Origin of the sequence: Enterobacter sp. PGRG2 (assembly GCF_030291195.1) — a bacterium.
In the GTDB taxonomy this organism is placed as follows: domain Bacteria; phylum Pseudomonadota; class Gammaproteobacteria; order Enterobacterales; family Enterobacteriaceae; genus Enterobacter_D.
In genome coordinates, this window is the sequence record NZ_CP127837.1 from 3,447,861 (window position 1) to 3,498,431 (window position 50,571).

The following is a 50,571-nucleotide window of genomic DNA, read 5'->3' on the forward strand; positions in this document are numbered from 1 at the left end:
GCCGGACCACCCGTTGTGGCCCGGCGCATCACTTATAAGAAAGGTTTAACGTCACCGACGCCTTCGCGCAGGATCACCGGCGAATCGTCGGTTAAATCGATAACGGTTGTTGGCTGCTGGCCGAGATAACCGCCGTGGATCACTAGATCGACATGTTTTTCCAGGCGATCTTTGATCTCTTCCGGATCGGATTCGGTAAAATCGCTGCCCGGCAGCATCAGCGAGGTGGAAAGCATTGGCTCATTGAGCGTTTCCAGCAGCGCCAGGGCGATGGGGTTGGATGGCACGCGCAGGCCGATGGTTTTACGTTTTTCCTGCAACAGGCGGCGCGGCACTTCTTTCGTGCCCTTCAGAATGAAAGTGTAGTTGCCGGGCGTGTTGTTTTTGATCAGACGGAACGCCACGTTATCCACATAAGCGTAGGTGGACAGCTCCGACAGATCGCGGCACATCAGGGTAAAGTTGTGGCCGTCCGGCAGCTGGCGGATGCGGCAAATGCGCTCCATGGCGCCCTTGTCTTCCAGTTTGCACCCCAGCGCATAGCCGGAATCGGTTGGATAAACAATCACCCCGCCTTTGCGCACAATTTCCACGGCCTGATTAATCAGCCGCGCCTGCGGGTTGTCCGGGTGAATATAGAAAAACTGACTCATACTGCCCTCTCATTGGTGTTCTGTGGCTGCTCCCACGATGTCCACACCCCTTCCACGCCTGCGGGTAACCAGAGCTTACGACCCAGTTCGATCCACGGGCAGGGCTGATGGAAATCCGAGCCCTGCGAAGCCAGTAAACCAAACTGTTGCGCATAAGCTGCAAGCTGGGTGCGCTCGTTAGGCGCCTGCTGACATTGCGATACTTCCATGGCGTCGCCGCCCTGTTCGGCGAAGTGCGCCAGCAGTCTTTTCAGCCATTTAGCGCTCAAATCATACCGCCCCGGATGGGCGATAACCGCTTTGCCGCCAGAATGATGAATGACATCAATAGCTTGTTTTATTGTACACCACTGTGGCGGAACGTAGCCGGTTTTCCCCCGCGCGAGGTATTTTTTAAATACATCCGCCACGTTATTGGCTTTGCCGCTGGCGACCAGAAAACGCGCGAAGTGCCCACGGGTCACGGCACCGCCCTGCGCCAGGGCCTGCGCGCCTTCCAGCGCGCCGGGAATATGCGCTTTTTCAAGCCGTTCGGCGATAAGCTGCGCCCGCTGCTGGCGTCGCGCCTTTTGTTCGTCCAGCAGTTCACACATCGCCGGATGAGTGCTATCAATATTGAGGCCGACGATATGGATCTCATGGTTTTCCCAGAGGGTTGAGATTTCTACGCCGGGGATGAGCGTTAATGCCAGGCCCGCGCGTTCAATTTCGGCCTGCGCGGCGGCTATGCCGTCGGTGGTGTCATGATCGGTGATCGCCAGCGTACCGACGCGCATCTCAACCGCGCGGTGCACCAGTTTTTCGGGTGAAAGCAAACCGTCTGAAGCGAGAGTGTGGGAATGAAGATCGTAAATCACTGCGTAATTCGTGTCGCTCAAAGCGGCTCCCATGGGGATATAAAGAAGGTGACCGCGCCATCATAACGGTTGCCGATGATTTTTGCGAAATCAGGGGTTGACTTTATTTCGCCGAACCAGTTAACTAGTACGCAAGTTCACACGACGAGGTATCTGAAAATGACTGCATTCTCAACACGTAACCGCTGGTGGCGCACTCCTGATTACGGGCAGTGAGGTCACGTCTGCGTCACGCAAACAGATACCCCGGCCCGCCTCGTGAGCGGGCTTTTTTATGAACAAAATAACGAGAACGATTATGCAAACGCAAAAACCAGCACTCGAACTTCTTACTGATGATGCAGTCTACCGCGAAAATCCGACGGCGCTGTTTCACCAGATCTGCGGCGCGCGTCCGGCAACGCTGCTGCTCGAATCCGCCGACATTGACAGCAAAAATGATTTAAAAAGCCTGCTGCTGGTGGATGCCGCGTTGCGCATTACCGCGCTGGGTGACACTGTCACCATCACTGCCTTTACCTCCAACGGCGCGTCCCTGCTGCCGCTGCTGGACGCGGCGCTGCCCTCCGGCGTGGAAAACACAAAAGCGGACAACAGCCGCGTACTGCGCTTCCCGCCGGTGAGCGCGCTGCTGGATGAAGACGCCCGCCTGTGTTCGCTGTCGGTATTTGACGCCTTCCGCCTGCTGCAAACGCTGGTCACACTGCCTGCCGATGAGCGTGAAGCGATGTTCTTTGGCGGTCTGTTCGCCTATGACTTGGTGGCAGGTTTTGAAGAATTACCGGCTCTGGCGCAGGACAATAACTGCCCGGATTACTGTTTTTACCTGGCGGAAACGCTGCTGGTGATCGATCACCAGAAACAGCATACCCGTATTCAGGCGAGCCTCTTTACGCCCCAGGCCGCTGAGCGCGATCGCCTGACGCAACGGATGGCTACGCTACGCCAGCAGCTGCACGATTTGCCGGTGGCGCTGCCGGTGGAATCCATCGCCTCCATGCGCTGTGACTGTAATCAAAGCGACGAGGAGTACGGCGCGGTGGTGCGCGAAATGCAGAAAGCGATCCGCGCCGGAGAGATTTTCCAGGTGGTGCCGTCCCGCCGCTTCTCCCTGCCCTGCCCGTCGCCGCTGGCGGCCTATGATGTGCTGAAGAAAAGCAATCCCAGCCCGTACATGTTCTTTATGCAGGATGCCGATTTCACCCTGTTCGGCGCCTCGCCCGAGAGCTCGCTGAAATATGACGCAAACACCCGCCAGATTGAAATCTACCCCATTGCCGGGACGCGTCCGCGCGGGCGTCGCGCTGATGGCTCGCTGGATCGCGATCTGGACAGCCGTATTGAGCTGGAAATGCGTACCGACCATAAAGAGCTGTCGGAACACCTGATGCTGGTGGATTTAGCGCGTAACGATCTGGCCCGCATCTGTACGCCCGGCAGCCGTTATGTGGCGGATCTGACCAAAGTCGATCGCTATTCCTTTGTGATGCACCTGGTTTCCCGCGTGGTGGGGGAACTGCGCCACGATCTGGATGCGCTGCACGCTTATCGCGCCTGTATGAATATGGGCACCCTGAGCGGCGCGCCAAAAGTTCGCGCCATGCAGCTGATCGCCGGTGCCGAAGGTACCCGTCGCGGCAGCTACGGCGGCGCGGTGGGTTATTTTACCGCCCACGGCGATCTCGACACCTGCATCGTCATTCGTTCCGCCTACGTGGAAAACGGCATCGCCACCGTTCAGGCGGGCGCAGGCGTGGTGCTGGATTCTGTGCCGCAGTCCGAAGCCGATGAAACCCGTAATAAAGCCCGCGCCGTCCTGCGCGCCATTGCCACTGCACACCACGCACAGGAGACGTTCTGATGGCTGATATTCTGCTGCTCGATAATATCGACTCGTTTACTTACAACCTCGCCGATCAGCTGCGTGCCAGCGGGCACAATGTGGTGATTTACCGTAATCATGTCCCGGCGCAGACACTGATTGACCGTCTGACCACCATGGACAACCCGGTGCTGATGCTCTCGCCAGGGCCGGGCGCGCCGTCGGAAGCAGGCTGCATGCCGGAGCTGTTAACCCGTCTGCGCGGCAAACTGCCGATCATCGGCATCTGTCTGGGTCATCAGGCGATTGTCGAAGCCTACGGCGGTTACGTTGGCCAGGCCGGTGAGATCCTGCACGGCAAAGCGTCGAGCATTGAACATGACAGCCAGGCGATGTTTGCCGGGCTGAGCAATCCGCTGCCGGTAGCCCGTTACCATTCGCTGGTGGGCAGTAATATTCCGGCGGGTCTGACCATCAACGCCCATTTCAACGGCATGGTGATGGCAGTGCGCCACGATGCGGATCGCGTCTGCGGCTTCCAGTTCCACCCGGAATCGATCCTCACCACCCAGGGCGCGCGTCTGCTGGAGCAGACTCTGGCATGGGCGATGCAAAAACTGGAGCAGACCAATACCCTGCAACCGATCCTCGAAAAACTTTACCAGGCGCAGACCCTGAGCCAGCAGGAGAGCCACCAGCTGTTTTCTGCGGTGGTGCGCGGCGAGCTGAAGCCAGAGCAACTGGCGGCGGCGCTGGTCAGCATGAAGATCCGCGGCGAACACCCGAATGAGATCGCCGGGGCCGCCACCGCCCTGCTGGAAAACGCCGCGCCCTTCCCGCGCCCGGATTATGCCTTTGCAGATATTGTCGGCACCGGCGGCGACGGCAGCAACAGCATCAATATTTCCACCGCCAGCGCTTTTGTGGCGGCGGCCTGCGGGCTGAAAGTCGCCAAGCACGGCAACCGCAGCGTTTCCAGTAAATCCGGTTCTTCCGATCTGCTGGCGGCCTTCGGCATTAATCTGGATATGCAGGCGGAAAAATCCCGCACCGCGCTGGACGAGCTGGGCGTCTGTTTCCTGTTCGCGCCGAAATATCACACCGGTTTTCGTCACGCCATGCCGGTGCGTCAGCAGCTGAAAACCCGCACGCTGTTTAACGTGCTGGGGCCGCTGATCAATCCGGCGCATCCGCCGCTGGCGCTGATCGGCGTCTACAGCCCGGAGCTGGTGCTGCCGATTGCCGAAACGCTGCGCGTACTGGGCTATCAGCGTGCGGCCGTGGTACACAGCGGCGGCATGGATGAAGTGTCGCTGCATGCGCCGACGGTGGTGGCCGAACTGCATGAAGGGGAAATCAAAAGCTATCAGCTGACCGCCGCCGATTTTGGCCTGACGCCTTACCATCAGGAGCAACTGGCAGGCGGCACGCCGGAAGAAAACCGTGACATTCTGACGCGCTTATTACAAGGTAAAGGCGAGGCTGCGCATGAAGCTGCCGTGGCCGCTAACGTCGCCATGCTGATGCGTCTGCACGGCGAAGAAGATTTACAGGCCAATGCGCAAAAAGTTCTGGATGTGCTGCACAGCGGCGCGGCGTATGACAAAGTCACCGCACTTGCGGCAAGAGGGTAAATGATGGAAACCGTTTTAGCGAAAATCGTCGCAGATAAGGCGATTTGGGTTGAGGCCCGCAAAGCGCAACAGCCGCTGGCCAGTTTTCAGAATCAGGTCGTGCCGAGTTCGCGTCGCTTCTATTCTGCCTTACAGGGCGCGCGCACGGCCTTTATTCTGGAGTGCAAAAAAGCATCGCCGTCTAAAGGCGTGATCCGTGAAGATTTTGATCCGGCGAAAATCGCTGAGATCTACAAACACCATGCGTCGGCTATTTCGGTGCTGACGGATGAAAAATATTTCCACGGCAGCTTCGATTTTCTGCCGGTGGTCAGCGCCATCGCGCCACAGCCGATCCTTTGTAAGGATTTCATTATCGATCCTTACCAGATTTACCTGGCGCGTTTCTACCAGGCGGATGCCTGCCTGCTGATGCTGTCCGTGCTGGATGACGAGCAGTACCGCCAGCTTGCCGCCGTCGCCCATAGCCTGGAGATGGGCGTGCTGACGGAAGTCAGTAATGAAGAAGAGCTGGAGCGCGCCATTGCCCTTGAGGCGAAAGTGGTTGGCATTAATAACCGTGACCTGCGCGATCTCTCCATCGATCTGAACCGCACCCGCCAGCTGGCGCCGCGTCTGGGCGCAGGCGTTACGGTGATCAGCGAATCTGGCATTAATACCTATGCCCAAGTGCGTGAGCTGAGCCATTTCGCCAACGGATTCCTGATTGGCTCGGCGCTGATGGAGTATCCCGATCTGAATGCCGCCGTGCTGCGCGTGCTGCTCGGCGAAAACAAAGTCTGTGGTTTGACCCGGTCGGAAGACGCGCAGGCCGCTTATCAGGCGGGCGCGGTGTACGGTGGGCTGATTTTTGTCGACACCTCGCCGCGCGCAGTCAGCGATGAACAGGCGCAGGTGGTGATCAATGCCGCGCCTGGCCTGCGCTACGTCGGCGTGTTCCGCAACGCGCCGGTGGACGATGTGGTTGCACGCGCGCAACGGCTGGGGCTTGCCGCCGTGCAATTACATGGCACGGAAGACCAGCAGTATGTGAATGCATTACGCGCCGCGCTGCCGGCTGATGTGCAGATCTGGAAAGCGCTCAGCGTCGCCCGCAGCCTGCCCGCGCGGGATTATCAGCACGTGGATAAATATCTGTTCGATAACGGTCAGGGCGGCAGCGGGGAGCGATTTGACTGGTCGCTGCTGGCGGGACAACGCCTCGACAACGTGCTGCTCGCAGGCGGACTTGGTGCCGATAACTGCGTGGAAGCCGCCAGGGCCGGTTGTGCCGGTCTCGATTTTAATTCAGGCGTAGAGCGTGAACCGGGTATTAAAGATGCCGACAAACTGGCCTCGGTTTTCCGCACGCTCAGAGCATATTAAGGAAGCAAGCATGACAACATTACTGAATCCCTATTTCGGCGAGTTTGGCGGTATGTACGTGCCGCAGATCCTGATGCCCGCCCTGCGTCAGCTTGAAGAAGCTTTTGTAAACGCGCAAAAAGATCCTGAATTCCAGGCGCAGTTCACTGACCTGCTGAAAAACTACGCCGGGCGTCCGACGGCGCTGACGAAATGCCAGAACCTTACGGCGGGCACCAAAACCACGCTGTACCTCAAGCGCGAGGATTTGCTGCACGGCGGCGCGCACAAAACTAACCAGGTGCTGGGTCAGGCGCTGCTGGCGAAGAAAATGGGTAAAACGGAAATCATCGCCGAAACCGGTGCGGGTCAGCATGGTGTGGCGTCAGCGCTGGCCTCGGCGCTGCTCGGTCTGAAATGCCGCATTTATATGGGCGCAAAAGACGTGGAGCGCCAGTCGCCGAACGTCTTCCGTATGCGTCTGATGGGCGCGGAAGTGATCCCAGTCTACAGCGGCTCGGCTACGCTGAAAGATGCCTGTAACGAGGCGCTGCGCGACTGGTCCGGCAGCTACGATACCGCGCACTATATGCTGGGTACCGCCGCCGGTCCGCACCCCTTCCCGACTATTGTGCGTGAATTCCAGCGCATGATCGGCGAAGAGACCAAAGCACAGATCATTGAAAAAGAGGGGCGTCTGCCGGATGCGGTGATCGCCTGCGTCGGCGGTGGTTCTAACGCTATCGGCATGTTTGCGGACTTTATCGAAGAGACCAGCGTCGGGCTGATTGGCGTTGAGCCTGCCGGGCACGGCATTGAATCCGGCGAGCACGGCGCGCCGCTCAAGCATGGCCGCGTGGGGATTTACTTCGGTATGAAGTCGCCGATGATGCAGACGGAAGATGGTCAGATTGAAGAGTCCTACTCCATTTCTGCCGGTCTGGATTTCCCGTCCGTCGGCCCGCAGCACGCGCATCTTAATAGCATCGGGCGTGCAGATTATGTGTCCATCACCGATGACGAAGCGCTGGACGCGTTCAAGCTGCTGTGCCGCAGTGAAGGCATTATTCCGGCGCTGGAATCCTCCCACGCGCTGGCCCATGCGCTGAAAATGATGCGCGAAAACCCGGAAAAAGAGCAGTTGCTGGTGGTTAACCTGTCCGGCCGCGGCGATAAAGACATCTATACGGTTCACGATATTCTGAAAGCGCGAGGGGAAATGTAATGGAACGCTATGAAAACCTGTTTAAACGCCTGAAGGATCGCAAGGAAGGCGCGTTTGTCCCCTTCGTGACGCTGGGGGATCCCACCCCTGAGCAGTCGCTGAAAATCATCGACACGCTGATTGAAGCGGGTGCCGATGCGCTGGAGCTGGGCATTCCCTTCTCCGATCCGCTGGCGGATGGCCCGACCATTCAGAACGCCACCCTGCGCGCCTTTGCCGCGGGCGTTACCCCGGCGCAGTGCTTTGAAATCCTGACCACCGTGCGCCAGAAATATCCGGATATGCCCATTGGCCTGCTGATGTACGCCAACCTGGTATTCAGCCGTGGCATTGATGAGTTTTACGCCCAGTGTGAAAAGGCCGGTGTCGATTCCGTACTGGTGGCGGATGTGCCGGTGGAGGAGTCAGCCCCGTTCCGTCAGGCGGCGCTGCGTCACAATGTCGCGCCGATTTTCATCTGCCCGCCGAACGCCGATGACGATCTGTTGCGCCAGATCGCCTCTTATGGCCGCGGCTATACCTATTTACTGTCCCGTGCCGGGGTAACCGGATCCGAGAACGGCACCGCGCTGCCGCTGAATCACCTGGTGGATAAACTGCGGGAATATAATGCCGCACCGGCATTGCAGGGATTTGGTATTTCGGCACCGGCTCAGGTGACTGCCGCGCTGGGCGCGGGCGCTGCCGGGGCGATCTCCGGCTCTGCCATTGTCAAAATTATCGAGAAGCATCTTGATAACTCCACCGCGATGCTGGCGGAGCTGAAAGCTTTTGTACAGGGCCTGAAAGCCGCGACCCTGCCGCAATAACCTCATCTGCCGCCTGAATGATAATCGGGCGGCATATTCCTGTCAGAATCGATAACCCGCGCCAAACATAAATACCCAGGGATCGAGACGGGTATGCACGCTCTGCTGCTCGCCACCGGCTTTAAAACGTACATCGGTATCAATATCCATATACCAGACTGACATGTTCAGCAGCCAGTCACGGTTGATGAGATAATCCAGCCCCACCTGCCCCGCCAGCCCCCAGGAATCTTTCAGGCTCAAATCCGACAGCCCGGCTTCTTTGCCGGTATCATTGAATTTTTCATCAAAGAACGTGGTGTAGTTGACGCCCGCGCCGATATAGGGACGCGCTTTGCTGGTGGCATCGCCGAAATACCACTGCGCCATCAATGACGGCGGTAAGTGATGAACGGTTGCCAGGTCGCCGGTCGGCCCGGTGCCCACTTTGTGACGGAACGGCGTGGCAGCCAGCAATTCAACGCCAACATTGTCCGTCGCCATATAAGTGAAGGTCAGACCCAGCTGGGTGTTGTTATCGACGTTAAACCCGCCGAGGCTGCCCAGCACGTTATCAGAGCCTTCCGTCGGGCGCACGGTGGCGGAACCGGCACGGACAAAGAATTCGCCTGCTTCATGGGCATACACGTTTTGGGAAAGACCTGCCAGTACCAGCGCTGCCACAGCTAACTTTTTCATCTCCACTCCTTTGATGTGGTTTTATTTGCGCGGTGAATATACCTACATCGAAGTAGAAAGTGATCTGCCACAGATCACATTTAAACCAATAATTTAACCTTTGTTGATCTGGATTAATTTTACCGCCCATTCCGATAAAACCGTGTTTACTGGTCTGCATCAATTTTTACTTTTTGTGCGTAACGGGCAGCCATTACTCTCGCTTTACAAAGATATGCTTTTCCATACCACCCTTGATGCTGCCACTTGCGGGTCAACCAGGGTACAATCGGCAGCTGAATAAACACCTGCTTAACTCAAGGAGAGGGCATGTCTATCACGGCGAAGTCCGTTTACCGTGACACGGGAAATTTTTTTCGTAATCAGTTCGTTACTATTCTGCTGATCGCGTTGTTATGTGCATTTATCACGGTGATGCTTGGTCATGTTTTTTCGCCCAGTGAGGAACAACTGTCGATTTTAAGCGAAGGCGATAATCTGTCCGGCAGCGTTGGTCTGATGGAGCTGGTGCAGAATATGACGCCGGAGCAACAGCAGGTTTTGCTGCGCGCGTCGGCGGCGTCCACCTTCTCCGGGCTGATTGGTAACGCCATCCTGGCTGGTGGCGTGCTGCTGATGATCCAATTGATCTCCGCCGGGCAGCGCGTCAGCGCCCTGCGGGCGATTGGCGCCAGCGCGCCTGTGCTGCCGAAGCTGTTTGCGCTGATTTTCATCACCACCCTGCTGGTGCAGGTGGGCATTATGATGATCGTCGTGCCCGGCGTGCTGCTGGCCATCGTGCTGTCATTTGCGCCCGTCATGCTGGTACAGGAAAAAATGGGTATCTTTGCCGCGCTGCGCGCCAGTATGCGCATGGCCTGGGCGAATATGCGACTGGTGGCACCCGCCATTATCGGCTGGCTGCTGGCAAAAACAGTGCTGCTGATGTTTGCCTCCAGCTTTGCCGCCCTGACGCCGAACGTGGGCGCGGTGGTGGCTAATACGGTGAGCAATTTAATCTCTGCCGTACTGCTGATTTATCTTTTCCGCCTTTATATGCTGATCCGTCCTTAACATTCACCCGTCGGCCTTCACGTCGACGGGTATTACTATCGGAATTAAAGAATGAAGCAGTTTCTTGATTTTCTGCCGCTGATTGTCTTTTTCGCCTTCTATAAGCTGTATGACATTTATGCCGGGACGGCTGCGCTGATCGTCGCCACCGCAGTGGTGCTGATATACAGCTGGGTGCGTTATCGCAAAGTGGAAAAAATGGCGCTGATCACCTTTGTGCTGGTGGCGGTGTTTGGCGGTTTAACGCTGTTCTTCCATAACGATGAATTTATCAAATGGAAGGTAACGGTGATTTACGCCCTGTTCGCCGGTGCGCTGTTATTCAGCCAGTGGGTGATGAAAAAGCCGCTGATCCAGCGCATGCTGGGCAAAGAGCTCACCCTGCCGCAGCACGTCTGGTCGAAACTGAATATCGCCTGGGCGGTGTTCTTTATTCTCTGCGGGCTGGCGAACATCTATATCGCCTTCTGGCTGCCGCAAAATATCTGGGTTAATTTTAAAGTGTTTGGCCTGTCGGCCTTAACGCTGATTTTCACGCTGCTGAGCGGGATTTATATTTACCGTCATATGCCGACGGAAGATAAATCCTGACGCCGTTTCAGACTGAGATAATAATGACGACAACAAATGAGGCTCCGCAGGGAGAACTGGTATTACGCACGCTGGCGATGCCCGCAGATACTAATGCCAATGGCGATATTTTTGGCGGCTGGCTGATGTCGCAGATGGACATGGGCGGCGCAATTATGGCGAAAGAGATCGCCCATGGCCGCGTGGTGACGGTGCGCGTCGACGGCATGACCTTTCTGCGCCCGGTGGCCGTGGGTGATGTGGTGTGCTGCTATGCCCGCTGCATTAAGCGCGGCAATACCTCTGTGACCATCAATGTGGAAGTATGGGTGAAGAAAGTCTCATCCGAACCCATTGGCCAGCGCTATAAGGCCACCGAAGCGCTCTTTATCTATGTGGCCGTGGACAGCGAAGGTAAACCCCGCGCCCTGCCGCCACAGCCCTGAATCGAAGACAATAAAAAAGCCTCTGTACAGAGGCTTTTTTTTTGGCCCGGCGGCCCGTCAGTCCATCGAGGCCCCGCCGTTCAGTCGGAAGACGATGTTAACGGTGATGCCGTTACCCGGTTTGCCCGGCTCATAACGCCATTTACGCATCGCGGTTTTCACTTCCCGCTCGAACATATTGCGCGGCGTGGCGTCCAGGATCTGGACATTCTCTACGCGCCCGTCGGAGGTCACGTCAAATTTAACCCGCACACGGCCTTCAATACGCAGCGCCTGCGCGCGCGCAGGATACTGCGGCTCACCACGACTTATCGCGCGCGGACCGGCCGGAGTGTTATTCACCGGTCGGCTTTGCGCCGGCGCCGGGTTGGTCACGGTACGCGGGGCTAAGCTCTGCGCTGGCGCGCTCGGACGCGGTTCCACCGGGCGTACATCACGCTTCGGCTGCTCAACGCGTTTTTCCGGTTTTGGCTTCGGCTTAGGTTTTGGCTTCGGCTTAGGTTTGGGTTTTTCGATCACCACCGGCGCTTCTTTTGGCGGCTCCGGAACGGGTTCCGGCTCAGGCTCTGGTTCTGGTTCAACCACCGGTTCCGGCGGCGGTGCCACCTGTGGCGGCTCCAGCTCAGCGGGGGTGACCATGGTGACGGAGATAGGCTGCGAGGGCGCAGGCAGTTCAATAACCTGTTTTACGGAACTATAAAGCACCACGGCCACCACGGCGGCGTGTACACCAACAGACAGTAGCGTCGGCCAGGCAATGCGGCGAGGCGTATCAAAGGTCATTGAAGTCATAATCGTATCAGTTAAAAAACCAGGCCCTGATTTTAAATGCAAATAGCAATCATATTCAATAAGCCATCTCATCTATCGCGCATTTAGTCCGTCCATTTCCTGTAAATAGCGCATGTAAATCAAGGTTATTAACACCCCGGCTAACTTTGCGTTGCAGTCCTGAATACTTTCACTTAACGTAACCCGCGACTTTACCCATTAAGGAGTTTGCCCGTGCTTTATGTGATTTACGCTGAAGATAATGCTGATTCGCTCGAAAAACGCATGTCAGTGCGTCCGGCACACCTTGCCCGTTTGCAGTTGCTGCGTGATGAGGGTCGTCTGCTGACCGCGGGGCCGATGCCTGCGGTGGACAGTAACGATCCGGGCCCGGCGGGCTTTACCGGCTCTACCGTCATTGCGGAATTCCCATCGCTGGAAGAGGCGACAGCCTGGGCTGATGCCGATCCGTATGTGGCGGCAGGCGTCTATCAGAAGGTGTCAGTGAAACCGTTCCGCAAAGTATTTTAAGGCGCGAAACAGTGGGCACCGGCTGGCGGTGCCCTGGGGATCAGAATTCCTGAAACGCAAACAGCAGCGAATTACGGTGATGGTTGAGTAAACATTTTCTGATCGAGTGGATGCGCATATTTCGACGTGACTGCCCTTCCAGCCAGCGCGCCTTACGGCGGCTCGCCTGGCGAACCATACGCCAGCGCCCTACTTCCGGTCTACTACGCTTCATGATGACAACTCTTTAATAACGAAGCCCGCATTATAGACCCTTGCACGGGCCATACCAGCGCTTTTGTCGGTGGTTTTTATTTGCCAGTTGAATGCTTACGCGTAAACTCAGGGGATTACGCATTCAAAAGGATTTTTTATGACAACCTTCTACACGCTGGTGAGTTGGCTGGTCATTTTGGGATACTGGCTCCTGATTGCAGGTGTAACGTTACGCATCCTGATGAAACGCCGCGTCGTCACCTCCGCCATGGCCTGGCTTCTGGTCATCTATATCCTGCCGCTGGTGGGCATTATTGCGTATCTTTCCTTTGGCGAGCTGCATCTGGGCAAACGACGCGCCGAACGCGCCCGGGCGATGTGGCCCTCCACCGCCAAATGGTTAAACGATCTCAAAGCCTGCAAGCATATCTTCGCCGAAGAAAACAGCGACGTTGCCGCGTCGCTGTTTAAGCTGTGCGAACGGCGTCAGGGCATCGCCGGGGTGAAAGGCAACCAGCTACAGCTGCTTACCTCTTCTGATGATGTGATGCAGGCGCTGATCCGCGATATTCAGCTGGCGCGCCATAATATCGAGATGGTGTTCTATATCTGGCAGCCCGGCGGCATGGCGGATCAGGTTGCTGAATCGCTGATGGCCGCCGCCCGTCGCGGTGTGCATTGCCGCCTGATGCTGGATTCAGCGGGCAGCGTGAATTATTTCCGCAGCCCGTGGGTTAATATGATGCGCAACGCGGGCATCGAGGTCGTTGAGTCGCTAAAAGTGAATCTGATGCGTGTCTTTTTGCGCCGCATGGATTTACGTCAGCACCGTAAAATGGTGATGATCGACAACTATATCGCCTACACCGGCAGCATGAACATGGTTGACCCGCGCTTCTTTAAACAGGATGCGGGCGTCGGCCAGTGGGTGGATTTAATGGCGCGCATGGAAGGCCCGGTGTCCACCGCAATGGGCATTGTCTATTCCTGCGACTGGGAAATCGAAACCGGTAAACGCATCCTCCCGCCGCCGCCGGACGCCAATATTATGCCTTTTGAGCAGGCCAGCGGGCATACCATTCACACTATCGCTTCCGGGCCCGGCTTTCCGGAGGATTTGATCCATCAGGCGCTGCTGACCGCAGTCTATTCAGCGCGTGAATATTTAATTATGACCACGCCCTATTTCGTGCCGAGCGACGATCTGCTGCATGCCATCTGTACGGCGGCGCATCGTGGCGTTGACGTGAGCATTATCCTGCCGCGTAAAAACGACTCGGTACTGGTGGGCTGGGCGAGTCGCGCGTTCTTTTCGGAACTGCTCGCCGCCGGGGTGAAAATCTATCAGTTTGAAGGCGGCCTGCTGCATACCAAGAGCGTGCTGGTGGATGGCGAACTGAGCCTGGTGGGTACGGTCAATCTGGATATGCGCAGTTTGTGGCTCAACTTTGAGATCACGCTGGTGATCGACGACGCCGGATTCGGCGCCGATCTGGCGGCGGTACAGGACGATTATATTTCGCGTTCACGGATGCTGGATGCCAGACTGTGGGTTAAACGCCCGCTGTGGCAACGGATCACTGAGCGACTGTTTTACTTCTTCAGCCCGTTGCTGTAAAACGTGCCCAACAGTGGTTAACCAGGTAGTCATCATGGAAATGGATCTGAACAATCGTCTGACTGAAGACGAAACACTTGAGCAGGCTTACGACATTTTTCTCGAACTGGCGGTCGATAACCTCGATCCGGCAGATGTGATCCTTTTTAATTTACAATTTGAAGAGCGCGGCGGTGCCGAACTGTTCGATCCGGCAGAAGACTGGCAGGAACATGTCGATTATGATCTGAACCCGGATTTCTTCTCGGAAGTGGTGATTGGTCTGGCGGATACCGACGGCGGCGAGCTGAACGATATTTTCGCCCGCGTGCTGCTGTGCCGGGAAAAAGATCACAAGCTTTGCCATATTCTGTGGCGCGAATAATCTGCGTATCAATGTACAAAGGGCTGACGAGTGTCAGCCCTTTTTTATTGCTTCTGTGCCGGGTGGCGCTGCGCTTACCCGGCCAGCACGGAACCTGTAGGCCCGGCAAGCCTGCGCCGCCGGGCAAGGTTTTAAGTTACAGGGGATCAACCTTCAGGCAGGATACCGCGTGCTGGAAACTGCCCTCCAGCACCGGACGGGTTTTCGCGCATTCCGGGCCGGCAATCGGACAGCGGGTGCGGAAAACGCAGCCCGACGGCGGATTGATCGGCGACGGCAGCTCCCCTTCCAGCAACTGGATCTGCTTGTTTCGCTCCAGATCCGGATCCGGTACCGGCACCGCTGACATCAGCGCTTTGGTATAGGGGTGCAGCGGATTGTGGTACACCTGATCGTAAGTGCCCAGCTCCACCGCGTGTCCGAGATACATCACCAGCACACGATCGGAGATGTGCTTCACCACCGCCAGGTCATGGGCGATGAAGATCAGCGACAGCCCCATTTCACGCTGTAATTTTTGCAGCAGGTTCACTACCTGCGCCTGGATTGACACGTCCAGCGCCGACACCGGCTCATCGCAAATAATCAGCTTCGGCTCAAGGATCAGCGCGCGGGCGATGCCGATACGCTGACACTGACCGCCGGAAAATTCGTGCGGGTAGCGGTTGATAAGGTTCGGCAACAGGCCGACCTTCAGCATCATCGCTTTCACGCGCTCGCGCACTTCCTGGCGGGAAATTTTCGGCTGATAGGTGCGCAGCGGCTCGGCGATGATTTCGCCGATGGTCATACGCGGGTTCAGCGAGGCCAGCGGATCCTGGAAAATCATCTGGATATCGCTGCGCACATCGCGCCACTCTTCCGGCTTCATCCCCAGCAGATCTTTCCCCAGCCACGCGACTTTACCGTCGGTGGCTTTCACCAGGCCAATAATGGCGCGGGCAAAAGTCGATTTACCGCAGCCGGATTCACCCACCACGCCGAGGGTTTCGCCTTCATACAGACGCAGCGTGACGCCATCAACAGCTTTCAGGGTTTTGGACGGCTGCCAGAACCACTGTTTACCGTCTTTGATGTCGAAGTGCACTTTCAGATCGGCAATTTCCAGCAGGACTTTTCTTTCTTCGGTCAGCGCATTCATACCAGTTCCTCCACCGGCTTAAAGCAGGCACGCAGGCGGCCCGGGGCGAATTCTTCCAGCGGCGGCGCGGTGTGACAAATTTCCATCGCATGCGGGCATCGCGGCTGGAACGGGCAGCCCTTCGGCAGACGCAGCAGGTTCGGCGGGTTGCCCGGAATGGTCAGCAGCGCTTCGCCTTCCGCGTTCAGGCGCGGCACGGCGTTGAGCAGGCCAATGGAATACGGGTGCGCCGGCTGATAGAACACATTACGCGCCGAGCCGTACTCCATGGTACGTCCGGCATACATCACCAGCACTTTATCGCAGATACCGGCGACCACGCCGAGGTCGTGGGTGATCATGATAATTGCGGTGTTAAATTCGCGTTTAAGCTCGTTGAGCAGAGTCATGATTTGCGCCTGAACGGTCACGTCCAGCGCGGTGGTCGGTTCGTCGGCAATCAGCAGCTTAGGACGGCACAGCAGCGCCATGGCGATCATCACACGCTGGCGCATACCGCCGGAAAACTCATGGGGATACATGCGCATACGCTTACGCGCTTCCGGCATTTTTACCGCATCCAGCATACGCACTGACTCTTCAAAAGCCGCGGCTTTGCCGAGGTTTTTGTGCAGCATCAGCACTTCCATTAACTGCTCGCCGACCCGCATATACGGGTTCAGCGAGGTCATCGGATCCTGGAAAATCATCGAAATTTGTTCGGCACGCAGCTTATTAAGCGCCTGCTCAGGCAGGTTGAGGATCTCGCGGCCGTTAAATTTTGCCGATCCGCCGATCACACCGTTGGAGGCCAGCAGGCCCATCAGCGCAAAGGCGGTCTGGGATTTACCCGAGCCAGACTCGCCCACGATCCCCAGGGTTTCACCAGCCTTCAGGCTGAAGTTCAGGTCATTTACCGCCGTCACGTCGCCGTCCGGAGTTTTAAACGTCACCCGCAGATCTTTCACATCCAGCAGGATGTCGGAAGTTTGCTGCGCCTGAGACGTCGATACGATTTCAGTCATGCTCATTACAGCGCTCCTTAACGATCTTTCGGGTCGAGGGCATCACGCAGGCCATCGCCGATAAAGTTGAAACAAAACAGGGTCACGACAAGGAATACCGCCGGGAACAGCAGCAGCCAGGGTGAAACTTCCATCGAGTTCGCGCCATCACTCAGCAACGCGCCCCAGCTGCTCAGCGGCTCTTGCGTGCCGAGGCCAAGGAAGCTCAGGAAAGATTCAAACAGTATCATGCTGGGTACCAGCAGCGAGGCGTAAACCACTACCACGCCCAGCACGTTTGGCACAATATGACGTACGACGATATTAAAGGTGGAGACTCCGCCAACCTGCGCGGCTTCGATGAACTCTTTACGTTTCAGGCTCAGCGTCTGACCGCGCACGATACGCGCCATATCCAGCCAGGACACCATGCCGATAGCAACAAAGATCAGCAGGATGTTTTGCCCGAAGAAGGTCACCAGCAGAATAACGAAGAACATGAACGGGAAGGAGTTGAGGATCTCCAGCAGGCGCATCATCACGGAATCCACTTTGCCGCCGAGATAGCCGGAAAGCGAGCCGTATAATGTGCCAAGCACCACCGCCACCAGCGCGGCGGCAATCCCTACCATCAGCGAAATACGTCCGCCGATAGCCACACGGACTAACAGATCGCGGCCGGAGGAGTCAGTACCAAAGTAGTGACCCGATTCCATGTCCGGCGCGCTGGACATCATGCCCCAGTCGGTATCGAAATAGCTGAACTGCGACAGCGCAGGGGCCAGCGCCACAAACAGCGCAATCAACACCAGCACGATCAGGCTGGTCACCGCAGCGCGGTTATGCATAAAGCGACGGCGTGCATCCTGCCACAGGCTGCGCCCTTCGACTTCGAGTTTTTCACTGAAGTTTTCCAGCGCCTCGCTGTTTTTCTTACTTAACATCATGGCGTACTCCAGCGTTAGTAACGGATTTTCGGATCGATAACGGCGTAGAGCACGTCAACAATCGCGTTAAACAGAATGGTTAAGGTTCCGACAAGGATCGTCAGGCTCAGCACCAGCGAATAGTCGCGGTTGAGCGCGCCGTTAACAAACAGCTGGCCGATGCCCGGCAGACCGTAAATGGTTTCGATGACCATAGAGCCGGTGATGATGCCGACGAACGCTGGCCCCATGTAAGAGAGCACAGGCAGTAATGCCGGTTTCAGGGCGTGGCGCAGGATAATGCGGCGCATCGGCAAGCCTTTCGCCCGCGCGGTACGGATGAAGTTGGAGTGCAGCACTTCAATCATCGATCCGCGGGTGATACGCGCAATACTGGCGATGTAGGCCAGCGATAACGCCACCATCGGCAGGATCATGAATTTCGGCGCGCCGCCGTTCCAGCCACCGGCTGGTAACCATTTCAGCGTGATCGCGAATATTAATACCAGCAACGGGGCTACCACGAAGCTCGGAATAACCACCCCGGTCATGGCAAAGCCCATTACCGTATAATCCCATTTGGTATTTTGTTTGAGTGCCGCGATTACCCCAGCCGCGACGCCAAAAATGACGGCGAGGAGGAAGGCTGCTGCGCCTAATTTCGCGGAGACAGGGAAGCTCGACGCCACCAGATCGTTAACGGAGTAGTCTTTATATTTGAAAGACGGTCCGAAATCCCCCTGCGCCAGCTGTTTCAGATAGCTGAAATACTGCGTCATGATGGGATCGTTTAAATGGTATTTCGCTTCGATATTCGCCATCACTTCCGGCGGCAGCGCGCGCTCGCTGGTAAAGGGACTACCCGGCGCAAGACGCATCATAAAGAAGGAGATAGTGATAAGAATTAAGAGTGTCGGAATTGCTTCCAGACAACGACGTAAAATAAATTTCAACATTGCCCGTACCTTCTGGCCTGTGCCTTTGCGTGCGATGAATTAAGACACGATGGGGCAAAACGTAACCGTCAAAAAATACGGTGACGCCCTGCCCCACGAATTGCCATTAATGTTTGATAACGTAGAGATCTTTAGCGTAAACGTTATCCATAGGGTCTTTACCGGAATATCCGCCAACCCATGGTTTCACCAGTCGGGCGTTTACGTAGTAATACACCGGAACGATGGCAGAGTCTTTGCCAAGCTGCTGCTCTGCTTTGTCATACAGCGCGCTGCGCTGTGCTTCATCGGCCGCTTTCACGGATTCAGCCATGATGCTGTCGAATGCCGGGCTCTTATAGTGCGCGGTGTTCATTGAGCTGCCGGACAGCATGGTATTCAGGAAGGAAGTCGGTTCGTTATAGTCCGCACACCAGCCCGCACGCGCCACGTCATAGTTACCCTGATGACGGGTATCGAGGAAGGTTTTCCACTCCTGGTTTACCAGCTTGACGTTAACGCCAAGGTTTTTCTGCCAGATGGACGAGGCGGCGATAGCCAGCTTCTTGTGCAGATCGGAGGTGTTATACAGCAGGTTGAAGGACAGCGGCTTATCTTTGGTATAGCCCGCTTCCGCCAGCAGTTTTTTCGCTTCTTCGTTACGTTTTTCCTGGGTCCAGGTGAACCACTCCGGCTTGGTCAGTTTCGCACCATCCGCATACGGCGGCGTATAACCGAAGGCTGGCAGATCGCCCTGCGCTTTCACTTTATTGGTGATGATATCGCGATCCAGGCCCAGTTTCAGCGCGGTACGTACGCGAGCATCGTTGAAAGGCGCTTTCTGGTTGTTGATTTCGTAGTAGTAGGTGCACAGATACGGATCAACGTGAACTTCCTGCGGGATCTCTTTTTTCAGCTTCTGGAAGAGTTCAATCGGCAGGTTGTTGTAAGTCATGTCAATCTCGCCGCTGCGGTAGCGGTTCACGTCGGTGACTTCAGACGAGATTGGCAGGAAAGTGATCTGGTCGAGAACGGTTTTCGCGTTATTCCAGTAGTTGGTGTTACGCACCATCACGATACGTTCGTTAACCACCCAGTCCTGCAATTTAAATGCGCCGTTGGAGACGATATTTGCAGGCTGCGTCCATTTTTCACCGAATTTCTCGATCGCGGTTTTGTTCACCGGCGACATAGCCGGGTTAACCAGCAGTTTGTAGAAATAAGGCACTGGCTCGCTCAGCGTAACTTCCAGCGTTTTGTCATCAATGGCTTTGACGCCCAGCTCGCTCGGCTTCATTTTGCCGTCGATGATCGCATCAACGTTAAGTATATGACCGTACTGCGGGTAGCTTGCGTATGGCGAGGCGGTGTTTGGATCCACCAGACGCTGCCAGCTGTAAACGAAATCCTGTGCCGTGACAGGCTCGCCGTTGGACCATTTCGCGTCTTTACGCAGATGGAAGGTCCACACTTTAAAATCTTTGTTTTCCCACTTTTCAGCCACGCCCGGGATTGGGTGGCCGTCAACCGGAGAGGTGATCAGCAGGCCTTCAAACAGGTCGCGGCTGACGTTTGACTCAGGAACGCCTTCGATTTTATTCGGATCAAGGGATTGTGGTTCTGCGCCGTTATTACGCACTAAAACTTGTTTCTCTGCCAGCTGAACGCCCGCTGGCACATCCGCCGCGATGGCAACATTGCCGGCGATGAGTGCAGTCAGGATCCCTGCCGCGATTAGGCTTTTCTTTGTGATGATGGACATTGTGTTGTGACTCCGATCATTATAATTACTGGTGCGAACACCAGCCTGTTTCATACCCGTTATGGGTTCCTGTGCAGTGCAGGAGTTTTTGCTACCGCCAGGCGTTTTTTGCTTTTTGCTATCACCGACTTTCATTATTACCGGCAGCTCGTATGGCAGCCTTCTGTCGATTTTCGCGCATTTCCCCTGTTCTGAAATGCGTCTGTTCTGTCCGGACGAGGGTTATATGAAAATGATTCTCATCTTTATTATTCGTCCACAAAATATAAGGCCGGAAAGTACCAAAAGCGCTGATCCCTCGCCAATACATTTTGCAAATTTGTTAAGCAATTCTCTTTTATGGCAGATGGCGGGCGGTCAAAGACGGGAGTTGATGTTGCGTGTACATCAATAAACTTTTTAAGTTCAGTCGCTTACCGCATTGCTACTTCGTCCTTGCTGCTTTGTCGTGACATTGATTGTTTTTTACACAAAAAAGTAACAATTGGCGACTAATTAGCACATTCATCTGCCTGGATGATAAAATTACTAATATCATTTCAATTATCTGACAGCAAGCCCAAGAGTATCATGTGAGGAAAATAACACGGCGACTGCGTTTATAATGACCACCCCCGAACGGAGGTGGCGGGTAACTAAATGAAATTCATGGATTAATGGTAAACAGCACTATTTATTATATTTGATGTAATTTTCAACTTTAGTTATAAGTTTTACTGATAATGAAAAACATCAGGCGAGCAGCCCCGGAAACAGCGCTTTAATACCGGTAACAATAAATTCAATCCCCAGCGCCATCAGCAGCAGTCCCATAATACGCGTTATGACGTTTATACCGGTTTGCCCCAGCAGGCGCACCAGCCAGGGCGCTATACGAAAGACGCCCCAACAGCACAGCGCAAAAAGCGCAATGGCGACAGAAAAGCACAGCAGATGCATCCAGTTGTGATAACGCGTGCCCCAGACGATAGTGGAGCTGATTGCCCCTGGACCTGCCATCAACGGCAATGCCAGCGGCACGACGCCAATGCTTTCACGGATCGCCGTCTCCGACTTCTCCTGCTTATTCTGTTTATCTTCCCCGAGCTTACCGCTGATCATCGACATCGCAATGGTCACCACCAGAATACCGCCGGCAATGCGAAACGAATCGATGGAAATACCAAAGAGTTGCAGAATGCCGTTACCGAGAAACAGTGAGGTCAGCAGGATAATGGCAACAGACAAGTTGGCCGTCAGATTGGTTTTGTTCCTTGCCGCCGCCGTCTGGTAACTGGTCATACTGATGAAGACGGGAATAATCCCCACGGGGTTAACCAGTGCAAATAAGCCAATAAAAAATTTTGAGTAGGTTGGAAAATCAAACAACGTCTGAATCACGGTCGGCTCCGCATAGTGGCAAGGCTGATGGCAAAAGTCCCTGTAAAATCCGTGCTGAAGATACGCTTTTTGTCAGCATAGTTCACCAGGAAAATCATTAAAAACATTACTATCCCGGTATGTTAGAAAATTGTACTAATTATTATAATCTCCAGGGAGTCTTCCCCTGATTCCATAACAATTATTGTACATCATGAAAAAGAGCCTGCTGAAAGGTGTCAGCTTGGTTAAAACTTGATTTAGATCACGATTTCACTACTCAGAAGTGAGTAACCTTGATTACGCCGCCAGGGAGAACAGCGTCAAGCGGGTTCGATGCTTAGGTAAGGCTCTTTTAGTAAATCAGGGGCGCAGTTTTGAATTTAAGCTGTTGTAAGTAAACACTTTATCAGGCTGTTGTTGGTCTTGACTATACTGACGTGTTAGCAGCTGATTTACTAAAAGAGTTTAACATTATCAGGAGAGCATTATGGCCGTTACTAATGTCGCTGAACTTAACGCACTCGTCGAACGCGTGAAAAAAGCCCAGCGTGAATATGCCAACTTTACTCAAGAACAAGTCGACAAGATCTTCCGCGCCGCCGCTCTGGCCGCTGCTGATGCTCGTATCCCGCTGGCTAAACTGGCGGTTGCCGAATCCGGCATGGGCATTGTTGAAGATAAAGTGATCAAAAACCACTTCGCTTCTGAATATATCTACAACGCCTATAAAGATGAAAAGACCTGCGGCGTGCTGTCTGAAGACGACACGTTCGGGACCATCACCATCGCTGAACCTATCGGCCTTATCTGCGGTATTGTACCGACCACTAACCCGACTTCTACTGCAATCTTCAAATCGCTGATCAGCCTGAAGACCCGTAACGGTATTATCTTCTCGCCACACCCGCGCGCCAAAGACGCTACCAACAAAGCCGCCGACATCGTTCTGCAGGCTGCCATTGCTGCCGGCGCACCAAAAGATCTGATTGGCTGGATTGACCAACCCTCCGTTGAACTGTCCAACGCGCTGATGCATCACCCGGACATTAATATGATCCTGGCGACAGGCGGCCCGGGCATGGTTAAAGCCGCTTACAGCTCCGGTAAACCTGCAATTGGTGTGGGCGCAGGTAACACGCCTGTGGTGGTTGATGAAACCGCTGACATCAAACGTGCTGTTGCTTCTATTCTGATGTCCAAAACCTTCGATAACGGCGTAATCTGCGCGTCCGAACAGTCCGTTATCGTTGTGGATTCCGCCTATGACGCCGTCCGTGCACGCTTTGCGAGCCACGGTGGTTACATGCTGCAGGGTCAGGAACTGAAAGCCGTACAGGACATTATCCTGAAAAACGGTGCGCTGAATGCCGCTATCGTTGGTCAGCCTGCAACCAAAATCGCAGAGCTGGCGGGCTTCACCGTTCCGGCTGATACCAAAATTCTTATCGGCGAAGTCTCCATCGTCGACGACAGCGAGCCGTTCGCTCACGAAAAACTGTCTCCGACGCTGGCCATGTACCGCGCGAAAGATTTTGAAGACGCCGTGGTTAAAGCCGAAAAACTGGTTGAGATGGGCGGTATCGGCCACACCTCCTGCCTGTATACCGATCAGGATAACCAGCCGGAACGCGTCAAGTTCTTTGGCGATAAAATGAAGACCGCTCGTATTCTGATCAACACCCCTGCTTCTCAGGGTGGTATCGGCGACCTGTACAACTTTAAACTCGCGCCTTCCCTGACTCTGGGTTGTGGTTCCTGGGGTGGTAACTCCATCTCTGAAAACGTTGGTCCAAAACATCTGATCAACAAGAAAACCGTTGCTAAGCGAGCTGAAAACATGTTGTGGCATAAACTTCCGAAATCTATCTACTTCCGCCGTGGCTCCCTGCCAATCGCGCTGGACGAAGTGATTACTGATGGTCACAAACGTGCCATGATCGTGACTGACCGCTTCCTGTTTAACAACGGTTACGCTGACCAGATCACCTCCGTGCTGAAGGCTGCTGGTGTTGAAACTGAAGTGTTCTTTGAGGTTGAAGCTGACCCGACGCTGTCTGTGGTACGTAAAGGCGCTGAACTGGCGAACTCCTTTAAACCAGACGTGATCATCGCGTTGGGCGGTGGTTCCCCGATGGACGCTGCGAAAATCATGTGGGTCATGTACGAACATCCGGAAACCCACTTCGAAGAACTGGCGCTGCGCTTTATGGACATCCGTAAACGTATCTACAAGTTCCCGAAAATGGGCGTGAAAGCAAAAATGATTGCGGTCACCACCACCTCCGGTACCGGTTCTGAAGTCACGCCGTTTGCGGTTGTTACTGATGATGCCACCGGCCAGAAATATCCGCTGGCAGACTACGCCCTGACCCCGGATATGGCGATTGTTGACGCCAACCTGGTGATGGATATGCCGAAGTCGCTGTGTGCTTTCGGTGGACTGGATGCCGTAACCCACGCGCTGGAAGCCTACGTTTCCGTGCTGGCGAGCGAATTCTCTGACGGTCAAGCTCTGCAGGCGCTCAAACTGCTGAAAGAAAACCTGCCGGCGTCTTACAACGAAGGTTCCAAAAACCCGGTTGCCCGCGAGCGTGTACACAATGCTGCCACCATCGCCGGTATCGCGTTTGCGAACGCCTTCCTGGGCGTGTGTCACTCCATGGCGCACAAACTGGGCTCGCAGTTCCACATTCCTCACGGTCTGGCGAACGCCTTGCTGATCTCTAACGTTATTCGCTACAACGCGAACGACAACCCGACCAAGCAGACGGCATTCAGCCAGTATGACCGTCCGCAGGCACGTCGTCGTTACGCTGAGATCGCAGATCACCTGGGCCTGAGCGCACCGGGCGACCGCACCGCTGCGAAGATTGAAAAACTGCTGGCATGGCTGGACAGCATCAAAGCTGAACTGGGCATTCCGAAGTCAATCCGCGAAGCCGGTGTACAGGAAGCAGACTTCCTGGCGCACGTAGACAAACTGTCTGAAGATGCATTCGATGACCAGTGTACTGGCGCTAACCCGCGTTATCCGCTGATCTCCGAGCTGAAACAGATCCTGCTGGATACCTACTATGGACGTGAGTACAAAGAAGGTGACACCGCAGTTACAGCAACAGAGGCTGTCGCGGTGAAAGCAGACAAAAAAGCGAAGAAAACCGCATAATTCGTCGCTGAAATGAAAAACCCGCCTGATGGCGGGTTTTTTTATGCCCTGAGAGGCGCTCAGAGACGTTTTAAGGGCTAAATGGGCCTTACCCCCGCACCCGCTTCTGGATCACCGTCAGCGAGCCCTCAGCAAGCGCATCCTTATAGTGCTTACGGCACACGGAAACATAGCGTTCGTTGCCGCCTATCACCACCTGCTCACCTTCGTTATACGGACGCCCCGCCTCATCCAGGCGTAATACCATACTGGCTTTACGGCCACAGAAACAGATTGTTTTTAATTCCACCAGTTTGTCAGACCAGGCCAGTAAATACTGGCTACCGACAAACAACTCTCCGCGGAAATCGGTACGCAGTCCGTAACAGAGTACGGGAATATCAAGCTGATCGACCACTTCCGATAACTCATGTACCTGCTGGCGGGTTAAGAACTGGCTTTCATCCACCAGCACGCAATGTACGGGCTTACGCACGTGCTCAGCGCTTATTTCATCAAACAGTGAAGACTGTTGATTAAACAATTTAGCAGGCGAAGAGAGGCCGATACGCGAGCTGACTTTACCGGAGCCGAACCGGTTATCGATTTCCGCCGTGTAGACCACCGCGCGCATTCCTCTTTCCTGGTAATTGTAGGAAGACTGTAACAATGCGGTGGATTTACCCGCATTCATTGCTGAATAGTAGAAATAAAGCTGTGCCATTGGCCGCCACACCCCGATCTAAGTAAAAATATTTCAGGGCGGGATAGTACCATATTTTATCTGGTCATCACTGCGTCGACGCACAAACAGCGTGTCGCCGCGCCTGCGCTTTATCCGGGATATACAACCTGAGCATTCTGGCCGCTGTTACTGCCAAAGAAACGTCAGCGCTATTCACAATAAGTCACATTTTATGCTTTTTTTAAACCCCTTCGCTTTTAGTTATGGTTCAGAAATTATTAATGATTTGCGCTTACGTGGTGGCGAAGCGACTAATAGAAAAGGTTGATATTTATCCACAGCGGCTTTAACACCTTGCGGATTAATCGTAAATTCACCCTGCCCGCACGCGGCGAGGCGGCATGATACTTCGTGTGGATAAGCTATTTTTGCGAGGCGTCTCGTAAAAAATTTAAGATAGCGCAATTAATAAAGAGGATAAATAACGGCTGATTTTGAATTCCTTACATTGTCAGCTATTGCACAACGCAAATTAACGCTCTATTATTAGCTCAACAAACCACCCCATTATAAGTTTGAGATTACTACAATGAGCGAAGCACTTAAAATTCTGAACAACATCCGTACTCTTCGTGCACAGGCAAGAGAATGCACTCTTGAGACACTGGAAGAAATGCTGGAAAAATTAGAAGTTGTTGTTAATGAGCGTCGTGAAGAAGAAAACGCTCAGGCTGCAGAAATCGAAGAACGTACGCGTAAGCTGCAACAATACCGTGAAATGCTGATTGCTGACGGTATTGATCCGAACGAACTGCTGAACAGCATGGCTGCCGCTAAAGTAGGTACTAAAGCTAAGCGTGCTGCACGTCCGGCTAAATATAGCTACATCGATGAGAACGGCGAAGAAAAAACCTGGACCGGCCAGGGTCGTACTCCGGCTGTTATTAAGAAAGCTATGGATGAGCAAGGCAAAAAACTGGAAGATTTCCTTATCAAAGGTTAATCTCCTGCTCCTTGCTGAAATCCCGCCGCTGGCGGGATTTTTTTTGCCTACAAATTACCCCTGCCCGTTACCTGTTATCACATTACCCCGTTCTGTTTACTGGTGAAAAACCAGGCATCCCATACCCCTGTTTTCTTAATGGCCGCTGCTAAATAACGGCGCTGGCGGGTTGCGCAAACAATGAATATAGGGGCGGAAACAATCAGCAATAAAAAAGCCGGAGACACTCCGCAGGTGGCGGCGTTATCTCCGGCTCAGTTAAAGCCCGGGTATTAGCGCTTTACTTCTTAAAACCCATGGACTCTTCCAGCCAGGTTTTAAATTCTTCGCCATGTGCTTTGTGACGAATACCGTATTCCACGAAAGCCTGCATATATCCCAGCTTATTACCGCAGTCATGACTTTTGCCTTTCATGTGGTAGGCTTCAACGGTTTCCTTCTCGATCAGCATATCAATGCCGTCGGTTAGCTGAATTTCATCACCGGCTCCCGGAGGCGTTTTCGCCAGCAGTGGCCAGATTTCTGCGCTCAGAACATAACGTCCTACTACAGCCAGATTGGAAGGCGCTACGTCCGCTTTAGGCTTCTCTACCACGCCTACCATCGGCACGCTCTCGCCCGGTTTCAGCTCCGCGCCTTTGCAGTCAACCACACCGTAAGCGGTCACGTCTTCTACCGGCTCAACCATGATCTGGCTGCAGCCTGTTTCATCGAAACGCTGGATCATCTCCGCCAGGTTATCCTGCGAGAGATCGGATTCAAATTCATCCAGAATCACGTCGGGCAGGATCACTGCAACCGGCTCATTGCCGACAACCGGATGCGCGCAAAGTACGGCGTGTCCAAGACCTTTCGCCAGACCCTGACGGACCTGCATAATAGTCACGTGCGGCGGGCAAATAGACTGAACTTCATCCAGCAACTGGCGCTTAACGCGTTTTTCCAGCATGGCTTCAAGTTCAAAACTGGTATCGAAGTGGTTTTCGATAGAGTTTTTAGAGGAGTGGGTTACCAGTACAATTTCGGTAATACCCGCAGCGATACATTCATTTACGACATACTGAATTAATGGCTTGTCAACCAGCGGCAACATCTCTTTCGGGATCGCCTTGGTGGCTGGCAACATCCTGGTTCCTAATCCCGCAACCGGGATAACTGCTTTCGTTACTTTTGAATTAAGGGCAGCCATTGAAAATCTCCTGGAATGTTCACATTGGGAACATGTACATAATGAATCACGCGTTAGAGTATATCAGCCCGGAGCTGTGAGCCGGGTCCGAAATGAACGCATTGAGGCTTAATTAAGACAATTACTTATAATACTGCGCAGATAGTAACACCCGGAGAGAACGGCAGGTAAAGCTAAATCACCCTGCCGTTGCGTTTGCTCATTCGGCAGTCAACATTAAACGTAACCGACCGCCTGCGCCCCAAACCTGACACTGCCATGCTTCGCTGCGATGGCTGACCTGGTTTAAATAGGTATTTCCCAGCGTACCCAGCGGAACGCCGTTGCTAATCTGAATTTGATGCTCACCGGTATTAAGCGTGGCATTAAGACCGGCCGACACCAGAATGAGATTTTTAAGCTCATGGTGGTAATAGCCAACCAGTAGCGGAAACTGCCCTGGTAAATTTGCCTGGCGCAGTAATTGATTAACCTGCTTTAACAAACTTCCCAGTTCAGGCAAACGCTGACGCTGATGAGAGAGCTGTTCCTGTAATAAGCCGTTAAACAATGCCCGCAGCAATAATGCGGCTAACACACCGTTATCGCCGGCGCGGGTGACATCCAGGCAATAAAATGCGAGGTCTTTTTCGGAGAGTGCTGCAATATCGAGCACCAGACCCGGCTGATCGGCAGATACCAGCTGGCGATAATTAATACGGCAATTTGAGATATGTTGCTGAACCGGAGGCTGTAACTCCTGCAACAATTTGGCGGCGGCCTGCGGATCGCTTACCAGCGCATCCCAGTCCTGAAAAAGGCGTTCTTCTTCCTCTACCCGGGAATTAAACATATTGGGATAGAGGCAGGCATAAACCGTTTCACGTAAACGGTTCAGATCTTTTACCGGTTTCAGTAATACATCCTGTACGCCCAGACGTAAGGCACGGGCAATGTCGGACATATTTTCTGTCGCTGATATAACCAGTATGGGCATCTGGTCGCGCTCATTGCGCAAATGTTCCACGAGTTTCAGACCGTTCATTCGTGGCATGGCAAGATCGCAAATCATTAAATCTGGTCTCACCGTCTTCATGGTCTCAAGCGCATCGAGGCCATCCATCGCCAGTGAAGTAGTTGCGCCTAAAGAAGTGAGCCATGAATCCAACAGTGAACGGAAAACGGGTTCGTCCTCAACAATCAAAATATGTTTTCCAGTCAAAGGCTGCGTCATGTTCTCTCCCCTGCTTTGCAGTAGTTCAATAGTGGCATGCTATTGCAACTCGCGCCTGTCAGAATTTCCTGAAGTCATCGAATATATTTTTCGCTAAACCGCGCCGGAAAGATGTAGCTTACCGTGCGGTTCCCGTTTAGCTCCGGATGCGTTACACAAAAGCTCTCCTTGTCCGCGTGAGACAACTGGCGGAGACAAGTGAACCTCATAGGGTTAGCAAAACGTCGGATACGTTGTCGGGAATGCCGTTGTGTGTAAACCGATGCAGGAAGACCTGAAGAGGATTGCACAGCTTTGCGACGCCGTCAGGGCCAACAAACTACACCTTAATGCCTCGCGACTAAACCTTTTACGCCCTAAATCGTTGATTAAACCACTGGCGAACCCGTCGCCAGTCCAGCCTCACCTTTGCTCGTGACGTTTTTTACATCCCCGGCTTCCAGCCATAGCATCGAGGCTATCGCTCGGTTAACATAGATGCATCCATGCGCCGTTGCGCCATTATTATTCCAGGATTACGATTTTGTCTCAACCTTGTCCCTGCGGTAGCGCTCAGGAGTATAGCGCATGTTGCGCACGTTATGTGTCTGGTGAACAGCTTGCGCCGGATCCGTCACATCTTATGCGCTCCCGCTATAGCGCATTTGTATTAAAAGATGCGGATTATCTGATCAAAACCTGGCATCCGTCGTGTCATGCTGCCGCTTTTCGTCAGGACATCGAAAACGGCTTTGCGCAAACGGAATGGCATGGCCTGACGGTTTACGCGCACGAAGCTGGTGCAACCCCGGATGAAGGCTATGTGAGCTTTGTGGCGCGTTTTAGCGAGCAGGGTAAACCCGGCGCTATCATTGAACGCTCACGTTTCCTGAAGGAAAATGGTCAGTGGTATTATATCGACGGCACGCGCCCACTGTTTGGCCGTAACGATCCCTGCCCTTGCGGGTCAGGAAAAAAATTCAAAAAGTGTTGCGGGCAATAAACCCAGCTTCACCCTCATGCAAACTCAACAGGATTTTCGCGGCAATGCATTCATTACAACGTAAAGTACTGCGCACTATTTGTCCCGACCAGAAAGGTCTTATCGCGCGCATCACCAACATTTGTTACAAGCACGAACTGAACATCGTGCAGAATAACGAGTTCGTTGACCATCGCACCGGACGCTTTTTTATGCGTACCGAACTGGAAGGCATTTTTAATGATGCCACGCTGCTGGCCGATCTCGACAGCGCGCTGCCGGAAGGATCGATCCGTGAACTGACGCCGGCAGGCCGCCGCCGCGTGGTGATCCTGGTGACTAAAGAAGCGCATTGCCTGGGCGATCTGTTAATGAAAGCGAATTATGGCGGACTGGACGTGGAAATTGCCGCGGTGATCGGTAACCACGATACCTTACGCTCGCTGGTGGAACGCTTTGATATTCCTTTCGAACTGGTCAGCCATGAAGGTCATACCCGTGAAGCGCACGATGAATTAATGGCGGCCGCCATTGAAGCCCATCAGCCGGATTACGTGGTGCTGGCGAAATATATGCGCGTACTGACGCCGACTTTTGTCTCCCGCTTCCCGAATAAGATCATTAATATTCATCACTCGTTCCTGCCCGCCTTTATCGGCGCGCGCCCGTATCATCAGGCCTACGAGCGCGGCGTGAAGATTATCGGCGCAACGGCCCACTACGTGAATGATAATCTCGACGAAGGCCCGATCATCATGCAGGACGTGATCCACGTCGATCACAACTATACCGCAGAGGATATGATGCGCGCCGGTCGTGACGTAGAGAAGAATGTGCTGAGCCGTGCCCTGTATCAGGTGCTGGCGCAGCGCGTGTTTGTTTACGGCAACCGGACCATCATTCTGTAAGCGGTAATGAAATGAATTGCTTAGCATTGCTGCATGACGCATAAAAAGCAGGCAAACGATTCATTTTCACGAAAGGAATGCTTTACAGCGGCGCGTCATTTGATATGATGCGCCCCGCTTCCCCAGCGGAGGCAGGCCAGTACCAGTATTACCCCGTGGTGGGGTTCCCGAGCGGCCAAAGGGAGCAGACTGTAAATCTGCCGTCATCGACTTCGAAGGTTCGAATCCTTCCCCCACCACCATCTCTTCTCAAAATTTGAATTACCCCTGGTGGGGTTCCCGAGCGRYCAAAGGGAGCWGACTGYAAATCTGCCGTCATCGACTTCGAAGGTTCGAATCCTTCCCCCACCACCATCTCTGTTTCATCCCCTCATAATTAAATCAAACATCGACAATATGCTTTTTGCCCGGTGGCGCTGCGCTTACCGGGCCTACGAATATCCTCCAAAGATTTCCCTGTAGGCCGGATAAGGCGTAGCCGCCATCCGGCGCAACGCAAATAAAAAACCCCGCCTGAGCGGGGTTATAACGGCGCTGAATGCGTGCTTAGCGACGCGCGCGCACAACCTGATATTTACGGGTTAAATACTCTACCGGTGCGCTCCAGATGTGTACCAGGCGCGAGAACGGGAACAGGACGAACAGCGTCATGCCCAGTACCAGATGCACACGGAAAATAAAGGCCACGCCGTCCAGATGCGCTGACGCGCCGCCGTGGAAGGTCACCACGGATTGCGCCCAGCCCACCAGTTTCATCATTTCACTGCCGTCCATATGCTGCGCCGAGAACGGAATGGTCAGCAGGCCCAGCGCGCACTGCACCATCAGCAGGGAAAGGATCAGAATATCCGCCCCGGTGGTGGTCGCCCGTACGCGCGGGCTGAACAGACGGCGTTTCAGCAGTAGCAGGCCGCCCACCAGCGTCAGCACGCCACAGGCGCCGCCGGCGATCATTGCCATCTTCTGCTTAACGTCAATCGGCAGGAAAGATTCGTACATCCAGTGCGGCGTCAGCATCCCCAGTAAATGCCCGGCAAAAATGCCGAGAATACCGATATGGAACAGGTTAGACGCAAGATTCATGCCCTTGCGATCCAGCATCTGGCTGGAGCCTGCCCGCCAGGTGTACTGACCATAGTCATAACGCAGCCAGCTACCGACCAGGAAGACGGTCCCCGCGATATACGGGTAGATATCAAAGAAGAACATATTCAGGAAATGCATTATTGCTGCCCCCCGTTAGAAATATTCAGATACTGCGGAGCGACAGCCCCCGCAAAACGACGCTGATGGGCGCTGATCTCTGACTCGCCACAGCTCTGTTCAGCAAAGAATTTCACCTGCTCTTCTTCCCAGACGGCGTCGAGCGCCTGCGGGGTGTCATCGCGGGCTTCACCGGCGATTTTCTCGGCCACTTTGTCGCTGTCAATGGTGGTGTTCGCCAGATTCAGCAGCACGCCGAACAGCGTCGCGTACGGGCTTTCGCGCTGTTGCAGACGCGCACTTAACAGCGCGAGGATCGGGGCGATGTCCTGCAAGCCACCCAGCGCCTCGTCTTTTGGCAGCTGCGCCAGATATTCCAGATACAGCGGCAGATGATCCGGCAGTTCGCGGCTGTCGAGCTGCAGACCGTGGCGCTCATACTGCGCCATCAGATCCACCATCGCCTGGCCCCGGTCGCGGGATTCACCGTGCACATGCTCGAACAGCAACAGCGAGGTCGCGCGGCCACGATCGAAAAGTTCGCTGTAGCGGGACTGGACATCCAGCATGTCCTGCTGCGTCAAATCGCGCAGAAAGACCGTCAGCGCCTGAGCGTCGCTTTTCTCCAGATTTTCGGAGGAGGCGAAACCTTCAAATAATTCCTGCTGATGCTGCCACAGGGCAGCATCCGGATATTCAAGCAGGCGGGAAATCATCACCAGTTCGATCATGGGTGCGGCTCCGTTTTGCTGGTCACATCGACCGCGTCGATGCGACGGCTGTTAAACAGGTTAAAGGAGCTGTCAGATCCGTGGCAGCCATCGCCAAAGGTAAATCCACAGCCGCTTTTTTCCGGGAAGGCATCACGCGCCAGCTCACGGTGGCTGGACGGCACCACGAAACGATCTTCGTAGTTAGCAATCGCCAGATAACGGTACATCTCCTGCGCCTGGGCTTCGGTCAGCCCCACCTCTTCCAGTGCGCGGGTATCGAGCACGCCGTCCACGGTTTCAGCACGTTTGAAATGACGCATTGCCAGCATGCGTTTCAGCGCCAGCAGTACCGGCTGGGTATCGCCAGCGGTCAGCAGGTTCGCCAGGTATTGCACCGGGATACGCAGGCTGTCGACGTCCGGCAGAATACCGTTGCTGCTCAGCTCGCCCGCATCGGCAGCGGACTGGATCGGTGACAGAGGCGGCACGTACCATACCATCGGCAGCGTGCGATATTCCGGATGCAGCGGCAGCGCCAGCTTCCAGTCCATCGCCATTTTGTACACAGGCGAGTTTTGCGCCGCGTCGATTACGCTCTGCGGCACGCCGTCTTTCAGCGCCTGGGCGATCACCGCCGGATCGTTCGGATCGAGGAATACGTCCAGCTGACGCTGATAGAGATCTTTTTCATTCTCAGTGCTCGCCGCATTTTCAATAGCGTCCGCGTCATACAGCAGCACGCCCAGATAGCGAATGCGGCCAACGCAGGTTTCGGAACACACCGTCGGCATACCGGCTTCAATACGCGGGTAGCAGAAAATGCACTTCTCGGATTTACCGCTCTTCCAGTTGAAGTAGATCTTTTTGTACGGGCAGCCGGTGATGCACATGCGCCAGCCGCGGCATTTATCCTGGTCGATCAGCACAATGCCATCTTCTTCACGCTTATAGATCGCTCCGCTCGGACAGGTTGCCACGCACGCCGGGTTCAGGCAGTGCTCACACAGACGCGGCAGGTACATCATGAAGGTGTTTTCGAACTGGCCGTACATTGCCTTCTGCATGTTCTCGAAGTTCTGATCTTTGGCACGTTTTTCAAACTCGCCGCCGAGGATCTCTTCCCAGTTCGGACCGTGCTCGATTTTGTTCATACGCTGGCCGGAAATCAGCGAGCGCGGGCGGGCGATCGGCTGATGTTTGCTTTCCGGCGCGGTATGCAGGTGCTGATAATCGTAATCAAAGGGCTCATAGTAATCGTCGATGCCCGGCAGATGCGGGTTCGCGAAGATTTTACCCAGCAGCGTCGCACGGTTACCCATGCGCGGCTGGATTTTGCCGTTGATTTTACGGATCCAGCCACCCTTCCATTTTTCCTGGTTTTCCCAGTCATTGGGATAGCCGATGCCGGGTTTGGATTCCACGTTGTTAAACCACGCGTACTCCATGCCTTCACGGCTGGTCCAGACGTTTTTACAGGTGACTGAACAGGTATGGCAGCCGATGCATTTATCAAGATTCAGCACCATGCCGACTTGTGAACGAATTTTCATTTTACGCTCTCCTGTACCTGGTCGTTGCCTTCGCCATCCAGCCAGTTAATATTTTTCATCTTACGTACCACTACGAATTCATCGCGGTTAGAGCCGACCGTGCCGTAATAGTTAAAGCCGTAGGCCAGCTGTGCATAGCCGCCGATCATATGGGTCGGTTTCGGGCTGATACGGGTGACGGAGTTATGAATGCCGCCGCGCTGACCGGTGATTTCCGATCCCGGCAGGTTCACAATACGTTCCTGCGCGTGATACATCATGGTCATGCCGGACGGGACACGCTGGCTCACCACCGCACGCGCCGTCAGCGCGCCATTGCTGTTGAAGACTTCGATCCAGTCGTTATCCTCAATGCCCAGATCTTTGGCGTCGCTCTCACTCATCCAGACAATCGGGCCGCCGCGTGACAGGGTCAGCATCAGCAGGTTGTCGCTGTAAGTGGAGTGAATGCCCCATTTCTGGTGCGGCGTCAGGAAGTTCAGCGCTTTCTCCGGATTACCGTTGGATTTCTTGCCCATCACCGCTTTTACCGAGCGGGTGTCGATCGGCGGACGGTACACCAGCAGGCTTTCGCCGAAGTCACGCATCCACTGATGATCCTGATACAGCTGCTGACGGCCGGACAGCGTACGCCAGGGGATCAGCTCATGAACGTTGGTGTAACCCGCGTTATAGGAGACGTGCTCGTCTTCCAGGCCAGACCATGTCGGGCTGGAGATGATTTTGCGCGGCTGAGCCTGAATATCGCGGAAGCGAATTTTCTCTTCCGCTTTATTGGTCGCCAGATGCGTATGGTCACGACCGGTAAATTCACTGAGCGCTGCCCAGGCTTTCACCGCCACCTGACCGTTGGTTTCCGGCGCCAGGGTAAGGATCATTTCTGCCGCATCAATCGCGGTGTTCAGCATCGGCTGGCCTTTGGCCGGGCCGTCCGCTTTGGTGTAATTGAGCTTACGCAGCAGATCCATTTCGCTCTGGGTGTTCCAGGCGATGCCTTTGCCGCCGTTGCCGATTTTCTCCATCAACGGGCCGATAGAGGTGAAGCGCTCCCAGGTGGCCGGGTAATCGCGTTCAACCGGAATAATGTGCGGCGCGGTTTTACCCGGGATGAGATCACATTCGCCTTTTTTCCAGTCCTTCACATCCAGCGGTTGCGCCAGTTCGGCGGCAGAGTCGTGCTGGATTGGCAGCGTCACAATATCTGTCTCTTTACCGAGATGGCCGACGCACACTTCAGAGAAGGACTTCGCGATGCCTTTATAGATTTCCCAGTCGCTTTTTGACTCCCACGCCGGATCGACGGCCGCAGACAGCGGATGAATAAAGGGATGCATATCCGAAGTATTCATGTCGTCTTTTTCGTACCATGTAGCGGTCGGCAGCACGATGTCGGAATAGAGGCAGGTGCTGGACAGACGGAAGTCGAGCGTCACCACCAGATCCAGTTTGCCGTCGAGACCGTTATCCACCCACTCCACTTCTTCCGGCTTCACGCTGCCCTGCTGGCCGAGATCCAGCCCCTGAATACCGTGCTCGGTACCCAGCAGGTACTTCAGCATGTATTCATGGCCTTTACCGGAAGAGCCCAGCAGGTTGGAGCGCCAGACAAACAGGTTGCGCGGATGGTTTTTGCCGTTTTCCGGCTGCTCTGCCGCGAAACGAATGGTGCCTTCTTTCAACGCCTTCACGGTGTAATCCACCGGGTTCATCCCGGCTTTTTCCGCTTCGGCAGCGATGCGCAGCGGGTTAGTGCCTAACTGCGGCGCAGATGGCAGCCAGCCCATACGCTCGGCGCGAACGTTAAAGTCGATCAGGTTGCCGCTGTAGCGGGATTTATCCGCCAGCGGTGAAAGCAGCTCCTGCGCGGTCAGCGACTCATAGCGCCACTGGCTGGAGTGGTTATAGAAGTACGAGGTGCTGTTCATATGACGCGCCGGACGCTGCCAGTCAAGGGCAAACGCCAGCGGCTGCCAGCCGGTCTGCGGACGTAGTTTTTCCTGGCCGACATAGTGTGCCCAGCCGCCGCCGCTCTGACCGATACAGCCGCAGAAGATCAGCATGTTGATCAGGCCGCGATAGTTCATATCGAGGTGATACCAGTGGTTCAGACCGGCGCCGACGATGATCATGGAACGGCCATGGGTTTTATCGGCGTTATCGGCAAACTCGCGGGCGGTACGGATGATCTGCGCGCGCGGCACGCCGGTGATTTGCTCGGCCCATGCCGGGGTATAAGCTTTGACCTCATCGTAACTGGTGGCGCAGTTGGCATCATTCAGACCGCGATCGAGGCCATAGTTCGCCAGCGTCAGATCGTAAACGGTGGTCACCAGCGCGGTGCTGCCGTCGGCCAGTTGCAGACGTTTGACCGGCAGTTTATGGGTCAGCACGTTATCCAGCGCCACGCTGTTGAAGTGCTCGGTGCCGTCGCCGCCAAAGTACGGGAAGCCAACGTCAGCGATGTCATCGTGATTGCCGAGCAGGCTCAGACGCAGATGCGCCTCGTCACCGGTTGTGCCGTCGCGCTGTTCGAGGTTCCACTTGCCTTTCTCGCCCCAGCGGTAACCGATGGAGCCGTTCGGCGCGATCAGTTCGTCGTTATCATTAACAGCAACGGTTTTCCATTCCGGGTTATTTTCCTGACCGAGCGCATCCACCAGATCGGCGGCGCGCAGCATACGGCCTGCGGCGTAGTAACCTTCACGCTCTTCCAGCATCACCAGCATCGGCATGTCGGTGTAACGGCGCACGTAATCTGTGAAGTACTGGCTTGGGTTATCGAGGTGGAACTCACGCAGCATCACGTGGCCCATCGCCAGCGCCATCGCGGCGTCGGTGCCCTGTTTCGGGGCCAGCCACAGGTCGCACAGCTTGGCGATTTCCGCGTAGTCCGGGGTAATGGCGACGGTTTTGGTGCCTTTGTAGCGAACTTCCGTAAAGAAGTGGGCGTCCGGAGTACGGGTTTGCGGGACGTTAGAGCCCCAGGCAATGATATAGCTGGAGTTATACCAGTCGGCGGATTCCGGCACGTCCGTCTGCTCGCCCCAGGTCTGCGGCGATGCAGGCGGCAGGTCGCAGTACCAGTCGTAGAAGCTCAGACAGGTGCCGCCAATCAGCGACAGGTAACGCGCGCCAGAGGCATAAGACACCATCGACATCGCCGGGATCGGCGAGAAGCCCGCGACACGGTCCGGGCCGTAGGTTTTCACGGTATAGACGTTAGAGGCGGCGATCAGCTCGTTCACTTCCTGCCAGGAGGAGCGCACAAAGCCGCCGCGACCACGCGCCTGTTTAAAACTTTTGGCTTTCTCCGCGTCTTCGATAATGGATGCCCAGGCATTCACCGGATCGCTGTGACGGGCTTTCGCTTCACGCCACATCTTCATCAGACGTTTACGCATCAGCGGGTATTTCAGGCGGTTTGCGCTGTAGAGATACCAGGAGTAGCTCGCACCACGCGGGCAGCCGCGCGGTTCATGATTCGGCATATCCGGACGGGTACGCGGGTAATCGGTCTGCTGGGTTTCCCAGGTGACCAGGCCGTTTTTAACAAAAATCTTCCAGCTGCAAGAACCGGTACAGTTTACACCGTGCGTGGAGCGCACCACTTTGTCGTGCGACCAGCGGTTACGGTATCCGTCCTCCCAGTCCCGGTTTGATTCATGAATCTGGCCATGCCCATCGGCAAAGGTTTCGCCCTTCTGTTTGAAGTAGCGAAACCGGTCCAGGAATTTACTCATCGGGTTTCTCCTGTAAGGAGCCTGTGCGGCTCTCTGGTAAATCGACATTGCTGCAAGTTGCGGCGAAGGTAACGCGCTGAATGATGACGGGAATTGATGGCGATCAAGGCACACCGGCTTAGTCATGGCGGTCGTTAAACGCCATACCACCAAAGGGGGATAATCTGGATTTTCATAACACTTTGAAATATAACGTATTTTTTAATTAACCCGTAATTTTACTGCCGATATTCAGCCATGCGGGGTATTAGGGGGTAGATGATTTCGCCCTGTGACGCCGCGCAACGTTTTGCCACGGTGCAACGGGTGAAAAACTAAAGTATGTTGTAACTATATGAGGGGTAAAAAAAGCGCGGCGAGGCCGCGCAAGGATAATCAACAGTACTTACTTTTTATTAGAATTACGGCCATACACCGCCCAGGTGATAATTACACAGGCGACATAGAACACGAGGAACACTTTCATGGCATCGGCAGGGGAACCGGTCAGCGCCAGCGAGGTGCCAAAGGCTTTCGGGATAAAGAAGCCGCCGATCGCGCCTATCGCTGAGATAAAGCCCAACGCGGCCGCGGTGTCGGTTGCCGCTTCGCGCAGCGCCTGCGCATCATCGCCGCCCTGCGCTTTCACACGCTCAACGGTCATCTTGCGGAAAATCACCGAAATCATCTGGAAGCTGGAACCACTCCCCAGCCCGGCCGTCAGGAACAGCACCATAAACACGCCGAAGAAGGCTTCGAAATGACCGGCGCTGGTCGCCGTCGGCAGCGTCAGGAACAGCAGCGCGCTGAAAATAGCCATAACGATGAAGTTCACCAGCGTGACGCGGGTCCCGCCCAGACGATCCGACAGCGCCCCGCCGCAGGAACGGGCAATGGCGCCAATCAGCGGGCCAAAGAAGGCATAATGCAGCACATTAACATCCGGGAACTGGGTTTTCGCCAGCATCGCAAATCCGGCAGAGAAACCGATAAAGGAGCCGAACGTTGCCAGATACAGGAAGCCGAGGATCCACAGATGGGCGCGTTTTAATACCGGTAGCTGCGCACGGAGCGAAGCCTTTGAGGTCGCCAGCTCGTTCATGCCGAACCAGGCCGCGAGGGTGAAGACCACCAGGAACGGCACCCAAATCCATGCGGCGTTTTCCAGATACAGACGCGAACCGTCGGCCTGTTCAACGCCTGTGCCGCCAAAGGCCGCGAAAATGGACATGGAGATCGCCAGCGGTGCCACCAGCTGCATCACGCTCACGCCGAGGTTGCCCATGCCGCCGTTAATGCCCAGCGCGCCGCCCTGCTTCTCTTTCGGATAGAAGAAGCTGATGTTCGCCATGCTGGAAGCAAAGTTTGCCCCGGCAAAACCGCACAGCAGCGCAATGATGATGAAAGTACTGAACGGCGTGGTCGGATCCTGCACCACAAAACCTAACCATACGCAGGGAATGATCATGATCCCGGTGCTGAACGCCGTCCAGCGGCGGCCACCAAAGATCGGCACCATAAAGGCGTAAGGCACACGCAGCAACGCCCCGGATACGGACGGCAGCGCGGTTAACATAAACAGCTGATCGGTCGTAAAGTTAAAACCCACTTTATTCAGGTTTACCGCGACCGCACTAAACAACATCCACACGCAAAACGCCAGCAACAGGCAAGGCACGGAGATCCACAAATTGCGGCTCGCCACACGATGGCCTTTTTGTTGCCAGAAAGCAGGATCTTCCGGACGCCATTCAGTAATGACGGATCCGGTAGCCCTTTCAGGAACGGAAGAGTGACTCATAGACACCTCTGATAATCAATTCAACGCCTGCCACCTTAGGGTTTACAGCGGCGCTTAAGTTGATATAAATCAAAGGAAAAGTTGACGGTCAGCGGCACAAAAATTAACCCTACTCCTTAATGGGCACTTAAAAGCGTCAAAAATAGTGTGGTTTTTCACGGCGCTGTAGGTATTCGCCGCATGCATGGATCTTTGTCATCCGGCATGGGCAATAAAGAGGTAACTCTTTTTAGGTATGGGTATACTCCGGGGTATGTCCGACAATACCGCCTCACTCGCACCTGTCCCAGGTCTGGAGCTGCCCTGACGATGTTAAAACGCCTGTTTTCTCCCCTCACGCTGGTTAATCAACTGGCGCTGATCATGCTGCTGTCCACCCTTATCGGCGTGACGGGCATGGCGATTTCCGGCTCGCTGGCGCAGGGTGTCCAGGGCAGCGCCCATGCCATCAATAAAGCCGGTTCACTGCGAATGCAGAGCTACCGCCTGCTGGCGGCCATCCCGTTGACTGCTGACGATCAGCCGCTGCTGGATGAAATGTCGAAGACCGCCTTCAGCCCGGAGCTGGCGCAGGCCGCTGTGCGTGACGACCAACAATCACAGCTGATCGCCCTGCAAAATTTCTGGCGCAGCGATGTCGAGCCGGGCTTAAAACGCGCCCGCGAACCGCAGGAGGTTTCCGCGGAAATCGCCACCTTTGTTAATCGCATTGATATGCTGGTGACCGCTTTTGATCACAGTACCGAACAGCGTATTGAGCGCGTGGTGGTGATGCAGTGGGCTATGGCGGCGGTGATGGGTTGCCTGCTGGTATTCACTATTGTCTGGCTGCGCGCCCGCCTGCTGCGTCCGTGGCAACAGCTGGTGCGCATGGCGCGGGCGGTCAGCCACCGGGATTTCACCCGCCGGGCGAATATCAGCGGACGCAATGAAATGGCGACACTGGGCATGGCGCTGAATAATATGTCCGCGGAGCTGGCGGAAAGCTACGCCGTGCTGGAGCAGCGGGTGCAGGAAAAAACCGCCGGGCTTGAGCAAAAAAATCAGATCCTCTCCTTCCTGTGGCAGGCCAACCGCCGCCTGCACTCTCAGGTGCCCATGTGCGAGCGTATTTCGCCGGTGCTGAACGGCCTGCAAAGTCTGACGCTGCTGCATGATATCGAACTGCGTATTTACGATATTGAAGATGAGGCTAATCATCAGGAATTTACCTGCCAGTCGGACGCCAGCTGCGACAATATCGGCTGCAATCTCTGCCCACGCAGCCAGGAAGCGTCCCCCGCAGGGGGTATAACCCTCAAGTGGCGGCTGGCGGATGCCCATATGCAATATGGCCTGCTGCTGGCTCAGCTGCCGCCGGGCCGTCATCTCAGCCACGATCAGCAACAACTGGTGGATACGCTGGTGGAACAACTCACCGCTACGCTGGCGCTGGAGCGTCATCAGGAACGCCAGCAGCAGATGATGGTGATGGAGGAGCGCGCCACCATTGCGCGGGAACTGCATGACTCCATCGCCCAGTCGCTCTCCTGTATGAAGATACAGGTCAGCTGTCTGCAAATGCAGGGGGATACGCTGCCGGAAAACAGCCGCCAGCTGCTGGGTCAGATCCGCAATGAACTCAATACCTCCTGGGCGCAGCTGCGGGAGTTGCTTACCACCTTCCGCTTACAGCTCACTGAGCCCGGCCTGCGCCCGGCGCTGCAGGCCAGCTGTCAGGAATATAGCGCCCATTTTGGCTTCCCGGTCACGCTGGATTACCAGTTGCCGCCCCGCTTTGTGCCCTCGCATCAGGCGATCCATCTGCTGCAAATTGCCCGTGAAGCCCTGAGCAACGCCCTTAAACACGCCGGGGCCACTGAAGTAACCGTGTCGGTGACCCAACAGGCGCAGCGGGTAACGCTGTGCGTGACAGACAACGGGTGCGGCATCCCGGAACATGCCGAGCGCACCAACCATTATGGCCTGATTATCATGCGTGACCGCGCCCAGAGTTTGCGCGGCGACTGTGTGATCCGCCGCCGGGAGGCCGGTGGAACCGAAGTGATAATCACCTTCATACCTGAAAAGCTTCTCTCATCACGACCAGGAGATAACGATGACTAATCCGGAACCCGCCACTATCCTGCTGATTGACGATCATCCGATGCTGCGCACCGGCGTTAAGCAGCTCATCAGCATGGCAAACGACATCACGGTGGCTGGCGAAGCCAGTAACGGCGAACAGGGCATTGAACTGGCCGAGGCGTTAGATCCGGACCTGATTTTACTGGATCTAAATATGCCGGGCATGAACGGCCTGGAAACCCTCGACAAGCTGCGGGAGAAAACCCTCTCCGGGCGCATCGTGGTATTCAGCGTGTCGAATCATGAAGAAGACGTAGTGACGGCGCTGAAACGCGGCGCGGACGGTTATCTGTTAAAAGATATGGAGCCGGAGGATCTGCTGAAGGCGCTGCAACAGGCTGCCGCAGGAGAAATGGTGCTCAGCGAAGCGCTGACGCCGGTGCTGGCCGCCAGCCTGCGCGCCAACCGCGCCACTTCTGACCGTGACGTCAGTCAGTTAACGCCCCGCGAGCGAGATATTCTCAAACTCATCGCCCAGGGTTTGCCGAACAAAATGATCGCCCGCCGTCTGGACATCACCGAAAGCACCGTCAAAGTTCACGTGAAGCATATGCTGAAGAAAATGAAGCTGAAATCCCGTGTCGAAGCCGCCGTGTGGGTACATCAGGACCGGATTTTCTGATCAGGGCGCGGGCAGCAGCTCCCAGCGCGGATCGCTGACAGGTTCACTGGTCAGCGGTTGCGTCAGCACCAGCGTGATTTCATTGGATGAAACGCGCTGCCCCTTCTCATCTTCCACCGTCAGCGACAACGTCCAGCGATTGCTCGCGCCTTCACGGGCATCCCAGGCAGGCATAATGATGCTCCAGCCTTCAGGCTGATGAGCATTGACCGGCGGCGTCAGGCTCAGCGCCTGAGTATCGCCTTCCCAGACGACGTTACGAATGCCATGAACGCTGCGCACCTGCACTTTCAGCTCCACCGTTTCGCCGGGGGAGAGATCCCAGGGCGGCGTGGCGAGGAACACTGACAGGGTTTTACGCTGGCGCTGTTCCACCACCGGCAGATTGTTGCGCGTCGGGCTGTCATAGCGACTGCCGCGCAGCGAGCTGGTTTGCGCCACTTCGCTGGCGGAAAGCTGCTTTTTCAGCGGTACGCCGAAACGATAATTCAGCTTAAGCCCCAGATCGTTCTGGCTGTCGCCGCTCTCCCCCTGCTTATGCTGCGCGGTGAGCGTGACCAGCGGCACCGGGGTATAGTTCAGCCCCACTTTTACCGACATCGGGTTGTGATAACCGGTGCCGGAGTCAAAGAGATCGACGCTGTCGCCAAAATACTGTTCCAGGCTGAGGCTGGTATTGAGATGCTGATAAAAGGGCATCCGCGCCTGAGCGGTAATATCGTAGCCGCGCGCCATGCGCTGTTGCAGGGTCGCGCCGTCATCATGCCAGCCGGACAGCGGCTCATAGTAGTTGGCCGACAGCCGCAGGTATTCCCCCCATGCTTCCGCACCAACGCCCGCGCGTTGCAGATGGGTGTCAATCTGGTTGTCGTAAAAGGTGTTGTAGCCCAGCAGCCAGTTGCCTGCCATCCAGCGCTGGCCGATGCCCGCGTTGCTGACCAGTCCATCTTCCTGCTGGGTCAACCCCAGCTGGCTCCAGCTTAAATAGCGGTTATTGTCCTGCCAGGGAATAAACCAACTGCCGGAACTGCCGGTAAAGCGCCCTTCATCATTGACCTGCACGTTGACGCTGGCGTTGCCCCAGGGTGACAGTAACGACTCCACCTGCTCGTTCACTTCGCCACTCACCGCATCGCGCACCTTATCCAGCGCAAACTGCCGCGCCTGCTGTCCGGCGCTCAGCGTACTGTCGCTCTGGCTGGCTTCACCGAAGGCTTTCGCCATCTCCGCCAGATGCTTTTCGCCGTTGTTGGTAGGCGGCGCCATGCCCAGATCGGGCAGGCCGTCTGCATCATTATCAAAGGGATTTTGCGCCTGCTGGTTCCAGCCGGGCGTAGCCGCGTGGCTGCCGCCTGTCAGCAGCAGAAATAACAGGAAAGCATGAAATGGTCTTAACGCTTTACGCATCAATATCTTCAGCGACGTCTCACCTGCCGGGTAGTTGAGCGGTTATAAAAGCCAATGCTAACGTTTTTTACCCGTGGTTTCAGCTATCTGACAAATTCCAGGAAAATCCTTAATCGCTCCCGCTTCGTCAGGACTACAGTTATAGAACCGCTTATGCACGAGATCTGGTCATGAATAAAACGCTGAAATGGGCTTTATGGAGTTCGTTGATGTTTTATGGTGCCGCCGCCAGCGCCAGCGAACTCTTTATGCTGCAATCCCCCGCCTTTGGGGATAACGCCTTACTGGAAAAACGCTTCGCCGGTAAGGCTGACAATAATCCTAACTGCACCGGCGATAACGAATCACCGGCGCTGATCTGGAGTAACCCGCCGGCCAATACCAAAAGCTTTGCGCTAATCGTCCACGATCCGGAAGGCGCGAAGGGTTTAGGCGTCACCCATCTGGTGGCCTATAACATTTCGCCGTCCGCCACCGGCCTTGCCGCCAACGACCTGCGGGACGGCAAAAACTTTACCGGCGGAAAAAATACCCCCGGCACCGATAAATGGCATGGGCCCTGCCCGCCGCCGGGCACAGGCGCGCACCACTATACCTTTACGCTGATCGCCACTGAACAGGCGCCCGATCTGCCTGCCGGGTTAACCCGTGAGGAGCTGCTGGAAAAACTGAAAGGTAAAGCGCTGGGCGCCGCCGGGTTAATCGGCCGCTTCGGGCAGTAACGCCCTCGCCAGCAGAGCGTTAAGTTCAGGAATACAGGATCCGCAATTGGTGCCGCAGCGCAACGTCCTGCCGAGCGCGGCGACGGAATGGCAGCCGTTGCGGATCGCCTCCTGAATGGTATTTTCCCCCACGCCGTAGCAACTGCACACTGTGCGGCCCGGCGCTCTCTGCTCGTCCGCCGCCTGACCGCTTAACAGCGCATGTCGTTCAAACGCGGTCGCGGGGGAACGGGCAAAGGCCGCTTCCACCCGCGCGCTGTCTGTTTCCGGCAGATGACGATCGCTCCAGAAGGCAAGCATTAACTCCCCGTTGTGCCAGGCAAGCAGATGCCACGCGGTTCCGGCCTGCGCCTGTTGTAATTGCCAGCCCTGCGCCTCGCAAAATGCCATCAGCCACGGCAGCGCCGGTTTATCGCCTGCCAGCGTATAGTGCGTCACCGACGCGGCCTTACGCAGCCAGTGCACCGACGGCGGTAGAGTGACGTTGTCACGACTGAACAGCTCCCCCTGCCAGGCGGGTTGCCAGACACTGATACGCACGGCGGTCTGTTTGCTTTCCGGTTGCCCCGACTGCGGACAGCATACCGGCGCGACCAGCGTATTGACCTTGCCCTGGCGGGCGAACACCGCGTTCCAGTGCATGGGGACAAATAAGGATCTAGGACGCTGCGCCTCGCTGACGAAAGCCCGCGCCACCATCAGGCCGCGCGGGGAGCTGATACGCAGCAGATCGCCGCTTTGAACGCCATGCAGTGCCGCGTCTGAGGGCGCGATCTCCACTCGCGGTTCGGCGATGTGCTGCATCAGCCGCGCTACCGTGCCGGTGCGGGTCATGGTGTGCCACTGATCGCGAATGCGACCGCTGTTAAGGATGAAAGGATAGCGCGCGTCAGGCCGGGCGCGGGTGCGTTCCGGCAACACCGGCAACATACGCAACCGCCCGCTGTCGCGCCAGCCACGGGTCAGATCGAGGGGTTTTCCCACCGGCCACTGCACTGGCGTCATCTCATCCCATTGTTCACGGGTGAGGTTAGCCAGCCGACTGATATCAAACGCCCGCCTGCCGTTGTTTTCATAGCCGGAGAGCGCGGCGTGCTCGCTGAACACCTCATGGGCGTGCTGCCAGGCAAAAGCCTCGCCGTAGCCCAGTTCCCGGGCAATTTGCGCGACGATCCACCAGTCGGGGCGCGCCTCGCCGGGCGACGGCAAAAACGCCCGCTGACGCGAAATGCGCCGCTCGGAGTTGGTCACGGTGCCGTTTTTTTCACCCCACGCCTGCGCCGGAAACCGGATATGCGCAAAGCGGCTGGTGTCGGTATCCGCCGCCACCTCCGAGACGATGACCAGCGGGCATGTCGCCAGCGCCTGGCAGACCGCGAGACTGTCCGGCAGCGATACCGCCGGATTAGTACCCATGATCCATACCGCTTTCACCTCGCCACGTCCGATGGCCTCAAACAGCTCTACCGCCATCAGCCCCGGCGTCTGCGCCAGCCGCTCCGTACCCCAGAAGCGCGCCACGCGGGCCAGATCCTCAGGTTCAAAATTCATGTGCGCCGCCAGTTGCGTCGCCAGCCCGCCCACCTCGCGCCCGCCCATGGCATTCGGCTGACCGGTCAGCGAAAACGGCCCGCAGCCCGGGCGGTGTATTTTACCGCTCGCCAGATGCACGTTAATGATGGCGTTGCATTTGTCGCTGCCGCTGGCGGACTGGTTAATCCCCATGGTGTAAAGCGTGATGGCGCGCGGCGCGGAGATAAACCAGTCAAAAAAGGTATTGACCTCCATAAGCGGCAGCTCGCAAAACTGCGCCACCCGTTCCGGCGGCCAGTCAGCTGCCACGGCAGCTGCCTGTTCCCCCTCATCAAACGCCCCTGCCTCGCCGCCGCGCTGCATAATGGCGTGCAGCAGGCCGACGAACAGCCCGCCATCGCTGCCGGGCGCCAGCGCCAGGTGCAGGTCGGCGATGTCGCAGGTGGCGGTGCGGCGCGGATCGATGACCACAATTTTCATCTGTGGCCGTTCACGTTTCGCCTGCGCCAGCCGCTGATAAAGCACCGGGTGCGCCCAGGCGGCGTTGGATCCCACCAGCACCACCAGATCGCTCTGCTCCACATCCAGATAGCTGCACGGCACCACATCCGCGCCGAACGCCCGCTTATAGCCGGTCACCGCCGAGGACATGCACAGCCGCGAATTGGTGTCGATATTTGCCGCGCCGATAAAGCCCTTCATCAGTTTGTTGGCGGCGTAATAATCCTCGGTCAGCAGCTGGCCGGAGGCGTAAAACGCCACCGCCTGCGGGCCGAATTCATCAATAATGCTGCGCAGGCGTTCGCCTGTTGTGGCCAGCGCCTGCTCCCAGTCGCAGCGCTCGCCATCCACCTGCGGATGCAGCAGGCGTCCGGCAAGGCCGGTGGTTTCCCCCAGCGCCGCGCCTTTAACACACAGCCGCCCGACATTTGCCGGATGGTTTTCATCGCCGCGCACGCTGACCTCGCCCTGATCCACGCGGGCAATGACGCCGCAGCCGACGCCGCAGTACGGGCAGGTTGTCCGGGTTTCCGTCATGATGCCTCCGCGCGCAGCAGCAGGGCCTGATTGCCCACCCACACTTTGCCGTTTTCAATTTTTACCGGCCAGGCGCGAACCAGCGGCTCGCCGTTGTCCGGCGCACGCCCGTCCCGCAGACGAATGCGCTGTTTGTAGAGCGGCGAAATGACAATCGGCTCGCCCGCCGCGTCACCGATCAGACCGCGTGACAGGACGTTCGCCTCGCTGCCCGGCTCCAGATCGTCCAGCGCATACACCGAGTGCCCGCAGCGGAACAGCGCGATCTGCCGCTCGCCGATACGCGCGCCGATCCCTGCCTGCTCCGGGATCTCCTCGACGCCGCAAATCGCCTGCCAGGGTTTGCCGAGGGCCTGAGCATCGCCATTAATGGAGGTTTTAAACTGCGCCAGCTGCTGCGGATCGTTAAGCGTGGTCTGCCACTCGCACTGGTAGGTTTCGACGATACGCGCCATCTCCTGCTCCAGCTCTGCCCCCAGCCCCAGCGAATCCTCCAGGATCACCTCGCGCAGATAGTCGATGCCGCCCTCCAGGTTATCCATCCAGACGCTGGTGCGCTGTAAACGGTCGGCGGTGCGGATATAGAACATCAGCAGACGATCGACGGTGCGGATCAACGCCGCCTCATCCATATCGCTGGCAAAGAGATCCGCGTGGCGCGGCTTCATGCCGCCGTTACCGCACACGTACAGGTTCCAGCCGTTTTCGGTGGCGATAACCCCGATGTCTTTACTCTGCGCTTCGGCGCATTCCCGGGTACAGCCCGACACCGCCATTTTGATTTTGTGCGGCGCGCGCAGGCCTTTGTAGCGATGCTCCAGCGTCACCGCCAGCCCGGTGGAATCCTGCACGCCGTAACGGCACCAGGTGGAGCCGACGCAGGATTTCACCGTACGCAGGGATTTGCCGTAGGCGTGCCCGGTTTCAAATCCGGCGTCCGCCAGTTCCCGCCAGATGTCAGGCAGTTGATCGAGCTGCGCGCCAAACAGATCGATACGCTGCCCGCCGGTGACTTTGCTGTACAGCTGGTATTTTTTGGCGATCTGCCCGACGGCAATCAGCCCGTCGGCAGTGACCTCCCCGGCGGGCATGCGCGGCACCACGGAATAGGTGCCGTCTTTCTGGATGTTGGCAAAGAAGCGGTCGTTAGTGTCCTGCAACGGCAGATGGGCAGGTTTGCGCAGATAATCGTTCCAGCAGGACGCCAGCACCGAGCCGACCAGCGGTTTGCAGATCTCGCAGCCCTGCCCCTGACCGTAGCGGGAAATCAGCTGATCAAAGGTGTGGATATGGTTGACGCGTACCAGGTGGTAAATCTCCTGCCGGGAATAAGCAAAGTGTTCGCAGATGTCTTTTTTCACCTCCACGCCCTGGGCGGCGAGCTGAAATTCCATCACCTGCTTCACCAGCGCGCTACAGCCGCCGCAGCCGGTCGCCGCTTTGGTGCAGCTTTTGATTGCCCCCATATCAGACGCCCCGGCGCTGACCGCCTGGCAGATGTCTGCCTTGCTGACGTTATGGCAGGAGCAGATCTGCGCGCTCTCCGGCAGCGCTGCCACGCCAAGGCCTTTCGCCGGGCTGCCTGCCAGCTGCGGTAAAATCAGGCTTTCCGGCTGCGCGGGCAGCGGCAGATCGTTAAGCATCATCTGTAACAGCGTGGCGTAGTCGCTGGCATCGCCCACCAGCACGCCGCCGAGCAATTTTTTGCTGTCCTGGCTGATGACGATCTTTTTGTAGGTCTGGTGCGGGCCGTCGGTCCACTGGTAGCTGAGGCACTCCGGCGTGCGCCCCTGCGCATCGCCAAAAGAAGCCACGTCCACCCCCAGCAGCTTGAGTTTGGTGCTCATGTCCGCGCCGCTGAAGATCGCGTTTTCCCCTGCCAGCTGAGCGGCGGCCACCCGCGCCATCTGATAGCCCGGAGCAACCAGACCGTAAATTTTGCCCTCCCACAGGGCGCATTCGCCGATGGCGAAAATGTCGTCATCGCTGGTGCGGCAGGCATCGTCGATGCAAATGCCGCCGCGCTCGCCGATGGTGAGATCGCAGCCCCGCGCCAGCGCATCCTGCGGACGGATGCCTGCGGAGAACACCACCATATCGGTGTCCAGCGTCCCGCCGTCGGCGAACTGTAACGCCATGCCGCTGTCGGTTTCGACAATGGCGGTGGTGGATTTACTGGTGTGCACGCCGACGCCCAGCGCAGTGATTTTCCTGCGCAGCATCTCCGCGCCCGGCGCGTCCAGCTGCACCGCCATCAGGCTGGGGGCGAACTCCACGACATGGGTTTCCAGGCCGAGCTGTTTTAAAGCGTTCGCCGCCTCCAGCCCCAGCAGACCACCGCCGATCACCACGCCGCGAGTGGCGGTGGCGGCGCTTTCACGGATACGGTCCAGATCGTCAAGGGTGCGATAGACAAAGCAGCCCGGCAGATCGCGACCCGGCACCGGCGGTACAAAAGGATACGAGCCGGTGGCCAGCACCAGCTTGTCGAAATGGGTTTCATGCCCGGCGGTATCGCGCACCACGCGCAGATCGCGGTCGATTTCCGCCACCCGGCAGCACAAACGCAATTCGATGCCGTAGCGGGCGAAGAAATCGTCCTCCACCAGCGACAGGGATCCCGCGCTGCGCCCGGAAAAGTATTCTGACAGATGCACACGATCGTAAGCGGCGTAACGCTCCTCACACAGCACCACGATCTGATACGCCAGATGCAGATCGCGGCTGACGCACTGTTCTAAAAAATGGTGGCCGACCATGCCGTGTCCTGCCACTACCAGCGTTGGTTTTGTCATTGTCTTATGTCCTTCAGCCTGTGGCCGGGTTGCGAAACGGTCAAAGAGCCAGTCAGCACTGGCGGGTTGCGGGGTGGCGAGCAGTTCGGTAAGGGTGGACGCGCTCCGACAGTCGCCCATCAGCAGCACGCCCGCGAGCCTGCCGTCGCGGATCAGCAGACGGCGGTAATGCCCGGACAGCGGATCGAAGCTGTGCCAGGTTTGATCCCCGGCGTCGGCGTTTACCTGACCGGCGCTGAACAGATCGATGCCGGTGACTTTTAAACGCGTGCCGCTGTCGTGCCAGTGAAAATCGTCGCCGGGCTGGTCGCACAGACGGGCCGCCAGCACGTCGGCCTGTTGCAGACAGGGGGCCACCAGTCCCCAGGTCTGACCGTCGATTTCGCAACATTCGCCGAGGGCGCTGATGCCGCTCATAGTGGTGCGCAGCTGACGATCCACCACAATACCGCGCCGGCACGGGATGCCGCTGGCCTGTGCCAGCGACGCGTTCGGTTTCACGCCAGTGGCGATCACCACCCGTGACGCCGGTACGGTTCGTCCGTCATTCAGCGTCAC

40 protein-coding genes, 2 tRNA genes and 1 other annotated feature are annotated in these 50,571 nt (G+C 56.2%); of the genes, 20 read left to right on the plus strand and 22 right to left on the minus strand.

Annotated elements, in window-relative coordinates:
• Positions 1-32: 32 nt before the first annotated feature.
• Positions 33-653 (minus strand): L-threonylcarbamoyladenylate synthase, encoded by a 621-nt coding sequence (locus QRD42_RS15445; protein WP_072568626.1) that lies wholly within the window; start codon positions 651-653, stop codon positions 33-35.
• Positions 650-1,531, minus strand: coding sequence for an RNase RNM (rnm, locus tag QRD42_RS15450; protein ID WP_321987559.1), 882 nt, complete (start codon positions 1,529-1,531; stop codon positions 650-652). The genes QRD42_RS15445 and rnm overlap by 4 nt, the downstream gene beginning before the upstream one ends.
• Positions 1,532-1,690: 159 nt before the next feature.
• Positions 1,691-1,786 (plus strand) — a sequence feature (Trp leader region).
• 22 nt (positions 1,787-1,808) lie between these two features.
• On the opposite strand from rnm, the gene QRD42_RS15455 reads away from it, so the two are divergent.
• Genes QRD42_RS15455 through trpA form a run of 5 tightly spaced genes read left to right on the plus strand, consistent with a single transcriptional unit; the run spans position 1,809 to position 8,344 of the window.
• Positions 1,809-3,371, plus strand: coding sequence for an anthranilate synthase component 1 (locus QRD42_RS15455; RefSeq protein ID WP_321987560.1), 1,563 nt, complete (start codon positions 1,809-1,811; stop codon positions 3,369-3,371).
• The gene (gene trpD, locus QRD42_RS15460) at positions 3,371-4,966 is read left to right on the plus strand and encodes a bifunctional anthranilate synthase glutamate amidotransferase component TrpG/anthranilate phosphoribosyltransferase TrpD (protein WP_072568629.1); all 1,596 of its coding nucleotides are present in this window, start codon (positions 3,371-3,373) and stop codon (positions 4,964-4,966) included. Before QRD42_RS15455 ends, trpD begins: the two co-directional genes overlap by 1 nt.
• A 3-nt stretch (positions 4,967-4,969) precedes the next feature.
• Positions 4,970-6,331 (plus strand): bifunctional indole-3-glycerol-phosphate synthase TrpC/phosphoribosylanthranilate isomerase TrpF, encoded by a 1,362-nt coding sequence (gene trpCF / locus QRD42_RS15465; protein WP_321988776.1) that lies wholly within the window; start codon positions 4,970-4,972, stop codon positions 6,329-6,331.
• 10 nt (positions 6,332-6,341) lie between these two features.
• Complete coding sequence (trpB, locus tag QRD42_RS15470) at positions 6,342-7,535, plus strand: tryptophan synthase subunit beta (RefSeq protein ID WP_321987561.1); 1,194 nt, start codon at positions 6,342-6,344, stop codon at positions 7,533-7,535.
• Entirely contained in the window at positions 7,535-8,344 is an 810-nt protein-coding gene (gene trpA, locus QRD42_RS15475; RefSeq protein ID WP_072568631.1) for a tryptophan synthase subunit alpha, read from the plus strand. Before trpB ends, trpA begins: the two co-directional genes overlap by 1 nt.
• A gap of 42 nt (positions 8,345-8,386) precedes the next feature.
• Here the strand turns inward: trpA and ompW are convergent, their stop codons facing one another.
• Positions 8,387-9,022 carry an outer membrane protein OmpW gene (gene ompW, locus QRD42_RS15480; RefSeq protein WP_072568632.1) on the minus strand — a complete coding sequence of 212 codons (636 nt, stop codon included), beginning with the start codon at positions 9,020-9,022 and terminating at the stop codon, positions 8,387-8,389.
• A 309-nt stretch (positions 9,023-9,331) separates the two neighbouring features.
• On the opposite strand from ompW, the gene QRD42_RS15485 reads away from it, so the two are divergent.
• Genes QRD42_RS15485 through yciA form a run of 3 tightly spaced genes read left to right on the plus strand, consistent with a single transcriptional unit; the run spans position 9,332 to position 11,091 of the window.
• Positions 9,332-10,075, plus strand: a complete 744-nt coding sequence (locus tag QRD42_RS15485) for a YciC family protein (protein WP_072568633.1) — start codon at positions 9,332-9,334, stop codon at positions 10,073-10,075.
• Positions 10,076-10,126: 51 nt separating this feature from the next.
• On the plus strand, positions 10,127-10,666 hold the full coding sequence (locus QRD42_RS15490; protein WP_218337121.1) for a septation protein A: 540 nt from the start codon (positions 10,127-10,129) through the stop codon (positions 10,664-10,666).
• 23 nt (positions 10,667-10,689) lie between these two features.
• On the plus strand, positions 10,690-11,091 hold the full coding sequence (gene yciA / locus QRD42_RS15495; protein WP_072568635.1) for an acyl-CoA thioester hydrolase YciA: 402 nt from the start codon (positions 10,690-10,692) through the stop codon (positions 11,089-11,091).
• A 57-nt stretch (positions 11,092-11,148) separates the two neighbouring features.
• On the opposite strand, the gene tonB is transcribed toward yciA, so the two are convergent.
• Entirely contained in the window at positions 11,149-11,874 is a 726-nt protein-coding gene (gene tonB / locus QRD42_RS15500) for a TonB system transport protein TonB (protein WP_321988777.1), read from the minus strand.
• A 222-nt stretch (positions 11,875-12,096) separates the two neighbouring features.
• On the opposite strand from tonB, the gene QRD42_RS15505 reads away from it, so the two are divergent.
• Entirely contained in the window at positions 12,097-12,393 is a 297-nt protein-coding gene (locus tag QRD42_RS15505) for a YciI family protein (protein ID WP_321987562.1), read from the plus strand.
• A gap of 40 nt (positions 12,394-12,433) precedes the next feature.
• Here the strand turns inward: QRD42_RS15505 and QRD42_RS15510 are convergent, their stop codons facing one another.
• Positions 12,434-12,607: a YciY family protein gene (locus tag QRD42_RS15510; RefSeq protein ID WP_088218644.1), complete on the minus strand. Its 174-nt coding sequence runs from the start codon at positions 12,605-12,607 to the stop codon at positions 12,434-12,436.
• A 138-nt stretch (positions 12,608-12,745) separates the two neighbouring features.
• Between QRD42_RS15510 and cls the strand changes: the two genes are divergently transcribed.
• Positions 12,746-14,206, plus strand: coding sequence for a cardiolipin synthase (cls, locus tag QRD42_RS15515; RefSeq protein ID WP_072568638.1), 1,461 nt, complete (start codon positions 12,746-12,748; stop codon positions 14,204-14,206).
• 34 nt (positions 14,207-14,240) lie between these two features.
• A complete protein-coding gene (locus tag QRD42_RS15520) occupies positions 14,241-14,570 on the plus strand; it encodes an HI1450 family dsDNA-mimic protein (RefSeq protein WP_072568639.1) in 330 nt (109 codons plus the stop codon).
• Positions 14,571-14,706: 136 nt separating this feature from the next.
• Here the strand turns inward: QRD42_RS15520 and oppF are convergent, their stop codons facing one another.
• The 6 genes from oppF to QRD42_RS15550 all read right to left on the minus strand — a co-directional run bounded on the left by oppF (position 14,707) and on the right by QRD42_RS15550 (position 21,697).
• Complete coding sequence (gene oppF, locus QRD42_RS15525; RefSeq protein WP_072568640.1) at positions 14,707-15,711, minus strand: murein tripeptide/oligopeptide ABC transporter ATP-binding protein OppF; 1,005 nt, start codon at positions 15,709-15,711, stop codon at positions 14,707-14,709.
• Positions 15,708-16,721 carry an ABC transporter ATP-binding protein gene (locus QRD42_RS15530; protein WP_072568641.1) on the minus strand — a complete coding sequence of 338 codons (1,014 nt, stop codon included), beginning with the start codon at positions 16,719-16,721 and terminating at the stop codon, positions 15,708-15,710. The genes oppF and QRD42_RS15530 overlap by 4 nt, the downstream gene beginning before the upstream one ends.
• Positions 16,722-16,732: 11 nt before the next feature.
• Entirely contained in the window at positions 16,733-17,641 is a 909-nt protein-coding gene (gene oppC, locus QRD42_RS15535; protein ID WP_072568642.1) for an oligopeptide ABC transporter permease OppC, read from the minus strand.
• 14 nt (positions 17,642-17,655) lie between these two features.
• Positions 17,656-18,576: an oligopeptide ABC transporter permease OppB gene (oppB, locus tag QRD42_RS15540; protein WP_072568643.1), complete on the minus strand. Its 921-nt coding sequence runs from the start codon at positions 18,574-18,576 to the stop codon at positions 17,656-17,658.
• A gap of 106 nt (positions 18,577-18,682) precedes the next feature.
• Entirely contained in the window at positions 18,683-20,317 is a 1,635-nt protein-coding gene (oppA, locus tag QRD42_RS15545) for an oligopeptide ABC transporter substrate-binding protein OppA (protein ID WP_321987563.1), read from the minus strand.
• A 732-nt stretch (positions 20,318-21,049) separates the two neighbouring features.
• On the minus strand, positions 21,050-21,697 hold the full coding sequence (locus QRD42_RS15550) for a YchE family NAAT transporter (RefSeq protein WP_072568644.1): 648 nt from the start codon (positions 21,695-21,697) through the stop codon (positions 21,050-21,052).
• 469 nt (positions 21,698-22,166) lie between these two features.
• Here QRD42_RS15550 and adhE point away from each other — a divergent pair, with 469 nt between their 5' ends.
• On the plus strand, positions 22,167-24,845 hold the full coding sequence (adhE, locus tag QRD42_RS15555; protein ID WP_321987564.1) for a bifunctional acetaldehyde-CoA/alcohol dehydrogenase: 2,679 nt from the start codon (positions 22,167-22,169) through the stop codon (positions 24,843-24,845).
• Positions 24,846-24,933: 88 nt separating this feature from the next.
• Here adhE and tdk read toward each other — a convergent pair whose 3' ends face one another.
• On the minus strand, positions 24,934-25,548 hold the full coding sequence (gene tdk, locus QRD42_RS15560) for a thymidine kinase (RefSeq protein ID WP_318375217.1): 615 nt from the start codon (positions 25,546-25,548) through the stop codon (positions 24,934-24,936).
• 550 nt (positions 25,549-26,098) lie between these two features.
• On the opposite strand from tdk, the gene hns reads away from it, so the two are divergent.
• A complete protein-coding gene (gene hns / locus QRD42_RS15565) occupies positions 26,099-26,512 on the plus strand; it encodes a histone-like nucleoid-structuring protein H-NS (protein ID WP_072568647.1) in 414 nt (137 codons plus the stop codon).
• Positions 26,513-26,792: 280 nt separating this feature from the next.
• On the opposite strand, the gene galU is transcribed toward hns, so the two are convergent.
• Together galU and rssB are read right to left on the minus strand one after the other, a co-directional pair.
• Entirely contained in the window at positions 26,793-27,701 is a 909-nt protein-coding gene (gene galU, locus QRD42_RS15570) for a UTP--glucose-1-phosphate uridylyltransferase GalU (protein WP_072568648.1), read from the minus strand.
• 199 nt (positions 27,702-27,900) lie between these two features.
• The gene (gene rssB, locus QRD42_RS15575; RefSeq protein ID WP_072568649.1) at positions 27,901-28,914 is read right to left on the minus strand and encodes a two-component system response regulator RssB; all 1,014 of its coding nucleotides are present in this window, start codon (positions 28,912-28,914) and stop codon (positions 27,901-27,903) included.
• A gap of 523 nt (positions 28,915-29,437) precedes the next feature.
• Between rssB and QRD42_RS15580 the strand changes: the two genes are divergently transcribed.
• The 4 genes from QRD42_RS15580 (at position 29,438) to QRD42_RS15595 (ending at position 31,137) form a co-directional block, all read left to right on the plus strand.
• Positions 29,438-29,896 (plus strand): YchJ family protein, encoded by a 459-nt coding sequence (locus QRD42_RS15580; RefSeq protein ID WP_318375216.1) that lies wholly within the window; start codon positions 29,438-29,440, stop codon positions 29,894-29,896.
• Positions 29,897-29,940: 44 nt separating this feature from the next.
• On the plus strand, positions 29,941-30,783 hold the full coding sequence (gene purU / locus QRD42_RS15585) for a formyltetrahydrofolate deformylase (protein ID WP_072568651.1): 843 nt from the start codon (positions 29,941-29,943) through the stop codon (positions 30,781-30,783).
• Positions 30,784-30,940: 157 nt separating this feature from the next.
• Positions 30,941-31,025, plus strand: a tRNA-Tyr gene (locus QRD42_RS15590).
• 27 nt (positions 31,026-31,052) lie between these two features.
• A tRNA-OTHER gene (locus QRD42_RS15595) sits at positions 31,053-31,137 on the plus strand.
• A gap of 192 nt (positions 31,138-31,329) precedes the next feature.
• Here QRD42_RS15595 and narI read toward each other — a convergent pair.
• From narI to QRD42_RS15620, 5 genes are all read right to left on the minus strand, one after another.
• A complete protein-coding gene (narI, locus tag QRD42_RS15600) occupies positions 31,330-32,007 on the minus strand; it encodes a respiratory nitrate reductase subunit gamma (protein ID WP_072568652.1) in 678 nt (225 codons plus the stop codon).
• A complete protein-coding gene (gene narJ / locus QRD42_RS15605; RefSeq protein WP_321987565.1) occupies positions 32,007-32,717 on the minus strand; it encodes a nitrate reductase molybdenum cofactor assembly chaperone in 711 nt (236 codons plus the stop codon). The genes narI and narJ overlap by 1 nt, the downstream gene beginning before the upstream one ends.
• Positions 32,714-34,249 carry a nitrate reductase subunit beta gene (narH, locus tag QRD42_RS15610; protein WP_321987566.1) on the minus strand — a complete coding sequence of 512 codons (1,536 nt, stop codon included), beginning with the start codon at positions 34,247-34,249 and terminating at the stop codon, positions 32,714-32,716. The genes narJ and narH overlap by 4 nt, the downstream gene beginning before the upstream one ends.
• On the minus strand, positions 34,246-37,989 hold the full coding sequence (locus QRD42_RS15615) for a nitrate reductase subunit alpha (RefSeq protein WP_321987567.1): 3,744 nt from the start codon (positions 37,987-37,989) through the stop codon (positions 34,246-34,248). The genes narH and QRD42_RS15615 overlap by 4 nt, the downstream gene beginning before the upstream one ends.
• 385 nt (positions 37,990-38,374) lie before the next feature.
• Positions 38,375-39,769 carry a NarK family nitrate/nitrite MFS transporter gene (locus QRD42_RS15620; protein ID WP_072568656.1) on the minus strand — a complete coding sequence of 465 codons (1,395 nt, stop codon included), beginning with the start codon at positions 39,767-39,769 and terminating at the stop codon, positions 38,375-38,377.
• Positions 39,770-40,078: 309 nt separating this feature from the next.
• Here QRD42_RS15620 and narX point away from each other — a divergent pair, with 309 nt between their 5' ends.
• Both narX and narL read left to right on the plus strand, forming a co-directional pair.
• On the plus strand, positions 40,079-41,875 hold the full coding sequence (gene narX, locus QRD42_RS15625) for a nitrate/nitrite two-component system sensor histidine kinase NarX (RefSeq protein WP_072568657.1): 1,797 nt from the start codon (positions 40,079-40,081) through the stop codon (positions 41,873-41,875).
• Positions 41,868-42,518 carry a two-component system response regulator NarL gene (gene narL / locus QRD42_RS15630; protein WP_072568658.1) on the plus strand — a complete coding sequence of 217 codons (651 nt, stop codon included), beginning with the start codon at positions 41,868-41,870 and terminating at the stop codon, positions 42,516-42,518. Before narX ends, narL begins: the two co-directional genes overlap by 8 nt.
• On the opposite strand, the gene QRD42_RS15635 is transcribed toward narL, so the two are convergent.
• A complete protein-coding gene (locus QRD42_RS15635; RefSeq protein WP_321987568.1) occupies positions 42,519-43,925 on the minus strand; it encodes a YchO/YchP family invasin in 1,407 nt (468 codons plus the stop codon).
• Positions 43,926-44,095: 170 nt separating this feature from the next.
• On the opposite strand from QRD42_RS15635, the gene QRD42_RS15640 reads away from it, so the two are divergent.
• Positions 44,096-44,647, plus strand: coding sequence for a YbhB/YbcL family Raf kinase inhibitor-like protein (locus tag QRD42_RS15640; RefSeq protein ID WP_072568660.1), 552 nt, complete (start codon positions 44,096-44,098; stop codon positions 44,645-44,647).
• On the opposite strand, the gene QRD42_RS15645 is transcribed toward QRD42_RS15640, so the two are convergent.
• Positions 44,624-47,218 carry a nitrate reductase gene (locus QRD42_RS15645; protein WP_321987569.1) on the minus strand — a complete coding sequence of 865 codons (2,595 nt, stop codon included), beginning with the start codon at positions 47,216-47,218 and terminating at the stop codon, positions 44,624-44,626. The genes QRD42_RS15640 and QRD42_RS15645 overlap by 24 nt on opposite strands.
• On the minus strand, positions 47,215-50,571 hold a 3,357-nt coding region (gene nirB / locus QRD42_RS15650), incomplete at its 5' end, for a nitrite reductase large subunit NirB (protein WP_321987570.1). The genes QRD42_RS15645 and nirB, both read right to left, overlap by 4 nt.

Bases quoted from the DNA above. Each gene is read 5' to 3' on its own strand.
- tdk (WP_318375217.1), bottom strand. From the start codon at position 25,548: ATGGCACAGCTTTATTTCTACTATTCAGCAATGAATGCGGGTAAATCC.
- rssB (WP_072568649.1), bottom strand. From the start codon at position 28,914: ATGACGCAGCCTTTGACTGGAAAACATATTTTGATTGTTGAGGACGAA.
- narX (WP_072568657.1), top strand. From the start codon at position 40,079: ATGTTAAAACGCCTGTTTTCTCCCCTCACGCTGGTTAATCAACTGGCG.
- narI (WP_072568652.1), bottom strand. From the start codon at position 32,007: ATGCATTTCCTGAATATGTTCTTCTTTGATATCTACCCGTATATCGCG.
- QRD42_RS15520 (WP_072568639.1), top strand. From the start codon at position 14,241: ATGGAAATGGATCTGAACAATCGTCTGACTGAAGACGAAACACTTGAG.
- trpCF (WP_321988776.1), top strand. From the start codon at position 4,970: ATGGAAACCGTTTTAGCGAAAATCGTCGCAGATAAGGCGATTTGGGTT.
- trpD (WP_072568629.1), top strand. From the start codon at position 3,371: ATGGCTGATATTCTGCTGCTCGATAATATCGACTCGTTTACTTACAAC.
- QRD42_RS15455 (WP_321987560.1), top strand. From the start codon at position 1,809: ATGCAAACGCAAAAACCAGCACTCGAACTTCTTACTGATGATGCAGTC.
- adhE (WP_321987564.1), top strand. From the start codon at position 22,167: ATGGCCGTTACTAATGTCGCTGAACTTAACGCACTCGTCGAACGCGTG.
- hns (WP_072568647.1), top strand. From the start codon at position 26,099: ATGAGCGAAGCACTTAAAATTCTGAACAACATCCGTACTCTTCGTGCA.
- QRD42_RS15445 (WP_072568626.1), bottom strand. From the start codon at position 653: ATGAGTCAGTTTTTCTATATTCACCCGGACAACCCGCAGGCGCGGCTG.
- QRD42_RS15530 (WP_072568641.1), bottom strand. From the start codon at position 16,721: ATGAGCATGACTGAAATCGTATCGACGTCTCAGGCGCAGCAAACTTCC.
- QRD42_RS15640 (WP_072568660.1), top strand. From the start codon at position 44,096: ATGAATAAAACGCTGAAATGGGCTTTATGGAGTTCGTTGATGTTTTAT.
- oppC (WP_072568642.1), bottom strand. From the start codon at position 17,641: ATGATGTTAAGTAAGAAAAACAGCGAGGCGCTGGAAAACTTCAGTGAA.
- oppF (WP_072568640.1), bottom strand. From the start codon at position 15,711: ATGAATGCGCTGACCGAAGAAAGAAAAGTCCTGCTGGAAATTGCCGAT.
- QRD42_RS15635 (WP_321987568.1), bottom strand. From the start codon at position 43,925: ATGCGTAAAGCGTTAAGACCATTTCATGCTTTCCTGTTATTTCTGCTG.
- QRD42_RS15485 (WP_072568633.1), top strand. From the start codon at position 9,332: ATGTCTATCACGGCGAAGTCCGTTTACCGTGACACGGGAAATTTTTTT.
- QRD42_RS15615 (WP_321987567.1), bottom strand. From the start codon at position 37,989: ATGAGTAAATTCCTGGACCGGTTTCGCTACTTCAAACAGAAGGGCGAA.
- purU (WP_072568651.1), top strand. From the start codon at position 29,941: ATGCATTCATTACAACGTAAAGTACTGCGCACTATTTGTCCCGACCAG.
- QRD42_RS15620 (WP_072568656.1), bottom strand. From the start codon at position 39,769: ATGAGTCACTCTTCCGTTCCTGAAAGGGCTACCGGATCCGTCATTACT.
- tonB (WP_321988777.1), bottom strand. From the start codon at position 11,874: ATGACCTTTGATACGCCTCGCCGCATTGCCTGGCCGACGCTACTGTCT.
- trpB (WP_321987561.1), top strand. From the start codon at position 6,342: ATGACAACATTACTGAATCCCTATTTCGGCGAGTTTGGCGGTATGTAC.
- oppB (WP_072568643.1), bottom strand. From the start codon at position 18,576: ATGTTGAAATTTATTTTACGTCGTTGTCTGGAAGCAATTCCGACACTC.
- trpA (WP_072568631.1), top strand. From the start codon at position 7,535: ATGGAACGCTATGAAAACCTGTTTAAACGCCTGAAGGATCGCAAGGAA.
- cls (WP_072568638.1), top strand. From the start codon at position 12,746: ATGACAACCTTCTACACGCTGGTGAGTTGGCTGGTCATTTTGGGATAC.
- yciA (WP_072568635.1), top strand. From the start codon at position 10,690: ATGACGACAACAAATGAGGCTCCGCAGGGAGAACTGGTATTACGCACG.
- QRD42_RS15490 (WP_218337121.1), top strand. From the start codon at position 10,127: ATGAAGCAGTTTCTTGATTTTCTGCCGCTGATTGTCTTTTTCGCCTTC.
- oppA (WP_321987563.1), bottom strand. From the start codon at position 20,317: ATGTCCATCATCACAAAGAAAAGCCTAATCGCGGCAGGGATCCTGACT.
- QRD42_RS15510 (WP_088218644.1), bottom strand. From the start codon at position 12,607: ATGAAGCGTAGTAGACCGGAAGTAGGGCGCTGGCGTATGGTTCGCCAG.
- ompW (WP_072568632.1), bottom strand. From the start codon at position 9,022: ATGAAAAAGTTAGCTGTGGCAGCGCTGGTACTGGCAGGTCTTTCCCAA.
- QRD42_RS15645 (WP_321987569.1), bottom strand. From the start codon at position 47,218: ATGACGGAAACCCGGACAACCTGCCCGTACTGCGGCGTCGGCTGCGGC.
- narL (WP_072568658.1), top strand. From the start codon at position 41,868: ATGACTAATCCGGAACCCGCCACTATCCTGCTGATTGACGATCATCCG.
- narH (WP_321987566.1), bottom strand. From the start codon at position 34,249: ATGAAAATTCGTTCACAAGTCGGCATGGTGCTGAATCTTGATAAATGC.
- galU (WP_072568648.1), bottom strand. From the start codon at position 27,701: ATGGCTGCCCTTAATTCAAAAGTAACGAAAGCAGTTATCCCGGTTGCG.
- narJ (WP_321987565.1), bottom strand. From the start codon at position 32,717: ATGATCGAACTGGTGATGATTTCCCGCCTGCTTGAATATCCGGATGCT.